This is a genomic window from Acidimicrobiia bacterium, from assembly GCA_029210695.1.
Lineage (GTDB): Bacteria > Actinomycetota > Acidimicrobiia > Spongiisociales > JAHEDJ01 > JAHEDJ01.
Genome location: JARGFH010000011.1, coordinates 1 through 56,287, shown reverse-complemented (window position 1 = coordinate 56,287; position 56,287 = coordinate 1). Strand labels below are relative to the sequence as shown.

Annotated in this window: 59 protein-coding genes, 1 tRNA gene and 1 other RNA gene (1 of these 61 cut by a window edge); 43 read left to right on the top strand and 18 right to left on the bottom strand. The window is 63.0% G+C overall.

The genetic code is table 11. The features are described 5' to 3' along the window. Position 1, bottom strand: a 1-nt sliver of a protein-coding gene (locus P1T08_05630) for an SDR family NAD(P)-dependent oxidoreductase (protein MDF1595562.1). The gene continues 794 nt to the left of window position 1, outside the view; just 1 of its 795 coding nucleotides falls inside the window; the start codon is cut by the window's left edge — 1 of its three bases falls inside, at position 1; the stop codon falls past the left edge of the window. A gap of 84 nt (positions 2-85) precedes the next feature. Between P1T08_05630 and P1T08_05625 the strand changes: the two genes are divergently transcribed. The 5 genes from P1T08_05625 to P1T08_05605 are packed head-to-tail and all read left to right on the top strand — an operon-like array spanning position 86 to position 5,213. Then, complete coding sequence (locus P1T08_05625; GenBank protein MDF1595561.1) at positions 86-1,285, top strand: acyl-CoA dehydrogenase family protein; 1,200 nt, start codon at positions 86-88, stop codon at positions 1,283-1,285. Further along, the gene (locus tag P1T08_05620; protein ID MDF1595560.1) at positions 1,278-2,414 is read left to right on the top strand and encodes an acyl-CoA/acyl-ACP dehydrogenase; all 1,137 of its coding nucleotides are present in this window, start codon (positions 1,278-1,280) and stop codon (positions 2,412-2,414) included. Before P1T08_05625 ends, P1T08_05620 begins: the two co-directional genes overlap by 8 nt. A 16-nt stretch (positions 2,415-2,430) precedes the next feature. Then, a complete protein-coding gene (locus tag P1T08_05615) occupies positions 2,431-3,084 on the top strand; it encodes a TetR/AcrR family transcriptional regulator (protein MDF1595559.1) in 654 nt (217 codons plus the stop codon). A gap of 9 nt (positions 3,085-3,093) precedes the next feature. Further along, positions 3,094-4,332 carry an FAD-dependent oxidoreductase gene (locus tag P1T08_05610; GenBank protein ID MDF1595558.1) on the top strand — a complete coding sequence of 413 codons (1,239 nt, stop codon included), beginning with the start codon at positions 3,094-3,096 and terminating at the stop codon, positions 4,330-4,332. A 41-nt stretch (positions 4,333-4,373) separates the two neighbouring features. Beyond that, a complete protein-coding gene (locus tag P1T08_05605) occupies positions 4,374-5,213 on the top strand; it encodes an ornithine cyclodeaminase (GenBank protein ID MDF1595557.1) in 840 nt (279 codons plus the stop codon). Here the strand turns inward: P1T08_05605 and P1T08_05600 are convergent. Beyond that, positions 5,193-7,304 (bottom strand): S9 family peptidase, encoded by a 2,112-nt coding sequence (locus tag P1T08_05600; protein ID MDF1595556.1) that lies wholly within the window; start codon positions 7,302-7,304, stop codon positions 5,193-5,195. The two genes, P1T08_05605 and P1T08_05600, sit on opposite strands and share 21 nt — an antisense overlap. Before the next feature lie 96 nt (positions 7,305-7,400). On the opposite strand from P1T08_05600, the gene P1T08_05595 reads away from it, so the two are divergent. The 11 genes from P1T08_05595 (at position 7,401) to P1T08_05545 (ending at position 16,529) form a co-directional block, all read left to right on the top strand. Next, entirely contained in the window at positions 7,401-7,880 is a 480-nt protein-coding gene (locus tag P1T08_05595; protein ID MDF1595555.1) for a DUF732 domain-containing protein, read from the top strand. 41 nt (positions 7,881-7,921) lie between these two features. Further along, positions 7,922-8,419, top strand: a complete 498-nt coding sequence (locus tag P1T08_05590; protein MDF1595554.1) for a hypothetical protein — start codon at positions 7,922-7,924, stop codon at positions 8,417-8,419. Between the two features lie 166 nt (positions 8,420-8,585). Further along, the gene (locus P1T08_05585; protein MDF1595553.1) at positions 8,586-9,668 is read left to right on the top strand and encodes a phosphotransferase family protein; all 1,083 of its coding nucleotides are present in this window, start codon (positions 8,586-8,588) and stop codon (positions 9,666-9,668) included. Then, entirely contained in the window at positions 9,649-10,107 is a 459-nt protein-coding gene (locus P1T08_05580; GenBank protein MDF1595552.1) for a MaoC family dehydratase, read from the top strand. Before P1T08_05585 ends, P1T08_05580 begins: the two co-directional genes overlap by 20 nt. A gap of 100 nt (positions 10,108-10,207) precedes the next feature. After that, on the top strand, positions 10,208-11,389 hold the full coding sequence (locus P1T08_05575) for an acetyl-CoA C-acyltransferase (protein MDF1595551.1): 1,182 nt from the start codon (positions 10,208-10,210) through the stop codon (positions 11,387-11,389). A 2-nt stretch (positions 11,390-11,391) separates the two neighbouring features. After that, positions 11,392-12,366: an NADPH:quinone oxidoreductase family protein gene (locus P1T08_05570; GenBank protein ID MDF1595550.1), complete on the top strand. Its 975-nt coding sequence runs from the start codon at positions 11,392-11,394 to the stop codon at positions 12,364-12,366. Positions 12,367-12,414: 48 nt separating this feature from the next. Further along, entirely contained in the window at positions 12,415-13,257 is an 843-nt protein-coding gene (locus tag P1T08_05565; protein ID MDF1595549.1) for a DUF4129 domain-containing protein, read from the top strand. A gap of 5 nt (positions 13,258-13,262) precedes the next feature. Beyond that, positions 13,263-13,778: a hypothetical protein gene (locus P1T08_05560; GenBank protein MDF1595548.1), complete on the top strand. Its 516-nt coding sequence runs from the start codon at positions 13,263-13,265 to the stop codon at positions 13,776-13,778. After that, positions 13,775-14,734 carry a MoxR family ATPase gene (locus tag P1T08_05555; protein MDF1595547.1) on the top strand — a complete coding sequence of 320 codons (960 nt, stop codon included), beginning with the start codon at positions 13,775-13,777 and terminating at the stop codon, positions 14,732-14,734. The genes P1T08_05560 and P1T08_05555 overlap by 4 nt, the downstream gene beginning before the upstream one ends. Further along, positions 14,731-16,032: a DUF58 domain-containing protein gene (locus tag P1T08_05550; GenBank protein ID MDF1595546.1), complete on the top strand. Its 1,302-nt coding sequence runs from the start codon at positions 14,731-14,733 to the stop codon at positions 16,030-16,032. The genes P1T08_05555 and P1T08_05550 overlap by 4 nt, the downstream gene beginning before the upstream one ends. 11 nt (positions 16,033-16,043) lie before the next feature. Next, positions 16,044-16,529, top strand: coding sequence for a hypothetical protein (locus P1T08_05545; GenBank protein ID MDF1595545.1), 486 nt, complete (start codon positions 16,044-16,046; stop codon positions 16,527-16,529). 45 nt (positions 16,530-16,574) lie between these two features. Here the strand turns inward: P1T08_05545 and P1T08_05540 are convergent, their stop codons facing one another. The 3 genes from P1T08_05540 to P1T08_05530 are packed head-to-tail and all read right to left on the bottom strand — an operon-like array spanning position 16,575 to position 19,074. Next, positions 16,575-17,765 carry a GNAT family N-acetyltransferase gene (locus P1T08_05540; GenBank protein MDF1595544.1) on the bottom strand — a complete coding sequence of 397 codons (1,191 nt, stop codon included), beginning with the start codon at positions 17,763-17,765 and terminating at the stop codon, positions 16,575-16,577. A gap of 9 nt (positions 17,766-17,774) precedes the next feature. Then, complete coding sequence (locus P1T08_05535) at positions 17,775-18,764, bottom strand: LLM class F420-dependent oxidoreductase (GenBank protein MDF1595543.1); 990 nt, start codon at positions 18,762-18,764, stop codon at positions 17,775-17,777. A gap of 10 nt (positions 18,765-18,774) precedes the next feature. Next, positions 18,775-19,074, bottom strand: a complete 300-nt coding sequence (locus P1T08_05530) for a hypothetical protein (GenBank protein ID MDF1595542.1) — start codon at positions 19,072-19,074, stop codon at positions 18,775-18,777. Positions 19,075-19,102: 28 nt separating this feature from the next. On the opposite strand from P1T08_05530, the gene P1T08_05525 reads away from it, so the two are divergent. After that, positions 19,103-19,357: a hypothetical protein gene (locus tag P1T08_05525; GenBank protein MDF1595541.1), complete on the top strand. Its 255-nt coding sequence runs from the start codon at positions 19,103-19,105 to the stop codon at positions 19,355-19,357. A gap of 79 nt (positions 19,358-19,436) precedes the next feature. On the opposite strand, the gene P1T08_05520 is transcribed toward P1T08_05525, so the two are convergent. Continuing rightward, positions 19,437-19,706 (bottom strand): hypothetical protein, encoded by a 270-nt coding sequence (locus P1T08_05520; protein MDF1595540.1) that lies wholly within the window; start codon positions 19,704-19,706, stop codon positions 19,437-19,439. Further along, on the bottom strand, positions 19,703-20,881 hold the full coding sequence (locus P1T08_05515) for a PspC domain-containing protein (protein MDF1595539.1): 1,179 nt from the start codon (positions 20,879-20,881) through the stop codon (positions 19,703-19,705). The genes P1T08_05520 and P1T08_05515 overlap by 4 nt, the downstream gene beginning before the upstream one ends. Before the next feature lie 112 nt (positions 20,882-20,993). On the opposite strand from P1T08_05515, the gene P1T08_05510 reads away from it, so the two are divergent. Beyond that, positions 20,994-22,250 (top strand): PspC domain-containing protein, encoded by a 1,257-nt coding sequence (locus tag P1T08_05510; GenBank protein ID MDF1595538.1) that lies wholly within the window; start codon positions 20,994-20,996, stop codon positions 22,248-22,250. Beyond that, complete coding sequence (locus P1T08_05505) at positions 22,247-22,879, top strand: response regulator transcription factor (GenBank protein MDF1595537.1); 633 nt, start codon at positions 22,247-22,249, stop codon at positions 22,877-22,879. The genes P1T08_05510 and P1T08_05505 overlap by 4 nt, the downstream gene beginning before the upstream one ends. Positions 22,880-22,978: 99 nt before the next feature. On the opposite strand, the gene P1T08_05500 is transcribed toward P1T08_05505, so the two are convergent. After that, the gene (locus P1T08_05500) at positions 22,979-23,773 is read right to left on the bottom strand and encodes a DUF5996 family protein (protein ID MDF1595536.1); all 795 of its coding nucleotides are present in this window, start codon (positions 23,771-23,773) and stop codon (positions 22,979-22,981) included. 96 nt (positions 23,774-23,869) lie between these two features. Here P1T08_05500 and P1T08_05495 point away from each other — a divergent pair, with 96 nt between their 5' ends. The 4 genes from P1T08_05495 (at position 23,870) to P1T08_05480 (ending at position 28,229) form a co-directional block, all read left to right on the top strand. Beyond that, positions 23,870-24,670, top strand: a complete 801-nt coding sequence (locus P1T08_05495) for an NUDIX hydrolase (GenBank protein MDF1595535.1) — start codon at positions 23,870-23,872, stop codon at positions 24,668-24,670. A 55-nt stretch (positions 24,671-24,725) separates the two neighbouring features. Then, a complete protein-coding gene (locus P1T08_05490) occupies positions 24,726-25,724 on the top strand; it encodes a zinc-dependent alcohol dehydrogenase family protein (GenBank protein ID MDF1595534.1) in 999 nt (332 codons plus the stop codon). 146 nt (positions 25,725-25,870) lie between these two features. Beyond that, on the top strand, positions 25,871-26,152 hold the full coding sequence (locus P1T08_05485) for a hypothetical protein (protein ID MDF1595533.1): 282 nt from the start codon (positions 25,871-25,873) through the stop codon (positions 26,150-26,152). Between the two features lie 160 nt (positions 26,153-26,312). Further along, entirely contained in the window at positions 26,313-28,229 is a 1,917-nt protein-coding gene (locus tag P1T08_05480) for an ATP-binding protein (GenBank protein ID MDF1595532.1), read from the top strand. Between the two features lie 87 nt (positions 28,230-28,316). On the opposite strand, the gene P1T08_05475 is transcribed toward P1T08_05480, so the two are convergent. Next, entirely contained in the window at positions 28,317-29,021 is a 705-nt protein-coding gene (locus tag P1T08_05475; protein MDF1595531.1) for a hypothetical protein, read from the bottom strand. A gap of 45 nt (positions 29,022-29,066) precedes the next feature. On the opposite strand from P1T08_05475, the gene P1T08_05470 reads away from it, so the two are divergent. Genes P1T08_05470 through P1T08_05460 form a run of 3 tightly spaced genes read left to right on the top strand, consistent with a single transcriptional unit; the run spans position 29,067 to position 32,541 of the window. Continuing rightward, positions 29,067-29,867, top strand: coding sequence for an FAD binding domain-containing protein (locus tag P1T08_05470; GenBank protein MDF1595530.1), 801 nt, complete (start codon positions 29,067-29,069; stop codon positions 29,865-29,867). Then, a complete protein-coding gene (locus P1T08_05465) occupies positions 29,864-30,322 on the top strand; it encodes a (2Fe-2S)-binding protein (GenBank protein MDF1595529.1) in 459 nt (152 codons plus the stop codon). Before P1T08_05470 ends, P1T08_05465 begins: the two co-directional genes overlap by 4 nt. Next, positions 30,319-32,541: a molybdopterin-dependent oxidoreductase gene (locus P1T08_05460; protein MDF1595528.1), complete on the top strand. Its 2,223-nt coding sequence runs from the start codon at positions 30,319-30,321 to the stop codon at positions 32,539-32,541. Before P1T08_05465 ends, P1T08_05460 begins: the two co-directional genes overlap by 4 nt. Before the next feature lie 25 nt (positions 32,542-32,566). On the opposite strand, the gene P1T08_05455 is transcribed toward P1T08_05460, so the two are convergent. Continuing rightward, positions 32,567-33,937, bottom strand: a complete 1,371-nt coding sequence (locus P1T08_05455) for an 8-oxoguanine deaminase (GenBank protein MDF1595527.1) — start codon at positions 33,935-33,937, stop codon at positions 32,567-32,569. 100 nt (positions 33,938-34,037) lie between these two features. On the opposite strand from P1T08_05455, the gene P1T08_05450 reads away from it, so the two are divergent. Both P1T08_05450 and P1T08_05445 read left to right on the top strand, forming a co-directional pair. Further along, positions 34,038-35,045, top strand: a complete 1,008-nt coding sequence (locus P1T08_05450; GenBank protein ID MDF1595526.1) for an adenosine deaminase — start codon at positions 34,038-34,040, stop codon at positions 35,043-35,045. Positions 35,046-35,148: 103 nt separating this feature from the next. Then, positions 35,149-36,822, top strand: coding sequence for a GMC family oxidoreductase (locus tag P1T08_05445; GenBank protein ID MDF1595525.1), 1,674 nt, complete (start codon positions 35,149-35,151; stop codon positions 36,820-36,822). Here P1T08_05445 and P1T08_05440 read toward each other — a convergent pair. Next, positions 36,815-37,390, bottom strand: coding sequence for a DUF4870 domain-containing protein (locus P1T08_05440; protein ID MDF1595524.1), 576 nt, complete (start codon positions 37,388-37,390; stop codon positions 36,815-36,817). The genes P1T08_05445 and P1T08_05440 overlap by 8 nt on opposite strands. 358 nt (positions 37,391-37,748) lie before the next feature. On the opposite strand from P1T08_05440, the gene P1T08_05435 reads away from it, so the two are divergent. After that, entirely contained in the window at positions 37,749-38,051 is a 303-nt protein-coding gene (locus tag P1T08_05435; protein ID MDF1595523.1) for a WhiB family transcriptional regulator, read from the top strand. A gap of 54 nt (positions 38,052-38,105) precedes the next feature. Here P1T08_05435 and P1T08_05430 read toward each other — a convergent pair whose 3' ends face one another. Further along, positions 38,106-39,053: a sigma-70 family RNA polymerase sigma factor gene (locus P1T08_05430; protein MDF1595522.1), complete on the bottom strand. Its 948-nt coding sequence runs from the start codon at positions 39,051-39,053 to the stop codon at positions 38,106-38,108. 471 nt (positions 39,054-39,524) lie between these two features. Between P1T08_05430 and P1T08_05425 the strand changes: the two genes are divergently transcribed. From P1T08_05425 to P1T08_05385, 9 genes are all read left to right on the top strand, one after another. Next, positions 39,525-39,701, top strand: a complete 177-nt coding sequence (locus P1T08_05425) for a Flp family type IVb pilin (protein ID MDF1595521.1) — start codon at positions 39,525-39,527, stop codon at positions 39,699-39,701. 419 nt (positions 39,702-40,120) lie between these two features. Continuing rightward, a complete protein-coding gene (locus P1T08_05420) occupies positions 40,121-40,900 on the top strand; it encodes a hypothetical protein (GenBank protein ID MDF1595520.1) in 780 nt (259 codons plus the stop codon). Between the two features lie 188 nt (positions 40,901-41,088). Beyond that, positions 41,089-41,161, top strand: a tRNA-Val gene (locus P1T08_05415). Between the two features lie 427 nt (positions 41,162-41,588). Then, complete coding sequence (locus P1T08_05410) at positions 41,589-41,951, top strand: hypothetical protein (GenBank protein ID MDF1595519.1); 363 nt, start codon at positions 41,589-41,591, stop codon at positions 41,949-41,951. 9 nt (positions 41,952-41,960) lie between these two features. Beyond that, the gene (locus tag P1T08_05405) at positions 41,961-43,211 is read left to right on the top strand and encodes an MgtC/SapB family protein (protein ID MDF1595518.1); all 1,251 of its coding nucleotides are present in this window, start codon (positions 41,961-41,963) and stop codon (positions 43,209-43,211) included. 36 nt (positions 43,212-43,247) lie between these two features. Continuing rightward, the gene (locus P1T08_05400) at positions 43,248-44,327 is read left to right on the top strand and encodes a Nif3-like dinuclear metal center hexameric protein (GenBank protein ID MDF1595517.1); all 1,080 of its coding nucleotides are present in this window, start codon (positions 43,248-43,250) and stop codon (positions 44,325-44,327) included. Beyond that, entirely contained in the window at positions 44,327-45,037 is a 711-nt protein-coding gene (locus P1T08_05395; GenBank protein MDF1595516.1) for a hypothetical protein, read from the top strand. Before P1T08_05400 ends, P1T08_05395 begins: the two co-directional genes overlap by 1 nt. After that, entirely contained in the window at positions 45,034-45,447 is a 414-nt protein-coding gene (locus P1T08_05390) for a ribonuclease HI family protein (GenBank protein ID MDF1595515.1), read from the top strand. The genes P1T08_05395 and P1T08_05390 overlap by 4 nt, the downstream gene beginning before the upstream one ends. Further along, positions 45,444-45,965, top strand: a complete 522-nt coding sequence (locus P1T08_05385) for a metal-dependent hydrolase (GenBank protein ID MDF1595514.1) — start codon at positions 45,444-45,446, stop codon at positions 45,963-45,965. The genes P1T08_05390 and P1T08_05385 overlap by 4 nt, the downstream gene beginning before the upstream one ends. Here P1T08_05385 and P1T08_05380 read toward each other — a convergent pair. Further along, positions 45,956-46,723 carry a sulfite exporter TauE/SafE family protein gene (locus P1T08_05380; protein MDF1595513.1) on the bottom strand — a complete coding sequence of 256 codons (768 nt, stop codon included), beginning with the start codon at positions 46,721-46,723 and terminating at the stop codon, positions 45,956-45,958. The genes P1T08_05385 and P1T08_05380 overlap by 10 nt on opposite strands. A 64-nt stretch (positions 46,724-46,787) precedes the next feature. On the opposite strand from P1T08_05380, the gene P1T08_05375 reads away from it, so the two are divergent. Beyond that, on the top strand, positions 46,788-47,459 hold the full coding sequence (locus P1T08_05375) for a hypothetical protein (protein MDF1595512.1): 672 nt from the start codon (positions 46,788-46,790) through the stop codon (positions 47,457-47,459). Here P1T08_05375 and P1T08_05370 read toward each other — a convergent pair. Then, positions 47,456-47,872: a hypothetical protein gene (locus P1T08_05370; GenBank protein MDF1595511.1), complete on the bottom strand. Its 417-nt coding sequence runs from the start codon at positions 47,870-47,872 to the stop codon at positions 47,456-47,458. The genes P1T08_05375 and P1T08_05370 overlap by 4 nt on opposite strands. 76 nt (positions 47,873-47,948) lie before the next feature. Then, positions 47,949-48,917 (bottom strand): TIGR03557 family F420-dependent LLM class oxidoreductase, encoded by a 969-nt coding sequence (locus P1T08_05365; protein ID MDF1595510.1) that lies wholly within the window; start codon positions 48,915-48,917, stop codon positions 47,949-47,951. Positions 48,918-49,129: 212 nt separating this feature from the next. Here P1T08_05365 and P1T08_05360 point away from each other — a divergent pair, with 212 nt between their 5' ends. Then, positions 49,130-50,239 (top strand): metalloregulator ArsR/SmtB family transcription factor, encoded by a 1,110-nt coding sequence (locus P1T08_05360; GenBank protein ID MDF1595509.1) that lies wholly within the window; start codon positions 49,130-49,132, stop codon positions 50,237-50,239. A 286-nt stretch (positions 50,240-50,525) separates the two neighbouring features. Here the strand turns inward: P1T08_05360 and P1T08_05355 are convergent, their stop codons facing one another. Beyond that, on the bottom strand, positions 50,526-51,185 hold the full coding sequence (locus tag P1T08_05355) for an SOS response-associated peptidase (GenBank protein MDF1595508.1): 660 nt from the start codon (positions 51,183-51,185) through the stop codon (positions 50,526-50,528). 120 nt (positions 51,186-51,305) lie between these two features. Here P1T08_05355 and P1T08_05350 point away from each other — a divergent pair, with 120 nt between their 5' ends. From P1T08_05350 to P1T08_05340, 3 genes are all read left to right on the top strand, one after another. Further along, complete coding sequence (locus P1T08_05350) at positions 51,306-51,848, top strand: helix-turn-helix domain containing protein (protein ID MDF1595507.1); 543 nt, start codon at positions 51,306-51,308, stop codon at positions 51,846-51,848. Positions 51,849-51,896: 48 nt separating this feature from the next. Continuing rightward, on the top strand, positions 51,897-53,594 hold the full coding sequence (locus P1T08_05345; GenBank protein ID MDF1595506.1) for a formate--tetrahydrofolate ligase: 1,698 nt from the start codon (positions 51,897-51,899) through the stop codon (positions 53,592-53,594). Positions 53,595-53,691: 97 nt separating this feature from the next. Beyond that, positions 53,692-54,936 carry a GAF domain-containing sensor histidine kinase gene (locus P1T08_05340; GenBank protein MDF1595505.1) on the top strand — a complete coding sequence of 415 codons (1,245 nt, stop codon included), beginning with the start codon at positions 53,692-53,694 and terminating at the stop codon, positions 54,934-54,936. Between the two features lie 153 nt (positions 54,937-55,089). Here P1T08_05340 and rnpB read toward each other — a convergent pair. Together rnpB and P1T08_05330 are read right to left on the bottom strand one after the other, a co-directional pair. Next, an RNA gene (gene rnpB, locus P1T08_05335) (RNase P RNA component class A) lies at positions 55,090-55,538 on the bottom strand. A gap of 42 nt (positions 55,539-55,580) precedes the next feature. Continuing rightward, positions 55,581-55,937, bottom strand: coding sequence for a hypothetical protein (locus P1T08_05330; GenBank protein ID MDF1595504.1), 357 nt, complete (start codon positions 55,935-55,937; stop codon positions 55,581-55,583). Positions 55,938-56,287: the final 350 nt, after the last annotated feature.

The window sequence follows — 56,287 nt, the reverse complement described above, 5'->3', positions numbered from 1 at the left end:
CGGCCTGCCTCCTGTCCTTTGCCGCTGCTATTGTGAACGTACACTAACTGACGGGCCCGGCGTCCGTCATGATGGAGGAGCGCCAATGACCGACACGATCGCTGCCGATAAGGCGGAGGCGCTGGTCACCGGGAAGCTCGACGAACTTCTCAGCGGATACGACCCGTCCATGGAACCTCAGGAGTTCTGGGGTAGGCAATACGACCTGGGCCTGGCGTGGGTGCAGTATCCCGAGGGATTCGGCGGTCTCGGGGTCAGCCCGAAATACCAATCAATCGTCCAACGTCGTATCGAGGCGGCCGGAGCGCCGACCTGGAACCGGCAAATCAACCTTCTCGGCATCGGTATGGGAGCCGGAGTCATCTCCGCGCACGGGACCGCCGAGCAGATGCACAAATGGCTGCGTCCGATGTTCACCACTGAAGACATGTGGTGTCAGCTCTTCAGCGAACCGGGGGCCGGATCGGACCTCGCCAACCTCTCCGCCAAAGCAGTGCGGGACGGTGATGAATGGATCGTCAACGGACAAAAGGTGTGGACGACACTCGCCCATATCGCCAAGTGGGGCATGCTGCCCGTTCGCACCGATCCCGACGTCCCGAAGCACAAGGGCATCACCTACTTCATAGTCGACATGGAAGCCGACGGGGTCGACGTGCGTCCTCTCTATCAGATCACCGGTGAGGCAGAGTTCAACGAGGTCTTTTTCGACGACGTGCGGATTCCCGACGAATACCGCCTCGACGACGTCGGTGCCGGATGGCGTGTTTCGATGACCACCCTCATGAACGAGCGCGTCGCCATCGGCAGCCGCTCGCTGCCGCGCGGCAGCGGTTCGATCAAGGATGCCATCAGAGCCTGGCGCGAATATGGTCACGACGATCCCGCCCTTCGGGACGAGCTAACCCGCCTGTGGGCCGAATGGGAAGCCCTGCGGCTCACCGTCGAGCGGGCCAACCAGATGCGCAAAGCGGGTATCCCCGGTCCCGAGGGATCAACGGGAAAACTCGCCTGGGCAGACCTCAACAAAGCAATCACGGCCTTCTCGGTCGAGTTGATGGGCTGGGACGGCACGCTGTATCCGGGAGGGTACGAACTGCATCGTCCGACGGAGTTCGAGGACGCTGGTTCACCTCAACGCAACTTCTTGCGGGCCAGGGCCAACTCGATCGAGGGCGGTACGTCCGAGATCATGCGCAACATCCTCGGAGAACGAGTGCTCGGGTTGCCGGGCGAGCCGCGCGTCGACAAGGACCTGCCGTGGAAGGAGGTGCCCCGTGGGTGATACTCCTCGTGTGACCTTCGCACTCACGGAAGAGCAAGAGATGCTCCGTCAGACGACTCGCCAGTTCCTCGCAGACCGGGTTTCCCCGACGGTGGTGCGTGATCTGATGGAAACCGAGACCGGGTTTGACGCCGCGTTGTGGCAATCCGGCGCCGAGTTGGGCTGGCACTCGCTGGCCATCCCGGAGGAGTACGGCGGAGCCGGGTACACCTTTGCCGAGTTGAGTGTCGTTCTCGAGGAAATGGGACGCGCACTGTTTCCCGGACCGTTCCTCTCGACGGTTGTCATGGCTGCCAACGCCATTCTGATCGGCGGTAGCGACTCGCAGAAGAAAGAGCTTCTCCCCGGCATCGCGATGGGTGAGTCCGTGATGACCATGGCGCTATTCGAGGGGTCGCACGGTGCCGTGACCGACGACATCCGGATGACCGCTGCACAGGATGGTGGGGACTGGGTTTTGGACGGTGTGAAGAAGAACGTCTTGTTCGGGCATGTTGCCGGGACAATCGTCACGGCGGCCAGAACTCCGAATGGCCTCAGCCTGTTCCTGGTTCCGGCGGACGCCGGCGGTTTGAGTGCCGAACATGTGCCGACCCTCGACGCAATCCGCAAGCAAGCCACCGTGACCTTCGCCGGGGTCCGTTTGGGTCCCGAGGCTCTGCTCGGAAGCGAAGGAACCGCAGGCGACGTGATCGATCAGGTTCTACGGCTGGCATCCGTGGCGCTGTCGCTCGAACAGGTCGGCGGCGCGCAATGGTGTCTCGAGACCTCGGTGGAGCACGGGCAGACCCGATTCCAGTTCGGCCGGGCGATCGGTTCCTTCCAGGCGATCAAACACCGGTTGGCAGATATGCTCGTTTCGGTGGAACACGCCAAGTCGACGGCCTACCACGCCGCCCGGATTGTCGATGATGCCACCGAGATGCTGGTCGCAGCCCCGCTCGCCAAGTCGGTTTGCTCTGAGGCATACCTAGGGGCGGCCTCGGACACGATTCAGATCCTGGGCGGCACCGGCTTCACCTGGGAGCACGACACGCACCTGTACTTCAAGCGGGCGAAGAGCACGTCCTTGATGTTCGGTGGTGTCCGACACCAGCGGCGGCTGCTGGCCGAAGCACTTGGTCTCTGATCAATGATTGCGAGGGGTGCCGGCGGCGGCCGGCACCCCGCCGGAAGGGGTAATGATGGAAGCCAGCGACGTCGTGGCACAGGAGGCGCCCACTGCTCGCGGTCGAAAACGACGAGAGCAGATCATCGACGCGGCCGAGGTTCTGTTCCACCGGCAGGGGTTCCACGCAACCTCGATTGATGAGATCGGAGCAGCCGCCGGAATCACCGGCCCGGGTCTCTACCGGCACTTCGCCGGGAAGGACGAGATCCTGCTTGGGGTCTTCGATCGTATCTGGGAGTTGCTGCGTTCCGCCATCGACCGGATTGAAGGTCTACAGCCGGGGGCGGCACTCGATGATCTCATCTCCACGCACACGACGCTGGCATTAGATCAGGGAGCCGCCTTGATGCTGCTCGTACGCGAACTTCGGTACGTTCCGGAGTATTACCAGCGGGCGGCTGAACGCAACGACGCGCGCTACACGGACGCATGGGCCGAGGTGATCATCAAATTGCACCCGGAGCTCACCCTCGACGAGGCTCGCGCAGCGGCCCACGCGGTGATGGGGCTCATCGGATCGGCTGCGCGCGAAACTGCCGACCTCCGCATCGAGGCTTCCCGGCATCGCCGGATCCTGCACCAGATGGCTTGCGCCTCGCTGGCGGGGTTCCAGAACCACCTGAAGTAGTCTGACCCAATGCACGATTCAGCTGATGTCGTAGTAGTTGGCGCGGGGATCGTTGGAAGCTCCATCGCCTATCAGATCGCCCGCCGCTCTCGGATGAAAGTCGTACTTCTCGATAAGGGAGCAGGGCCGGCGGAGGGCTCAACCGGAGCCTCTTCCTCGATTTGTCGCTGCCGGTATTCGAATGCTCAGGTCGTCCGTCTCGCCCGCGATGGACTAGCCGCCTATCGCAATTGGGCGGAGTTCACCGGGCTCGAGAGTCCCGGGAATGAGTTCACCCATACCGGCGTTTTGTGGTTGCTCAACGAGGATCGCGGGAAGCTCGAGACCGAGCGCACCCGCCTGGCGGACGAGGGGGTGGCGATTTCCCTGCTGACGGCCGACGAACTCGTTGAGCGGTTTCCGAGCCTGTCTCCATGCATTGAGCCGTTCGATCTCTCCGGCGAGATCGAACACACCTGCCGCCCGATCGAACTGGCCGTGTTCGAAGACGATGCAGGGTTCGCCGATCCGTCTGCGGCCAACACCGATCTCGTTGAGGCAACACGCAACAATGGCGGATCCGTACGCTTTCGTGCTCAGGTAACCGGTGTGCGCAAGAAAGGTGATCGGGTGGTCGGTGTCGATCTCGCCGACGGCAGCTCCATCGAGGCGGATGTGGTGGTCAATGCCGCCGGCCCGTGGTGCGGTCGGCTGAACCAGTTGGCCGGCCTCGATCTCCTTTGGCCGCTCGAACCAACCCGGGTTCAGGTTGGATATCGCGATTGGCCCTCGGACCTCGGTCGGGTTCCCGTCACCGTGGAAGCTTCCACCGGCCTCTACTTCCGACCGGACGCGGCCGGAAGCCGGATCCTGTTCGGCTCGGTTCTCGAAGAGGACGAGCAAGAGGTGGTCGAGGATCCCGACAACTTCAACACCGGGGCCGATGCCGCCTTCCGCGACATCCGGATTCATGGTTTGCACCATCGGATCCCGGACCTGCCGTACCGCGGGGGCGTTTCGGGCATCGCCGGCCTCTACACGATCAACCGCACCGATGTCCATCCCGTCGTTGGACCGAGCGGGATGGACGGCTACTGGCTCGCCAACGGCCTAAGTGGTCATGGATTCAAGCTGGCCCCCATGATCGGATCGATGGTCGCTCAGGCGATTACTGGTGAACGAGCGCCCTTCGACACCGACGTACCGATGTCCTTGCTGGCGGTGGATCGTGAGCCGATCAGCGTGGCAGCCAAGAGCGTGCTCGCCTGATGCGGTGGTTGGGTCCGATCGAGCTGCGCGAATCGCTCTCGATGCCTGACGCGATTGAAGCGATGGAGGCGGCCTTTGGGTCGGACCGCCAGGTGCCGCTGCGTCAGTTGTTGGGCGGCTCGCTGTTCATGCCCGGCCGGGTCGGCCACACAACAGGTGTCAAAGTGGTCTCGATCGAACCGGGCAACCCGGTGGGCGTGGTGGTTGTCTTTGACGATGATGGATCTCCGCTCGGAATGGTGGATGGGTCGACGTTGACGTCGATCAGGACGGGTGCCGCCTCGGGATTGGCGACGCGGTTCCTTGCCCCTGCCGAGGCGCGAACCATGGCGATGCTGGGCGCCGGAGCGATGGCCTTCGATCAGGTCGAGGCCGTGCGAGCGGTGAGACCGATCGAGCGCGTCATCGTATGGAGTCGGTCCCGGGCCAGGGCCGCGGCCCTGGCGGACCGGGTCGGTGGGGAGGTCGAACTGGACGCCGGCACCGCAGTGGCGGCGGCGGATATCGTCTCGTGCGCCACCCCCTCCCTCGAACCCCTTTTCTCCCCCTCGGCCGTCAGAGAGGGAACGCACTTCAACGCCGTCGGTGCCTACACCTCCGAAATGGTGGAACTGCCGGGAGCACTGCTGAGCGACGCCTTCGTTGTTGTCGACGATCTCGATGCAGCGGCCGCGGAGGCAGGCGATCTGATGCGGATCGGGCGCCGGCCCGACGCCACGCTCACGGACCTGCTGGAAGGAAGTGTCGCTCCTGCAGGTACCACAGTGTTCAAGTCGGTCGGACTCGCCAGTCAGGACGTGGCGGGAGCCGTCCGCGCCTTGCGGACTGCCGAACGGCTCGGCATCGGCGCCGAGTTCGGTTCAGGCCGACCCGGCCGATAGCCGTGTTCTCGCTGGGTCCTTGCCTGTGACCTCTAGGGCGAAGGCGTAATCCTCGGCCAGTTCTTTCAGTGCATCGAAGCGACCAGAGGCCCCGGCGTGACCTGCCCCCATGCGGGTTCGCATAACCAGCAGGCTGTCGGTGGTCTTCGTAGCTCGCAGCTTCGCGACCCATTTGGCCGGCTCCCAGTAGGTGACGCGCGGATCGGTGAGTCCGGCCGTCACCAGCAGGGGCGGATACTCCCTGGCTTCCACGTTGTCGTAAGGGGAGTATGAGGCGATGTACTCATAGGCGTCCGCATCGTCGATCGGGTTGCCCCACTCGGGCCACTCCATCGGTGTCAGTGGCAAATCGGTGTCGTGCATCGTGGTCAGAACGTCGACGAACGGGACCTCGGCGATGGCGCCTGCCAGCAGGCCGGGCGGCGCCATGTTGACGGCCACTCCCACCAGCAATCCGCCCGCACTGCCGCCGAAGATCACGATCCTCCCGGCCGAGGTGTAGTGCATCTCGACTAGCGCATTGGCTGCCGACATGAAGTCGAGGAATGTGTTGCGCTTGTGAAGTCGCTTCCCGGCCGTGTACCAGCGGTAGCCGCCCTCTTTGCCGCCCCGGACGTGGGCGATGGCGTAGACGAACCCGCGATCGACCAGGCTCAGTCTGTTGGTGCTGAACGAGGCCGGCATACTGAATCCGTACGAACCGTATCCGTAGAGGAGACATGGCGCGGTCCCGTCGAGTGGCGTGCCCTTGCGGTACAGGAGTGTGATGGGGATTCGCTCGCCATCGTGGCCGTCGGCGAAGACACGTCCGGTCACGTAGTCGTCCGGGCGGTGGCCGCTCGGGACCTCTTGTTCCTTTCGCATTGTCTGTCGGCCGGAGTCGAGTTCGTAGTCGTAAACCCGCAGCGGTGTCGTGGGTGAGCTGTACGTGAACCGGAGCGTGCTTGTGTATTCGCGCAGTGAGGCGAACCCGAGGTCGTAGACCTCTTCATCCATGGCAATGACATGGTCCTCTTCGGAGGCGAGATCCCTGATGACAATCCGCGGAAGGCCCTCCCGGGTCTCGAGCCTGACCAGGTGGCGTCGGAACACGATCGAGCCGAGGATCAACGTGCCTGGTCGATGGGGGACCACCACAGACCAGGAGTCCTTGCCCGGAGATGCCACCTCAGCCGTGACGATCGAGAAGTCCTCAGCGCCCCCGGCGTTGGTGTTGATGTACAGCCGTCCGTGTTGCTCACCAACCGTGTACAGGGTGCCGGGGTCCCGCTCGGCGATCATGATCGGTGGGCTATCCGGCCGGGCGGCGTCGACGAGCCTCACCTCAGATGTCTCGTGGTCGGCGGCGACGATCTCGATGTAGTTCCCGCTCTCAGTTCTGCCGAGATTGATGTAGAAGCCCGGATCCGACTCCTCATAGAGGAGCCTGTCGTCGGCCTGGTCGGTGCCGAGTACATGGAGGAAGGCCCAGACGGGACGATTGCTCTTGTCCAGTTTCAGGTAGACGAGCGAGGCAGAGTCTGCCGACCATTCGATGGCACCGCTGGCGTCGTGTATCGAATCACTGAGATCTTCGCCCGTGTCCAGCTCGCGGACCCGGATGGTGTAGAACTCGCTGCCCTGTTCGTCCACCGAATAGGCGAGGTAGCGATGATCGGGGCTGGGCTCGGCCGTGTGGATCCGATAGAAGTCCTTGCCGATCGACTCGACGTCCCCGTTGAGCAGGATCTGCTCATCGTTGGAGCCGAGTGGTTTGCGGCAGAAGATCGGGTATTGCCCGCCGGTGTCGAAGCGCCGGTAGTACTCCCACGGTCCGTCGGGGGTGGGAACGGAGCTGTCGTCCTCCTTGATGCGGCCCTTCATCTCATCGAAAAGCTCGTTCTGAAGCTCCGTCGTCCCGGCCAGCATCACCTCGGTATAGGCGTTCTCAGCCTCCAGGTAGGCACGGATGTCTGGCGCAAGTACCGAAGGGTCGCGCATCACTTGTTGCCAGTTGACGTCTTTCAACCACGAGTAGGGGTCTTCTCTGGTGTGACCGTGGCTGGTCATCGCCTCGGGTCGGCGGTCGGCAATTGGCGGATGGGCGGTCATGGTGCCTCGCAGGTAGGAGCTGGTGGTCCAGAATAATCGGTGGCACAATGCCGGCTGCGCCCGGTTACTCGGGTTCAACCCGTATTCTGTCCCCGGATGGATCTGTTAATGGCCAGGGCCCGACTCGTCATCGCAGTTGTTGCGGCGGGGTCGATGCTGCTCGCCGGATGTGCGGGACGGGCAGTCGACACGGAGGCAACCGTGACCGGGTCGACTCAAGCTTCGCAAGCTCCTACGACGTCGACGGTTTCTCGGCCGGTCCAATCGGCGACGACCACGACCGGTTTTGTTCCGGATTACGCAGCCCTTGTCGCGGCCATCGAAGCGGAGATGATCGGAACGACCTACGAGGGTGCCGCCCTCGAGGATCCAGAAGTCTTCATCGCCACCGCCGAACTGTTCTGTGACCTTCTTGCCGAGGGCATGACCACCGATGACCTGCTGGCCGAGTACATCGATCGGTTGTCGGATGGAGGTGCGGTGGAGGTCGACGAGGACGACGGGTTGATGGCCGGGGTGCTCCTGGGCGCCTCCATCGAGATCGTTTGTCCGGAGGCTTCTGCCGAGACCCCGTAACGTTTCGCGCCCTCCTGCGACTTCACTCACAGGAGCGCGAAATGAAGAATAGATCACACAGAGTGGCAGTAGCCGGACTCACCGTTGCGCTCGTCTTCGCACCGGCGGTTGTGGTTTCTGCGGAGGACGTCGCAAGTCCTCCGCAGCACGTCCTCGAGAAGGCCAGGCAAGCTGTCGGCCTCGGGCAAGAACGCGCACTCGAGATGCTGGCGGTCGCCGCCACCCGCAACCCGGACACCGGCCTGCCGGATCACGCGCAGGGAAAGCCGGGTCATGCCACCGGGCTCGAACGTGCCCAGGAAATGGTGGCTAAGGCGGCCGACAAGGTCAAGGATTACGAGAAGGACAAACCGGACAACGGCAACGCCTACGGTCACGGGCGGGCTGCCCAGGTCCACCTCGCCTTGGCAGGCGGCATATCGCCCTCCACCCTCGAATCACACGGGCAGAAGGTCAGTGCCATGGTCAAAGCCGTGGAGTCGTTCTCCAATGAGAAGCCCGGCCGCGGCCTCGGCCGTGACAAGCAGGACGACGACTGACGGGTGCCCGTCCCCCCACACCGCGTTTTCGCGCGGCAAAAGCGCGCTATAGGGTGCGATCCCCGCGCGAAAACGGTCGGTTAACGATCGCTAATATACGTCGCAGCCCGACCGGGTGCTTTTGAGTCGGTAGTGTCGAATACGGCGTTCGAGGGAGAGGTCCACGGTGACAGACGAGGCCGCAAGTCCTGCCGGCGTCGACGTGCCGAATGTGACCCGATGGCTGTCCGACCGGGTTCCTGAGTTAGACGAACCGCTGGCCTTCACGCGCAGCAGCGTCGGTCGGTCGAATCTCACCTACGTCGTGTCGGATGCCGTCGACCGCCACTGGGTTCTCCGTAGACCGCCGCTGTCCGGCCTCCTTCCATCCGCCCACGACATGGCTCGCGAACATCGCATCATCTCTGCTCTCCAGACAGCCGGATTCCGGGTACCGGGCACCGTCGGCTTTTCCGACGACGCCTCGATCCTCGGAGCAGACTTCTACGTCATGGGATACGTCGGCGGGTTCACGATCGAGACGGCCTCCGACGCCGACCATCTGTCGGTGGCGACACGGCGCACCGCGGGATTCGACCTCATGGATACGCTGGCCGAACTGCACGCCCTCGATGTCGATGAGGCCGGATTGGGTGATCTGGCCAGGCGCGATGGTTACTTCGAGCGGCAGTTGAAACGATGGAACGGTCAGTGGCAGGCGGCCAAAGCCAGAGACATACCTGCCGCACAGGAAGCCCACGACCTTCTGGCGCAGCACGTTCCGGCCCAGCAGCGGATTTCGGTGGTACACGGGGATTACCGCATCGACAACGTCCGGCTGGACGCCGACGGACGGGTACTGGCAGTACTCGATTGGGAGCTGTGTACGCTTGGTGATCCGCTGGCCGATCTGGGCACCTGCATGTCGGCGTGGCAAGAGCCCGACGAGCCTGCCGGGCCGCTGTACGACTCGCCGAGCCGCATGCCCGGCTTTCCCACCAGGGCGGAGATGATTGAGCGGTATGCCGGCAGCTCGGGCCTGGACGTGACCGCAGTCGGCTACTCGATTGCCTTCTCGTACTGGAAGCTGGCGTTGATCATGGAGGGCGTCTACATGCGATATGCCGGCGGAGCATACGGCGAGGTTGACCCGACCACCACCCAGGAGTACGCCGACCAGGCCGTGCATCTGGCCGAGACTTCTCTCGAACACATCCACACCTTCATCAACCAAAAAGGAGTACCCGATGCTGCAGATCGTGCCCGTTGACCAACTCGCCGACTACGTCGGCAAAGATCTCGGCGAGTCGGACTGGTTCACCGTTGATCAAGACCGGATCAACGCGTTCGCCAACGCCACCAACGACCACCAGTTCATTCACATCGATCCGGAGGCCGCCAAGGCCACTCCGTGGGGCACGACCATTGCGCACGGCTTCCTGACCCTTTCGCTGCTGCCGTTCTTGACCGCCTCGGCCGGGATCATCCCCGAAGGCATGGTCATGGCCATCAACTACGGTTTGGACAAGGTGCGCTTTCTGGAGCCGGTCAGAGTTGGCAGCGAGGTGCGGGCCAAAGTCCGGTTGGCCGATCTCGCCGAGAAAGCGCCGGGCAGGTACCTGTTCAAGAAAGAAGTCACGGTCGAGATCAAAGATTCTGAGAAGCCGGCACTCATCGCCGAGACCCTCTCGATGTTCATCGTTCCGTGAGACCGAGGAGAGGGCGAATCAGCCTCTTGCCCGATAAGTGACCACCACCGAGGTGGCCGGGAAACCCGGCCCCCGCTCGGATAGAAACAGGAGAAAACGAATGCGTGAAGCCGTCATCGTCTCGACAGCAAGAACACCAATCGGAAGAGCGTACCGAGGAGCGTTCAACAACACAGAGGCGCCCACACTGGCCGCCCACAGCCTCCGGCATGCCGTCGAACGCTCCGGAATCGAGCCGGGCGAAATCGACGATGTGATCATGGGTTGCGCACAGGCACAGGGCACCCAGGCCTACAACCTGGGTCGCATGTCGGTCCTGGCCGCCGGGTTCCCCGCCACCGTTCCGGGGATGACCATCGACCGGCAATGCTCGTCCGGAATGATGGCGATCGCCACCGGTGCCAAGCAGATCATCCAAGACAACATGAACATCGTGGTAGCCGGCGGCGTCGAGTCGATCAGCCTCGTGCAGACCAACGACATGCGAATGGACCGGTTCTTCGATCCAAATGTCCTCGCCAATTTCGAGCACGCTTACATGCCGATGCTGCAAACGGCGGAGGTGGTGGCCGAGCGATACGGAATCTCGCGTGAAGCACAGGACGAATACGGGCTCCAGAGTCAGCAGCGGATCGCGGCGGGCCAGGCGGCCGGCAAGTTCGATGACGAGATCGTGCCGATGACCGCACAGAAACTGGTGATGAACAAGGAAACAGGCGAAACCAGCATCGAGGAAGTGACCCTGACCAAAGACGAAGGCAACCGAGCCGACACAACCCTCGAAGGTCTGTCTTCGCTCAAGGTTGTTTTGCCGAACGGGACGATCACTGCAGGCAATGCGAGCCAGTTGTCCGACGGATCGTCGGCGGTAGTGATGATGGAGGCTGCTGAGGCGGAGCGCCGCGGGCTGGAACCGCTCGGCTACTACCGGGGCATCGCGGTGGCGGGTACGGATCCTGAGATCATGGGGATCGGCCCCGTATTCGCAGTTCCGAAGCTCCTCGAGCGTTTCAACCTGACCATGAACGACATCGACCTGTGGGAGTTGAACGAAGCTTTCGCAGTCCAGACGATCTACTGCCGTGATGAACTGGGAATCGACAACGAGATCTACAACGTCAACGGTGGAGCGATCGCCATCGGCCATCCGTACGGTATGAGCGGATCCCGGATGGTCGCCCACTCGCTCATCGAGGGAAAGCGGCGCGGGGCCAGGTACGTCGTGAGCACCATGTGTGTCGGCGGCGGCCAAGGCGCAGCCGGCCTGTTCGAGGTGGCCTAGACGTGCGGGCAGTCGTCTGCACCGAGCTTGGCCCGGCCGGGCGCTTGTCTATCGGCGAGATGCCCGATCCGGTGCCAGGGCCGGGTGAAGTCGTCATCGACGTGCGGGCGGCTGCCCTCAACTTCCCGGACACTCTTGTCATCGAGGGCAAGTACCAGTTCCAGCCGGATCTTCCCTTCGTCCCGGGCGGCGAGGCAGCCGGATTGGTCTCGGCGGTCGGCGATGCGGTTGATCGGTTCGCTATCGGTGACCCGGTGGTGGCTATGGGAGTGTCCGGCGCCTTCTCTGAGAAGTGGAAGGTGGAGGCATCCACGACGATGCCAAAGCCGGAGCACCTCAGTTTCGTTGAAGCAGCCGCATTCGGGCTCACCTACGGCACCTCCTACTACGCGCTGAAACAGCGGGCCAACCTCGAACCCGGTGAGACACTCCTGGTGCTCGGAGCCGCCGGTGGCGTTGGTAGCTCTGCGGTGGAGATCGGCAAGGCAATGGGAGCCCGGGTCATCGCCGCCGCCTCAACCGAAGAGAAACTCGCCTTCGCCACCGGGATGGGCGCAGACGAGATCATCAACTACTCGACGGAGAACCTCCGGGACCGGATCAAAGCACTCACCGACGGGCGCGGAGTCGACGTCGTCTACGACCCGGTCGGCGGTGAGCTCTCGGAACTCGCCCTTCGCTCGACGGCCTGGGAAGGACGCTTTCTAGTAATCGGATTTGCCTCGGGGGCGATCCCCGAAATCCCGCTCAACTTGATGCTGCTCAAGGGAGTCTCCCTCGTCGGGGTCTTCTGGGGGAGCTGGACGTCCAAGGACCCGGCGGCCTCGTTGCGGAACTTCGGCGAGCTCTTCGCGATGGTGGCGGAGGGAAAGCTCCATCCGCGGGTAACGGACATCTACCCGCTGGAAGAGTACGAAGCTGCCTTTGAGGCACTGACGGACCGCAGGGCGACCGGCAAAGTGGTGCTGACAGTCTGAGCTATTCAACTCAGGATCTAGAAGTTCCTGTTCGGTAGGCTCCTCGCCATGAGGGAGAACCGGAGCTTAGGACCAAAACTGCCGCCCTGGGCAGTGGTTCTGCTCGTCGCCGCCGGCGTCGGACTGGCGGGTCTCGCCGCCATTGGGGCCCGCCAAATGCCCGGCACCGGGACCTCCCGGCGAATGGCGTCGGAGCTCGGTTGGGATCCTTTGACGGTTCTGACCTGGCTGGTTCTGGCCCTACTGGGGTTTGTTGCGTTCATGGTGCTGAGCTCACCGCGCGGTCGGATGGAGCGCGCAGGTGGAGGGAGGCGACGTTCCAGACCCATCGCACTGTTTCTCGTCCTGGCGGTTGTGGCCGCGGTCATCCTCTCGGTCGGACCGGGGGGCGGCGACGGACGAGAGGGCCGCCAGGTCGGCCTCCCCGGTGAGGGTTCGCTGGCCGAGGCTCCTCCACAACAGGTGGCCGGCTCGGCCTGGGTCCTCGTTCTCTTTGCGGGGGCGATTCTCGTGGCTATCGCGGTTCTTTCTCACGTCAGGGGTAGAGGGCCGGCCGACGACGCGCCCGACGTGACCGGAATCATTGCCTCCGTTGACGCCGCCATCTTCGACCTCGAACTGGGAGGAGACCCCCGTACCGTGGTAATCGCTGCCTATACGAGAATGGAGATGTCGCTGGCCGGGGCAGGTGTCCCCAGGCGCCGCCATGAAGCCCCGCTCGAATACGTGGAGCGGTCACTTCGCCGCCTCGAGGTCGACGCAGAGGCGATCGTTGCTCTCACGGGTTTGTTCGAGGAAGCCCGTTTCAGCACGCATATGATCGGTGAGAATATGGCGGCGGAGGCGATTGCGGCTCTGCGCGAGATCCGCGCCGGTTTGGCCACTGTATGAGGCGGATGCTGGTTGCGGTCGTGTTCGTGACAATCGCCGCACTAGGGCTGCTCGTCTTCTCCGACGGTACCGTTGAACTCCTTGGATTCGAGGCCCTGGTTCTGCTCGTCGTGATCCTGGCATTGCGCCTGCCCGGCCCGGCCCGTCGGGAGTCGCCGCCGGAGTTCCGCTACCGGCGCGATCGAGTGGAGCGGCTTCCTCCCCGCCTGGTCAGATTCGAGCGCCTGGTTGGGTTCTCCCGAACGAGCATGGTCGATTTCGATCATCGGCTGCTTCCGAGACTGCGTGAGATTGCCGATGCGCGCCTCTTGTCCAGCTACGGCGTGACCCTGGCCGGTTCACCGGAGCGATCCGAAGGTATCCTCGGAGCACCGGCCTGGGCCCTGTTGCGGCCTGATCGGGTTCTCATCGAGGACGTCGGGATACCGGGTCCATCTGTGAGCGAACTCCATGCTTTGGTGACGGCCATCGAGCGGATCGAGAGCCGGGACGGTGCAGCGCCGATAGGCTCCCAGTCATGAGCAACACCGTGGCTGAGCGAGCGCGACTGGTCATCGATGAAGTCGAGAAGGCCGTGCTAGGTAAGCGTCTTGCCCTCGAGATGGTCTTGATGGCCATGTTGTCGGACGGCCACGTCCTCATCGAGGACTATCCGGGGCTGGCCAAGACCCTCATGGCCCGATCATTTGCGGTCGTTACCGGCCTCGAGTTCGCCCGCCTCCAATTCACGCCGGACCTCATGCCGATGGACATCACCGGCTCAACTGTGATGGACCCTCAGACCGCATCATTCGAGTTCCGGCGCGGTCCCGTGTTCTCCAACTTGTTGCTGGCGGATGAAGTCAATCGCGCCCCTGCCAAGACCCAGGCGGCACTGCTCGAGGCTATGCAAGAACGGCAGGTCACGATCGATGGTGTCTCGCATCCGATCGAACGGCCCTTCCTGGTCATCGCCACACAGAACCCGATTGAATATGAGGGTACGTATCCGCTTCCGGAGGCCCAGCTGGACCGGTTCATCATGCGCATCAGCGTTGGCTATCCGACTGCGCTGGATGAACGGGCAATGCTGGCCAACCGGTTGGAGCGCCGGGTAGATGAGGTTGACCTCGATCCTGTCATCACGCCTGCAGAGCTACGAACGATGCAGGCGGCGGTCGAGGAGGTCCATGTAGACCCGGGTATTCTGGACTATTTGGTGGCCGTCGTTGCCGCCACCAGGGAGCAGCACCGGGTCCAGGTTGGATCGAGCCCCCGGGGCTCACTGGCTCTGCTGAAGCTCTCACGAGCCCGGGCGGCGCTCGGCGGTCGCGACTTCGTCACACCTGATGATGTGAAGTCGGTCGCCGTTTCGGCCCTGGCGCACCGGCTGATTCTGAAGCCGGAAATGTGGGTGCAGGACATCACCGACGCCGACATCGTCAGGGATTGTCTCGAAGCGGTGCCCGTCCCGCCCACCGTCCCCGGTCATTCGTGACCACCACCTCGACCCGACGGCTACGTGTCTTCCTGGTCGTCGGCGCACTGGCGGTTGCGCTTGGACTTGGAACCGGGAGGCCGGAGCTGGTGGCGATCGGGACGCCGTTCCTTGTTCTAGTCGGTTTGGGGTCGCTGACGGAGGAGGCGCCGGGACTGGCGGTCTCCGCCGCGCTCAACCGGCGGCGAGCACTCGAAGGTGAACGGGTGACTGTCGTGATTTCTCTGGAAGCGGCGCGGCCGATACGACGCACCGATGTCCTGATTCCACTTCCGGACGGGGTCGAATTCGTCGACGCCGGCCTGAATGGCGTACCCGCCGTCATCGACGAGGGCGTCGTGTTGGCTTCCCTACCTGCCGGGCCATCGACGATCGAGATCGGGTTGCGTTGCGTCCATTGGGGGACGTACCGCTTCGACCGAGTGGATGTGCGCTCACGGTCGTTGATCGGTACGCACGCTCGCTCGATCAGAGTGGGTGCGGTGCTCCAACTGAAGGTCTTCCCTCCGGCTGCGGTACTGCGCCGGTTGCTCGAACCGATTGAGACCCGGCTCGGTTTTGGCGATCTGGTGAGCCGGGCCCGGAGTGCCGGCTTCGAATACGCTGATTTGCGCGCCTATGTGCCCGGCGACGATCCGCGTTCGATCAACTGGCGGGTCACGGCCAGGGCGGGTGAACCGTGGATCACCGAGCGACATCCCGAGCGCAGTGCCGACGTCGTGTTCATGCTCGATACTTTCGCCGAAGCGCGACGCGGTGTTGACCAGACGCTCGACCTGGCTGTGAGGGCCGTGACATCACTGACGGAGGCACACGGACGTCGCCTTGATCGGGTCGGATTGCTGGCGTTCGGGGAGCCGGTTCGGTGGCTTCAGCCCGGAATGGGCGACCGGCACCGCTACCGGGTGCTCGACACGCTGATGGAGAGCCGGTTGGTGTGGCAACAATACTGGCGCGGCCTCGGGGCCGTTCCCAGGCGGTCACTCCCTGCAAACGCCTTGATCATTGCGCTCAGCCCTTTGCTCGACGACCGGGCCGTGCGCGCGCTCGCCGACGTGCGCGGTCGGGGATTCGACCTTGCCATCATCGAACTCGAGCTGCACGACTACCTGCCGGCCCCGCGCGACGATATCGACGCCATCGCCAGGAGGATCTGGTCGCTCGAGCGCGACCACATCCGGCATCGGTTCGAGCGCCAGGGAGTCGTCGTAGCGCCGTGGAGCGTCGGAGATCCTTTCCCGAATGCGATCTTGCAGGCGGACTCGTTCCGGAGGAGGCTGCTACGCGCCCGCGTCTGAACTCCGCATGGATGGTTGGTCTCGTTGCCGTGGGCCTGGCAATCATGCCCGTCCTTGTCGGTCGATCCGGACCCGCCCCGGTTGCGTTGGGGGTCATCGGCATCACTCTCGGGGTTGGTGGTTCAGTGGCGGGACGGGTAGCCCTGCTGGCGATGAGCGCCACCGTTTTTCTCGTGGAGGTGGCCGTCGCGCTCGATCCTTCTGAGGGCGCTGCCTGGTGGACGGTTGGGTGGGCTGCGCTGCTCTTCGTGTTTCTCGACGCCGGTGCAGGCCTCGTAGAACGGCGTGATCGGCTGCCGGGCGCGTTGGGGCGCCAGGCGCCGAGGATGTTCGGACTCGCCGTCGGTGTGGCCGTCGTTGCCGCGCTGGTGCTGACAGCGGCACAGGCCCCTCTCGAGCGCGGCCTTCTGGTGCAGGCGGCCGGGCTGGGAGCAGCTGCCACGCTCCTCCTGACCGTTGGCGTCCTGGCACGAGAAGACCGGGGAGAGGGCCGGTAGGATTTGCCTGTTGCCAATTGCCAATTGCCAATTGCCAATTGCTGGCTAGGGCCACACCCAGGACTGCACATCAACGGTCTGGGGTGGGAAGAGGGCGTCCATCAGGCGGCGCTGTTGTCCCAGGAGCACATCGGCATGGCGGCGTTCGAGTTCCAGGGCACCGAGCGGCCCGAGGATGAGATGGGCGATGAGGTCGGGCGGAACACCGGATCCGCCCGCCGACACCGGTGCCTGAACCCTTCCGCCGGTTGCCACGGGACCGAGCCGACCCTTCTCGATCGCCAAGCGCATCGACTCGCGGTATAAAGACAGCAGTAGCTCACCATCGTCGACTTCGAGCCCGGACCCCGTCAGCCGGAGGTTCAGCTCCGGTCGGATGGCCTCGAGCAGGTCGGCGGGTTTTGGAACCCGCGCGTAGTAGGCGTATCCATCATTCGTTCGGGTCGGCAAGTCAGCTGCGAAGTCTTCGAAACCCGGGCGCATCGCAATGGTGACTCCGCCGCCGACTCGACCGGCCTCTCCGATGAGACTCCGAAAGGTGCCGGGGTCGGCCGCAGACAAGTCGAAAACGAGTGTCGTACCGTCGTCGTCATACGTCCGCATCATGCCGACGGGTCGGTCGCCCCGCTCGGCGACAATCACGCGATAGACGGGAGAGGCGATCAGCCATGACCACATCAGCCCGTCGTGCTCGGCGACCATCATTGCCGAGGAAGCCGCGTGATCCTGGAGCGCCAGGATGTGATCGAGGTCGTCGATCGACGCCATCCGAAACGTCACGTCGTCTGCTCCACCGGGAATCGGCGGAGTGATGTCGATCGTGTCCGGTGTCGGAACTGCATATTCATATCCGAACCGTCGGTAGAAGTAGGGGATACCGACCATCCACTGCACTAGATCGCCTCGTTCCGACGAAATCCGGTGGACGAGTTCGAGTTGTCGACGGACGAGACCTCTCCCTTCGAATTCCGTCGCTGTGGCAACGAACTCGATGGCGGACGATGGAACCACCACAGATCCGATGTGAGTCCTGCTGGAGAACAACCCGAGCGTCGAAACCACCCGATCTCCGGCCACGGCAACGGTCCATCCACCTGGGCCGAACCGGGGGTCGTCGAGGGTCAGGCGCGCTTCCGGTCCGTCCTCTTCGCCGATCCGGTGGTTGACCAGTGCCACAATTCCGTCTGCATCCTCCGGACGGGCGATACGGACTTCGATCTCAGGTGAGGCCGACATGTGGTGCCCTCAGCCGAACTGCGGAACAACCTGCCGGGCAAATAACTCCAGGCTGGAGGCGTCGTAGGCGAGGTCGGCGAAGTAGAGGATGGCGTAGTCCATACCTGCCGCTTCCCATCGGCGGAGCTCGTCCACGATCTGTTCGGGGGTCCCAACCAGGCCGCCCTGCCCGGTGAAGTTGCCGAGGGTGCGCTCTGCCTGTTTCTCCCCGATGAGCGGGGTGTAGTGGTCGCGATGCCAGTCGAGCTTGTCTCCTACGTCTGATTCCGTTTCGCCGACGATCACGTTGAAGTTGGTCGAGCGCGTGATCTCTGCGAAGTCGCGCTCGACCGCCCGGCAGTGACCGGCGAGCACGTTCGACTTGTGTGTGAAATTCTCGACCGTCCCTCCGAAATTGGTGTAGTCGGCGTACCGGGCCGCCACGTTGAGGGTCAGCTGCTCGCCTCCGCCGGCGATCCAGATCGGGATGTGTGGCTCCTGGATGGGTTTGGGTTGACTGATGGCCCCGGCGAGTTGGTAGTACTTGCCATCGAAATCCACTGCATCTTCGGTCCACATGCGCCGCATGATCTCGACGCCTTCGCGGAGCATGCCGATGCGCACGGAGGGTTTGGGGAACTCGTAGCCGTATCCCGCGTACTCGTGCTCGTACCATCCCGCCCCGATGCCCATCTCGAGGCGGCCGCCCGAGATGACGTCGATGGTGGCTGCCACTTTGGCCAGATACGACGGCGGCCGGTAGGAGTTGCAGGTGCACATCTGGCCTAGTCGGACGGTGTCGGTGACGGCGGCCAGCGCAGCCATGAGCGTCCATGCCTCATAAGTGGGTTCCTGGGTGGGCTTCGGGACCGTGTGGAAATGGTCGTAAACCCACGCCGACTCAAAGCCCGACTGTTCGATCTCTTTGGCAACCCGCACCATCGTCGGCCATTGCTCTTCATCCGGGATCCCGACGAGGTCGAGACGCCAGCCCTGGGGGATGAAAGTTCCAAAACGCATGGATCCGACGTTAGCGACTATCAATGTGCAAGGCTTGCTGTATGCGAGCATGGCCCTTGATCCTTCTGCTCATGATGGTGGCGGCGTGCGGACCGACGACGGTGACGACGGCAGGAGGCGAATCCTCGCCCAGCACCACCACCGTCGAACTCACGACGGTCACGAGTAGGTCGAGCACTTCGACGTCGACCACCTCAACGACCATCGCGTCAACGACGACTACCTCGACCTTCACCACCACCACCACCACCACGACCGCTACCACCTCGACGGTGCCGGACCCGCCGCCCGGCGCCGTGACCGGTGTCACGGTCGGAACTGGCGGCGGAAGTGGCGAGGTGAGCGTGACATGGGACCACAACCCCGAATCTGATCTGGACCACTACAACGTCTACTTCAGTGACCTTCCGGGTGGTCCATATGCATTCCTGCGTATCGTGTCGCCGGGAGATTCGGCTCACTCGCCGGGCCGGGCAGGGTTCATCGATTTCGAGCGCGACCTGACGGTCGGGAAGACGTGCTACCGCATCTCGGCGGTTGATGCAGGCGGGAGCGAGGGCGCTTGGTCAACGGAGGCTTGTTTCGACGCCTGACCGTCGTCCATCGGAGGGAAATCCGCAACGAAGACAACCCGGCGCCTAGGGGACGCCGGGTTGTCTCGACAACTCGGGCTCAGTTGAAATCCGGGGACTCCGGTAGTTCGCCCATGGCCGCCACTACGGCGGGAGCGGCCGTGGGATCAATCCCATCGGGGTTTGCCCGCTTGCGAAATGCGCTGGCACCGATGACCAGGCCGATCGCAACGATCACGCCCGGAACGACCCATCCGGCGTCGAAGTCCCACGGGGTGTCGCTCACGAGTACCGGAACCGCCAGGGCCGCGAACAGCAGGCCAAACACCAATGACAGTATGTCGAGTGGATGTCGTTCTTGCATCATCATCCCTCCTGAATCCCTTGCTGCGTGACAACTATCTCGCCGACTCCTGCGTCGAGGTCCAGGATCAATGTTCCGGACGTGCCGCGCAGATCGTCGCTGCGGCCGACACCGAGTCCCTCGCTCGACCTTCCGAGGATCTCGACGCGTCCGACGCCTGTGCGTGCATTGATATCTGCTCCCTGATCGGCACCGAGGATCACTTCGATCTGCCCGGCACCGATATCGGCCCGCACGTCGACCGATCGGCCTTCGAGGTTCACGTCACTGAAATCGAGGACCAGACTTCCGGCGTCGAGGTGGTAGGTGGGCTGGATCTCTGCGACCAGAACCGGAGCGTAGATCGCGGTGGTGGCTTCGATATCGGTCACGATGTCGGTCGCCAATGCTCCGCCCAGGGCGAACAGAAGCACCAGGCCGAGTGCGATCAGGGCCCGGGAGCGACCCCAGACCGCCCCGACGAGGAGGCCGGCTGCCGTGATGGCCAGGGCGAGGCCCAGGTAATGGCGGCTCGAAGGTTCGATGGTGCCGACCGTTTCGAAGATCGCCATGACGCCGGTACCCACCAGCACCGCTGCCAAGGTCAGCCTGCCCAGCATGGAGGGTGGCTGCTTCGGCTTGGGTGGAGGTGGCGGAGTGGAGACCTGCAGAGTGGGGGACGGTGGAAGTGGAGGCATGATTTCTCCCGTCTTGGTCGGGGTGACATATTGTGCGGGCGCGGCGGGCGAACCGTCCGCGCTCTTCTTGGATCCGAGGTCTCCCCGAAAGAGGAGCACACCGATGATCAACAAGGCGACTGCCAGGCCGAAACCTCCGGCCCCGTCGCTGAGCATCGTCAACAACCAGATCCCGGCCAGGACGATCAGGACGGTTCCGACCACATTTTCACCGCCGAACTTGGACAGCCACCGTTCACCGATCGACTCGTCTGTTCCGGCGGCAGGGATCAAGAGCCATCCGGCCGCATACAAGAGAACGCCGATACCGGGGAACAATAGGAGGAGGAATACCAACCGGATGATCCACGGCTCTACGTCGAAGTAGCGTGCGAGGCCGGCGGCAACTCCGCCCAGTATCCCGTGTTCTCGACGGAGGGGTGGGCGAGTACCCCTTTCACCACCACCTGCCGGCTGCTCATCGGCGCCGGCAGGAGGCTGCTGGAGGTTTGTTTCGTTTGTCATGGGTGCATCGTCCTGCACGAGAGCCGTCCCGTCTATGAGGTATGGCCCCAGGGAAGCCCTGATACATCAGGGTTTTCTCAGGGGGATCCCTTGTTGGGAGGTTGCTGCTGCTGTGCGATCATTCTCGCGTAACCCAGAGGAGGAATCGATCTCCGACCAGACTCCCGACCAGGCGCCCGGATGGCGCTTCGCGTTCGTCCGCAATCAGGATGAGCGCATGGTGGCCGGCCTCAGCGCGGGGATCGCCGACGTTCTCGAGATCGAGGCCGTGTACGTCAGGGCAGCCTTCGTGTCGCTCGCTTTTGCTGGAGGCATCGGGATACTGCTGTACGCCGTCTTGTGGGTGATGTCGCTCGATGAGATATCGCCCGAACGGCTGGCCGCGCTGAAGGACCGTTTCGCCGCTCAACTGCCCCGCCAGCGACTAGCCCTCTGGGTGCTGTTCGGTGGAGTGTTCTTGATGCTGCGGAGTTTGGGGATCTGGTTCGGCGACTCCTTGGCGTGGTCGGCGACCTTCATTTCTTTCGGGTTTGCTCTGAGTTGGTCGCGCGTCGATCCGTCACGTCGGAGTCGCTGGGCGACACAGACGTTCACGGGTGAGGGCGGGAACTGGAGATCTGTCGCGTTGAGGATCCTGGCCGGTGGCGTGTTCATGACCGGAGGTTTGGCCATCTACCTCAACTCCGTTGATGCCAACGCTCTCGTTGGCAACGTTGCGCTGGCGGTGGGAATGACGATTGCCGGAATCCTGCTCGTTTTCGGACCCTGGGTCTGGCGGCTGGTGGGACAAGTCGGCGCCGAGCGCAGCGAGCGAATTCGGTCCGATGAACGGGCCGAAATGGCGGCTCACCTCCACGATTCGGTGTTGCAGACTCTTGCTCTCATGCAGCGGACCGATGATCCGAAATCGATGTCGATGCTGGCCCGTCAGCAGGAACGTGAGTTGCGCGGCTGGCTCTACGGCCCCGAGCCTTCTCCGGATGGAGAAACGATGAGATCGGCACTAGAAAGTGCGGCAGCGCGACTCGAGTCTGCTCATCAAATCCCGATCGATGTCGTGATCGTTGGCGACGCTCCGATGGATGATGCCGTCCGGGCGTTGGTGGCTGCGGCCGGCGAAGCCATTACGAATGCAGCGCGTCACTCGGGTGCGAACCTGATTTCGGTGTTCGCCGAAGCTGACGACGCTATCGCAGATGTCTTCGTCTCTGATCAGGGTAAGGGATTCATCCTTGACGGCGCCGATCCGGACCGAAAAGGGATTTCGGAATCGATCATCGGCCGTATGGAGCGGGCCGGAGGTGAGGCAACCATTACCAGCGAGCCGGGGGAAGGAACCGAAGTGCACATGTCTGTGAGGCGAACATGATCGATGTATTCCTGGTGGACGACCATCAACTCTTCCTGTCGGGGGTGAGGGCCGAGTTGAGTGAGGTGTTCACACTGGCCGGCGTGTCATCGGACGTGGACGACGCAGTCGAGAAGATCCGGGCGACGGCTCCAGACGTCGTTTTGGTGGACGTTCATATGCCCGGCGGTGGGGGCCTGGCTGTGGTCGGTGCCGTCCTGGAGACACACCCTGAGACGAAGTTCCTGGCGTTGTCGGTCTCGGACGCGGCAGAGGACGTAATCGCCATGATTCGCGCCGGAGCGCGCGGATACGTCACGAAGTCGATCGCGCCTGCGGAGCTGGCCGATGCCATCCGCAGAGTGAATGACGGCGATGCCGTGTTCTCGCCACGCCTGGCCGGTTTCGTTCTCGATGCTTTCGCAGATACGGTTCCCACCATTGTCGATCCCGAACTGGACCAGTTGACGTCGCGTGAACGCGAGGTGCTGCGCTTGATCGCTCGCGGTTATGCGTACAAGCAGGTTGCCTCGAAGTTGTCGATCTCCGTCAAGACGGTGGAGTCGCACGTCTCGGCAGTCCTCCGCAAACTGCAGCTGTCAAGCCGCTACGAACTGGCTCGCTGGGCAAGCGACAGAAGGATTGTGTAGCCAGCGCTCGCAGTCGCGTTTCTCCCCCGACGTCCCAGTCGGGGGAGATGCAGAGTCTTCGAGGCAGAGGGGGCATACCTCGGCTCGCCGTCCGCAACCCTACGACAACGCCTCTTGCGTCCCCTCATAGACCGCCCGTAGGAAGGTGAAAAGCAGGTCGGATCCGCCTTCGATCAATGCGGCATACGGCAGGAACCCGCCGGACCAACTTTCCCCGTGCCACGACGCGCCCGGCGGCAGTTCGATCGTTCTAAACGACTCGTCGAACGGCCACGGGTTGGCATAGAAATAGGGCTGCGGTTCGCCTTCGTCTCCCGGACTGAATCCGAACCCGATCTGCTTGCTGTACTCCTTCGGGCCGTCTTCTTCCTCGTATACCTCGACCCCCTGGCTGAACCATTCAAAGGACACATCGAAGTGGTGTGGCCACAGCTGAACCGGGCCCAGGTCACCCGTGAGACCGTCCCGGAACTCGCCGATTGCGTCCCGAACCGCCTTGAGGGTGATGTGGTAGTTGGCCGCTTCCGAGGGTGTAAACCCCTTGACGGCTACGACATCCCACCTCTTCGGATCGATGTCGAAGTCGCCCCCGAGTCTGTCCATCGTCTGGCGACCCACGACCGCGGCCGGGCCACCCAGGGCCACCTCCAGAGGACCGTGGACGCCGGTACCTGTAATCAACCCGGCGGCCGGATCCAGGATAAGATGGCCGGTACTCCCGTCGCCGAGCGGGAAGGCTCCGGTTTCAAGGCCGGCCTCGCCGATCTCGAGTGAGGCATGCCACCAGCGGGGGTGAGGCTCGCTTCGGGCAGCCCGGATGGTTCCGAGGATGCGGCTGTAGGCATGCAGAGCGGACACCGAGTCGGAGGCGGCAGGCAGAGTTGAGAGATTCACGAATGGCTCCGTGGGTTGTGGGTTCGAAGCCTTCAACGTGCCACGGCGCAGCAGCATTCCTGTCTTTCGCCCGTTCGACTGTGGATACACTCGCCGATGATGAAACCAGCCGAACCCGTCGATCCTGTGGACGCCTCAACCGTCATGGTGCTGCGCGATGGTGCCGATGGCGTTGAAGTGCTGATGCTCGAACGACATCTCGACTCCGACTTTGTCGGGGGCGCATACGTCTTTCCCGGCGGGAAACTCGACGTCGGCGACCACCTCGACGGCTCCCTCTGGGAGGGGATTGATCCCGCCACAGAAGCCGCCCGGATGGGCGTTGATGCCCGCCTTTGCCTCGGCTTGTACGTTGCGGCCGTACGGGAGACTTTCGAAGAAGGAGGGCTCCTGTTTGCCAGGCGAGAAGGCAAGAGAGTGTCGGCGGAGGACCTGGCAACCGCCTCTTTCGCACAGGCGAGGGAGCGCCTCAACTCCCGGGAGACCCGCTGGGACTGGACGGAGTGGCTCATCGCCGAGCGGTTGGTCCTGGACCTGGGTGCGCTGGTCTGGTGGTCGTGGTGGGTGACACCCCAAGGCGTGCACCGGCGTTTCGACACCCGGTTCTTCGTCGCCGTTGCACCCGAGGGCCAGCAAGCCGGCCACGACGACGTTGAGACCGTGCACTCAGTGTGGACCACCCCGGCCCGAGCGTTGACCGCGGCTGCGGAGGGACGGGCCATGGTCATCCTTCCCACTCGAAAGAACCTCGAACAGCTCGGCTCCCATCGAACGGCAAGTCAAGCCGTCGAATGGGCTACCGGGCAGACTCCGCCGAGGATAGAACCGGAAATCGCAACAGAAGCCGGACGGGTCATCGTGAAGCACGAGTCGTTCGGAGCGACTGAAGACATGTAGCGCTGGTCGCGAGTTGCTAGTCGCGGGTCGCGAGTTCTTCTGCGAAACTCGGTGCATGCGTGCGATGCGCCTTGCCCGGCCGGCTCTCATCGAGAGTGATCCTCTCGAACTCATGGAAGTCGCCGACCTGCGACCCGCTCCGCTCGAGCTGACCATCCAGATCAAGGCTTGCGGGGTGTGCCGCACCGACCTGCAGATCGCTGAGGGTGACCTCCCGGCTAGGCGACTGCCAATCATTCCCGGTCATCAGGCAGTCGGGCGGGTCGTGGCGGTGGGTGCAGGCGTTGACGGCTGGGCGGTGGGTGATCGGGCCGGGGTGGGGTGGATGGCAGGTGTGTGTGGGGATTGTTCTTTCTGTGCAAGCGGCCGAGAGAACCTCTGCACGTTTGCCCGCTTCACGGGTTGGGATCGTGACGGTGGGTTTGCCGAACAGATCAACGTGCGGGCGGACTTCGCGTTCCGGCTTCCCGAAGGATTGTCCGACATGGATCTCGCCCCGCTGTTGTGCGGCGGCGTCATCGGCTACCGCTCGCTGCATATTTCAGGCATCCAGCCGGGCGGTCGCCTGGGGCTCTTCGGCTTTGGTGCCTCGGCGTCCCTGGCCATCCAGGTGGCCACGTATTGGAACTGCGACGTGTTTGTCTTCACACGTTCGGAATCCGAAAAGCGGCGTGCCATCGATCTAGGGGCTGTCTGGGCGGGCGGCTACGGCGACGACCCGGGCGAGGCGCTCGATGCGGCGGTGACATTCGCACCGGTCGGTTCTGTCGTTGTGTCTGCGCTGCAAACGCTGGATCGCGGAGCCACGGTGGCGATCAATGCCATTCACCTGGATGGAATGCCTGCCTTCGACTACGACGATCTGTGGCTGGAACGCCAGATTCGCAGCGTCGCCAACTTCACTCGCCGTGACGTTGTGGAGTTCCTCGAACTGGCTGCGAAGATCCCGATTCGAACATCCTGGGAAACCTTCCCGCTCCATCTGGCAAACGAAGCGCTGGCTGCACTCAACTCCGGAACAGTTTCGGGTGCGGCCGTGCTGGTCGTGGGGTAGGGAAGCGCCCACCCGTCGAGTCCCACGATGAGTGAGACTAGTCACTCTGCGTGCGCTGCATTTGATTCCGCGGATATTTGGCGAGATACCGATGAGTCCACAACGGAGCTACCGACGGGTAGGGACACGGACGGCCGGGAGTCTTCATGCAAATCGCCAATCCTGGAAACGTCGATCGGTATCGGATCGCAACGGCGATGTTGGCTTCGGCGATCGCGATTGCGGTGCTTTTCATGCCTCAGTCCGAGGCTCCGGCTCAGGAATCGCAGCGGTTCATCGTTCAAGAGACCGAACTGTCTTGGGATGGGCCCGAGCGGTTCGTCGAAGACCATTCCGGCACGGTGGTCGCAGATCTCGGCGTGATCGGTGGCTTCGTGGCGGACATGCCGGCGAACCGGGCTGCCTTGCTGGCACTGAGCTGGGACTAGGACAAAGGAACGTATGACTTCCACCACCGTCCCGGACCTGAAGAAGGCTGTTCCGCGGCCGACCGGAAGCAGAGTTTGCTCGCGAAAGCGTGATATGAAACCGGCACAATCGAGTGGACCCAGCAGGGCTCGAGGGGCCCGAAGATCAGGATCCGTCTGGATGCTGACGATTCCGCTGATGGCGATCAGCCTGGAGATTGTCTGGTTAGTTGCACCGTTCGATCGGCTGGGCGGGCCCGTCGAGGTGACGTTCTGGATGCTTGCTCCCGCCTTTGCGCTCGGCGAGATTGCGGTCGTGCACCTGCGGTTCCGCAAGAACGCCCATTCATTTTCGATGAGTGAGGTGCCGCTGATCGTTGGCCTCTTCTCGGCACTGCCGCTCACCCTCATCGCCGCCCAGGCGATCGGAAGCTTTCTGGCATTCACGTTGCATCGGAAGCAGTCGGCCGTCCGTGTGGCCTTCAACGTCGCGCAGGGAATCGTCGTCACCTCGACGACGATCGGTATCTTCCGCTTGGTGGGCGCCGGGGAGAGCGCCCTCGGATATCTCGAGTGGCTGGCGGCGCTCATTGCGGTTGTGATCGGCGTGTCGATCGCCAACGTTCTCGTGCACATCGCTATCCGCATGTCCGGAAGCCGCAATACGCTCAAGGAAATCGGTGAGGTTCTGGCCTTCACGTTGATGGGCTCGATCGTCAACACGTTCCTAGGCCTGATCTTCGTGATGATCCTCTGGTCGAATCCGACTGCCTTCTGGCTGGCGGCCGCCCCACCGGCCGTTCTCTACGTGGCATACCGAGCGTACATCTCGCAACGATTGGAACGGGCCCGCCTCCAGTCACTCTACGAAGCGAGCGCGCGTCTCCACGGCGCTCCTCAGATCGATAAGGCGGCTGAGATCGCATGTCATGAAGCCATTTCTATGCTCGACGCGGAACGGGCCGAGATCGTCCTCTTCTCTGAGGTGGGCAGCCGCCTCGCCTACCGAACCGTCGTGACGTCGGACGGCACGGAAGTGAGGATGTTCCCGGTGATCATGACGGAGATCGAGCGTGAGGTCGCCGGGGCGATGGCCGAGACGGCGGCCCAGGTGCTCGGCGCCTCCGCGATGAGGGGAATCGCCGACGATGTTGAGATCAAGGATGCCGTCTCGGCGCCGTTGATAGGCTCGTCCGGGCCACTCGGCTACTTGCTCGTCGCCAACCGCCTCGACGACGTTTCGACCTTTGTATCCGCAGACGCCAAGCTGCTGGCCACTCTCGCCGGCCACATCACCGTTTCCCTCGAGAACGGGCGACTCGAGGACTCGCTTGCAGAACTCACGCGGCTCAAGGAGCAACTCGAGCAAGAGGTCAAGTCCAAGGACGAGTTCGTGGCGTCGGTGAGCCACGAACTGCGGACGCCGCTGACCGGCATCGTTGGCCTCTCGCATGAACTCGTCGCCAATCGGGAGTTCTTTGGCGATGAGGAGGTCAACGAGATCCTCATGATGATCTCGGAGCAGAGCTCGGAACTGGCCAACATCGTCGAGGATCTACTCGTCGGCGCCCGGGCAGACTCCGGGACGTTGGTGATCAAGCCGGAAACGATCGACATTCGCAAAGAGATCCAGACCGTCGTGTCGGGGCATGCATTGCTGGGGGCAGAAGGACACGTCGATGTGCCTGTATCGATCGGCGTGAATGCCGCCAGGGCGGATGGATTGCGGTTCCGCCAGATCGTCCGCAATCTGCTCACCAACGCCGCTCGCTACGGCGGAGACAATGTACGGATCGAGGTGTACCGCGCCGCCGGCCGGGTCGTCGTGGCTGTGAAGGATGATGGCAAGGGTGTTCCCGTCGGGCAGGAAATGTCGATCTTCGAGGCCTACCAGCGTGCACACAATGCGGTAGGTCAGCCGGCCTCTGTTGGACTGGGCCTCTCGGTGGCTCGCAAACTCGCCCGGCTCATGGGCGGCGACCTTCGCTACCACCGGATCAACGAGACCACCGCGTTCGAGTTGTCGCTGCCGCTGGCGTCCCAGCATGCGGTAGTGCGGCTCGACCAGGAAGACGTTGTCAGCGTCGGGAGGTTCTAGGTTGTGAGTTCTAGGTTCTTACGCGTCAGGCACTTGTTGGAGGCCCGACGAGGTAGAACCCATAACCTATGACCTATAACCTCTTCTCTAGCGCACCTCTTTGTCGGCGAGTGCTCGCGCGATCGCCATCTCTCGGCTGAATTTCTTCCAGTCGGATTGCTTTGTCGACATCGTCACATCGGAGATGATGAGCAATATGCCGAGCCCGATCAGAACGATCCAGGACCAGACCGGGGCTTCCATACCCCAGGCGGCGCCGAGCAACAAGAACGGGAGAGCCTTCGTCACCAATGCTCCGGATGCGTGCATCCATGCTCTTCGGCGAGCCGGAACCCTGAGGTAGGTGGCGTAGTCGGTCTTCACTCCCGGCTGCGGGCGGCTGAGTCCTGCGATGAACCAGTGCGTGAACCTCATGCCCATGGCTCGACCCACCAAGAGGTGGCCGAGACCGTGTGTTGTGACCAGCAACGCGCCGGTTCCGGCCAGGAGCAGGACAGCGTTCAATGGCTCGTCGACGTAATAGCCGGCCGCGATGATGACCAGGCCTGCCACCGTGCCGAACCACAAGAGCGCCTCTCCCACCGCGATCGGAAAGCTGCGGAACACCCAGGCTTCGAAAGCGCGCCGGTCGATCCGCCCCACCTGGTCGGCATAGCGGTCAACGAGCGTGGGATCCCGTTTGATGCGTCCGACTGCCTTCCAGAAGCCCTCCGCGCCAAGATCGATCGAATCACCAGACTCGAGCTGCCGCTCACACCTCGCTAGAACCGCATCGATATCGAACTCGGTCACGTCCATCACCTCCGGATCTGTATTAGAGAAGCTAGCTTGGCTTTCATGGAAATCGTTCGACCGGACAACCTGGTGGGCGCCCTCGACGCACTCGCATCACACCCGGACGCGTTGGTTCTCGCCGGTGGCACCGACGCCATGGTGCTGGTCAACGCAGGAATCCTGCGACCTGAGTACGTCATCTCGCTCAGACACGTCGAAGAGCTCAAGGCATGGAACGCCGGATTCATCGGCGCAGGTGTCACCTACTCGCGCCTCGAGGAGAGCGATATTGTGGCCCTTGCCGAACTGTCGCGTACCGTAGGTTCACCCCAGATCCGGGCTGCCGGCACGTTGGGCGGCAACCTCGGCACTGCCAGTCCGGCCGGTGACGCTCTGCCGTTCCTGGCGGCGGTCGACGCGACCGTCGAACTCGTATCGAAGCAGGGCGCCCGAACTTTGGCCTGGGACGAGTTCCTCATCGGTCCGAAGCAAAGCGCCCTCGGGCCCGACGAGATCATCCTGGGTGCCCGGCTTCCCGACGAGATGCCGGGGAAAACGGCCTTTGCCAAGATCGGCGTCCGGCAGGCGATGGTCATCTCGATCGCATCGGTATGTGTGACCCGCAACGAGGCGGGAGCAACAACTGTGGCACTCGGTGCAGTCGGTCCCACGGTTCTTCGTGCCCGGCGGGCCGAGATGATGATGTCCGCCGAGAGAGCTCCCGATGAGGCCGCGATGGATGAATTCCAGCGACTTGTCTCCGAGGAATCTCGACCCATCACCGACCATCGATCGACTGCGGAGTATCGCAAGATGGCCGTCGGTGTACTGGCTCGCCGTGCGCTCGAGAGGTGCCTTGTATGAACATCCGGTTGATCGTCAATGGTGGAACAACCAACGTCGAGGTGACCACGCCGGCCAGTTTGCTGCATGTGTTGCGAGAGGAACTCGGGCTGATGGGCACCAAAGACGCCTGCGAACAGGGGGAGTGCGGCTCGTGTTCCGTGCTGCTGGATGGTGATCTCGTGTGCTCGTGTCTGGTCATGGCCGCCGACGCCGACGGCCTCGAAGTGACCACAGTCGAAGGCATCGGTTCCGACGGCGACCTCCACCCGCTCCAACGGGCGTTCGTCGAGCATGGCGCAGTCCAATGCGGTTTCTGTACCCCCGGTTTCATCGTCGCCGGAGTGCATCTGCTCGACCGGAATCCGGTGCCGACCTCCGGCGAGCTCCGGGAAGCCCTGTCGGGCAACCTGTGCCGGTGCACGGGATATGGAGGCATCGAACGTGCCGTCCAGAGCCTTGTGGAGGGAACATGACGACTCGCGCCGGTACCGACCTGGAGGTGAAGTTTGGGGTCGGTGAGTCTGTACCGCGCCCCGACGGGATTCCGAAAGTCACCGGGCATTTCGCCTACGCCTCTGACCTGCATGCTGAGGACATGCTGTGGGGGGCGACGCTTCGTGCTCCTCATGCGCACGCCAGGATCACCAGCCTCGATGTGTCGTCTGCCGTGGCCATGCCGGGCGTCCACGCAGTCCTGACGTACGATGACCTTCCCGCCGAGCGATTTCAGGGTCAGATCGTCACCGATCAACCGGTGCTGGCCGACGGCGCCATTCGGTACTGGGGTGAAGTCGTGGCGATTGTTGCTGCCGACGACCCGACAATCGCCAGGACCGCCGCCGACGCCATCGAAGTCGAGTACGAAAACCTGGACCCCTTGACCGACGTTGACGAAGCTCTGGTCGCCGGTGAGGTGCTGCGAAAGGCGGTGGCATATCGGGGGGTCCGGGATGTGCAGGGTGCTGTGGTCGTGGAGGCCACCTACGAGACGGCCACCCAGGACCAGGCACCGCTCGGGAACGAAGCCGGCATCGCCATACCCGATGGGGCGGGAGGCATCGACGTATATGGACCGACGCAATGGACGCACGTCGACCACGAACAGATCGTTGCGTGTCTCGGCCTGCGCCCGGAAGAAGTCCGCGTTCACCCGACCGGCCTCGGTGGTGCGTTCGGCGCCCGGGAAGATCTCAGCCTTCAAACGCATCTCTGTTTGCTGGCACTCCAGACCGGGCGACCCGTCCGCATGGTGTTCGGCCGGGCGGAGAGTTTCGCCGCCCATGTGAAGCGGCACGCGGCGAGGATGTACTACCGCCACGAAGCAGACCGCGACGGCAACCTGGTTCGAGTGGAAGCGAAACTGCTCCTCGATGGAGGCGCCTACTCGATGACCAGCCCGGCGGTGATAGCAAACGCGGTCGGATTCGCCGTCGGCCCGTACCGCTGTCCGAACGTGTTCATTGATGGATACGCCCTTCGTACCAACAACCCTCCGGCCGGTGCGATGCGCGGATTCGGGGCCGTACAGACGGGCTTCGCCGTCGAATCTCAGATGGACCGCCTCGCCGGGGAACTCGGGATGGACCCGCTCGAACTGCGGCTACTCAACTCCATCGGTCCGGGAGATGTGCTGGCCACCACCGGTCAGGTGATAACCGAGCCACTTCCGACCCGTGAGGTGATCGAATCGGTTCGAGCCATGCCGCTCCCCGATGACTCGATCCCCTCCGATGTGCGTGAACTCCCTGGAGGTACCGGTCTGACGACGCCATCTTCGGTGGTGGTACGAGGCGTCGGCTATGCGGTGGGCTTCAAGAATCTGGCGTTTTCTGAGGGCTTCGACGATTTTGCCGAGGCCCGACTCACGTTGACTCCGGTCGGCATCGACATCCACACCGCAGCCATCGAGGTCGGCCAGGGCATGGTGACGGTGCTCGAGCAGATAACCCGAACGGTGACGGGAGTGGAGTCGGTGCGGGTCGTCTTCGATCACACATCACAGATCGGCTCCGCCGGGTCCACGTCGGCCTCCCGGCAGACTCAGATGGCTGGAGGAGCCGTCATGCGGGCGGCCGAACAACTCCGAACCGAGATCCTCGAGCACTACGGCGCCGAGGCACTCTCCAACGATGGCGTTTGGCGCAACGGTGAACTCGTAGTCTCGCTGGTGGAGGCATGCCGCGCGCGAGAGTTCTCTGCTCACGTCCGCCACAGGCATCAGCAGACCGATGAACCCGATGAGAACGGACAGGGCAACCTCCATGTTGACTTCGCCGTGTCCGCCCACCGGGCGGTCGTCGACGTGGATCCGGTGCTGGGTCTGGTCAAGGTCGTGAAGATCGATACGGCTCAGGACGTGGGTTTCGCCCTCAACCCGATGTCGGTGATCGGACAAATCGAAGGCGGCACGATGCAAGGCATCGGGCTGGCCATCATGGAGGAACTCGTCGTCGATCATGGCGTCGTCCTCAACGCCAGCTTCACCGACTACCTGTTGCCGACGTTCCTGGACGCGCCACCGGTTGAGGCCGTCCTCATCGAACAGCCGTCTAGCTGGGGGCCTTTCGGTGCCAAGGGCTTCGCCGAGCTACCGACCATCAGTTCCACCCCGGCCGTGGTTGCCGCGATACGGGCGGCCACCGGCAAAGCGCTGACGAGGGTGCCGGTCCGGCCGGAAGACATTGCATTCTGAGTCGCGGGTCGCGGGTCGCGGAACCCTACCCGTCGTTCACGATTCGTCTGGATGCAGTGTTGTGGCGCCCGATAGCCGGCTCTAATTCCAGGGTCGTCAGACGCCCGCCATCGACGATTCTCCGGCCGTGCACGAAGGAGAAGTCAACCGTCTGAGGCTGGCAAAGCACGAGGGCGGCGACGGGATCGTGGAGGGACCCTGCGTAGCCCAATCGACTCAGATCAAAGGCGATCACGTCTGCCGCCTTGCCGGTCTCCAGCTCGCCGATGTCGTCACGGCCCAGTACCGCCGCTCCACCCTTCGTCGCCATCTCGAGGGCACTCCGCGCAGGCAGAAGCGGCCCTCCTCCGAGGGTCGGAGAAGCTGCCAGGCGACTCAGAAGCAATGCCTGGCGCGCCTCGGCCAGTAGGTGTGATCCGTCATTCGATGCCGAACCATCGACACCGAGCCCGATGCGCACGCCTGCCTCTAGATAGGACCGGGCAGGGGCGATACCGGATGCGAGCCGCATATTGGAGCTCGGGCAGTGGGCAACTCCGGTTCCAGTTGAAGCCATCCACTCGACACCGGGTCGGTCGATATGCACCCCATGGGCGAACCACACATCTGTGCCTACCCACCCAACGCTCTCCGCGTATGCCAGCGGCGGCAAACCGAACGCGGTCAGGCAGAACTGCTCCTCGTCGACCGTCTCTGCCAGGTGTGTGTGCAGGTGCACCCCGTATTGACGGGCCAGGTCGGCCGACTCCCGCATCCCGGCGGTTGTGACCGAGAACGGCGAGCAGGGAGCCACCACGATGCGCACCATCGAGCCGGGAGCCGGATCGTGGTAGGTCTCGATCAACCGCCGGGTGTCTGTGAGGATGGCGTCCTCGGTTTCAACAACAGAATCGGGTGGAAGCCCGCCCTTGCTCTCTCCCAGACTCATCGAGCCGCGTGAGGCATGGAGGCGGATACCGACAGTTTCCGCAGCTTCGATCTCATCGTCGAGGCGGGCGTCGTTCGGGAACAAGTAGAGATGGTCGAAGGCGGTTGTGCACCCGGAGAGCGCCAACTCCGCAAGCCCTATCTGTGCAGACACGAAGATATCCGCGGCCGTCATGCGAGCCCAAATCGGATACAGAGTCTTCAGCCAGTCGAACAGGCCGGCATCCTGAGCAGCCGGTACTGCCCTGGTGAGTGTTTGATACAAGTGGTGATGGGTGTTGACCAGACCCGGGAGGACAACATGATGGCGGGCATCGAGAACCTCATCCGCTGTGGATGGGAGTTCGTCCGTCGGTCCGACAAGTTCAATCCACCCATCTCTGGCAAAGAGGCCGCCATCGGGGATCTCCCTGCGTTGTTCATCCATGGTCACCAGAACGGAAGCATTGCGAACGAGGAGCGTGCTCATGCTCTCGACGCTAGTGGCCGGTGGCGTCGCCCGCAGCGGCGACCGTAATCTGTGGACTACGACGCGGATAGTCTGTTGCCCATGAGGAGAAAGGGGCGTCGTGAGTGAGTTCGTGAGAGAACTGCCCAAGGCCGAGTTGCATCTTCACATCGAAGGGACTCTCGAGCCGTCGATGCTGCTTTCGTTGTCGGCGAGGAACCATGTGCCGCTCCGCTACTCGAGCGTTGACGAGATCGAGGAAGCGTTTCAATTCACGAACCTCCAGTCGTTTCTGGACGTCTACTACGAAGCGGCCAGGACCTTGCTCACCCGCCGGGACTTCTTCGATCTCACCTCCGCCTATCTCGAGCGGGCCGCGGCCGACGGCGTCGTGCACGCGGAGATCTTCTTCGATCCGCAAACCCACACCGAGCGGGGCGTGCCTCTGGATGCCGTCATCGGCGGGATTGCCGACGCGCTGGCGGCCGGCCGTGCCGAGCTCGGATTGTCTTCCGGCCTCATCCTGTGTTTCCTTCGTCACCTGCCTGCCGGACGGGCGATGGACACACTCGAAGCCGCACTGCCGTTCAGGGAGCAGCTGCTGGGTGTTGGGCTCGACTCTTCAGAAGTCGGCAATCCGCCCGGTGCTTTCGCCGGCGTTTTCGCGGCTGCCCGGGATGAGGGCCTCCGGCTCGTTGCCCACGCAGGCGAAGAGGGTCCCCCCGAGTACGTGTGGGAGGCGCTCGACGTGCTGGGAGCGGAGCGTATCGACCACGGCAATCGGGCACTCGAAGACCCTGAGCTGGTCGCACGTCTGGTTACAGAGCAGGTTCCACTCACCGTCTGTCCCTACTCGAACGTGAAGCTGGCGGTGGTGGATCGCCTCGAGGATCATCCCCTCAGGAGGATGATCGATCTCGGGCTCAATGTGTCGATCAATAGTGACGATCCGTCGTACTTCGGTGGCTACATCGGAGACAACTATGAAGGAACGAAGGCTGCGCTGCGATTCAGCGACGACGAGATGGCCGAAATTGCCCGCAACTCGCTCCTTGCGTCGTTTGTGCCGGACGACGAGAAGCAGGCACTGATCGCCGACCTCGATGAGTTCCTGAGCCATCGCCCCTGAGCATCAACAGTTGCTGCAAACACCTAAAGAACCTAGAGCTCAGAACCTAGAACTCCTTTTTGCCGACCAGCGCTTCAGCTCCGTTGGACCCTATGATCACCCTATGGCTCACGATTACGACGTCTTGATCATCGGGAGTGGGTTCGGCGGCAGTGTCTCCGCCATGCGCCTCACCGAGAAGGGCTACCGGGTCGGCGTGCTCGAGGCAGGGAAGCGATGGACCGCCGCCACGCTCCCGAAGACCAACTGGGACGCCCGGCGCTTCTACTGGTTCCCGAGACTCGGCTTGCGGGGTATTCAACGGATTTCTCTGCTCAAGGATGTGATGATTCTCTCCGGCGCAGGGGTCGGCGGGGGATCGCTGGTGTGGGCCAATGTCTGCTACCGCCCGCATGAAGCGTTCTATTCGGATCCCCAATGGGGCGCGGTTACGGATTGGAAAGACGAGCTGGCGCCGTTCTACGACCAGGCGGAGCGGATGCTTGGTGTCGAGGAAAACCCGACGGAAACCAACGCCGATCGAGTTATGAAAGAAGTGGCCGCCCACTTCGGAGTCGAGGATACGTTTCAGCCGACGCCGGTCGCCGTCTACTTCGGCGAGAAGAACGTCGAGGTGCCCGACCCGTATTTCGGTGGTGAGGGTCCCAGTCGCACCGGGTGCAAGCAGTGCGGTGGATGCATGGTCGGGTGTCGTTTTCACGCAAAGAACACACTCCCGAGCAACTACCTGTATATGGCCGAAGCACACGGGGCGGACATTCATCCGCAGCATCAAGTGACAAACGTTGTTCCGATAGAGGGCGGCGGATACCTGGTTTCGACTGAAAAGCCCGGTGCCTGGTTCAACAAGAGACCGAAGAAGTACACCGCCACCCATGTCGTGTTTTCTGCGGGAGCCCTTGGGACCTCGAAGTTGCTGCTCAGGTTGAAGGAGGGCTCGCTCCCTGGACTCTCCGACCGGCTTGGCTACCAGTTCCGGACCAACAGCGAGGCGATTCTGGGAGCATCTGCGTCCGACTCGATGGTCGACTATAGCGAGGGCGTGGCGATCACGTCCTCGATTCACCCGGAACCACACACACATGTCGAACCGGTGCGATATCCGGTTGGGAGCAACTCGATGGGTCTTCTGACCACGATTCTGGTTGATGGCGGAGGAAGGGTGCCGCGCTGGTTACGATTCCTGGGAGCCGCGGCCACCAGCCCTCTCAAGCTGATTCGGGCGATGAACCTGCGTCATTGGTCGGAGCGGACGGTGATCCTCCTGGTCATGCAAAGCCTGGACAACAGCCTGCGCCTCTTCCGAAAGAACGGCCGTTTCACGACAGCTCCGGACCAGGGTCGGCCGACTCCGACCTACATCCCCATCGCCAACGAAGCGGCGAGGGTGGCAGCCGAGGCGATGGGCGGAGAACCGGGCAGCAGCCTCAATGAAGCCCTATTAGACATACCTTTGACGGCTCACATCCTGGGCGGAGCGCCCGTTGGAGCGACGGCGGCGGAGGGTGTGATAGATCCCTACCACCGGGTGTTCGGTTATGAGGGCCTGCACGTCGTCGATGGAGCAGCTATCGGCGCCAACCTCGGCGTGAATCCATCCCTCTCGATTACCGCCATGGCGGAACGCGCAGTGGCGCTTTGGCCCAACAAGGGCGATGTCGACTCCCGGCCCGAACTCGGCCAACCTTACGAAAGGATCGAACCGGTTACGCCCGCCGCGCCGATCGTTCCCGGGTCGGCCGCAGGCGCCATTCGGTGGGCGGAGTCGGCTACTTGATGAAGCGGATCGTCACCGGGTACCGGTAGAACTCGCCGTTCGAAGCTTTCATGGTGCCCACGATCACCAGGACGAACCAGGCGATGGCAACGACCGGTAGCAGGATGAATCCGATCCGTACAAAGAGCAGCAAGAACGCCACGATCCCATACAGCAGGAACGAGAGGTTGAAGTTCACCGCCTCTTTCCCATGGGCATCGATCGTCGGTGACGAGTCCTTCTTCATCAACCAGACCACGAGTGGTCCGATAACCGGCGGGATACCGACCAATGAAACGAACGCCGAGATGTGGGCGGCGATCGTCCAGGTGCGCTCTTCGCTCGTCGGCATGGCGCCGGCTGCGAAGACGGCAGGGGCGTCCTGACCTGCCGGTGGCGGGGGAGGGATGAACGGGGGAGGTTCGGGGGTGGCGGTTGCGCCTTGCGGCGGGAGCGGGGGAAGTACCTCGGGTTGGGCGCCGTCATCTAGATCCGGGACCGCGACATCGGTCGGAACCGGCATGCCGCAGGCCAGGCAGAAGTCGTATCCCTCGGTGAGTTCGGCTTTGCAGTTCGTGCAGGTTGCCATGGCCTCTCTCGCTCCTCGTCGAATTCCTTGCACAATACACCGGCCGGGGATCAGGCATGGGGTATCGGGCGTCACGGAGCGGGCGGTCCTTGCCGGTTGCCTATTGCGTGTCCGTCCGTTGGCGTTATTCCCTTGACGGCGGCGCCCGTCTTCGATATGTTGACGGGACGTACAGGAAGCAGAGTTTGATGAACACCTGGTCGTTCCACAACGCAATGAAGCTGCTCGGAGGCATTCCGACGGTTTCGGACGCGCGCGGGCGGCCACTCGTTCTCTGATGTAGGACCATTCCAACTTCAACGAGCAAGACCGTCGGGCACCAAGCAGGCGGTTTTTTCTTTTGGAAGGAAGCATCAAGATGAACGAGATTTACGAACGAGGGTTATGCGTCGATGGGGGACAACAGGATCTGTTCTTCAGCGAGCGGCCGGACGAATTGAATGCGGCACAAGCCATATGCTTCCGATGTACGGTGCGCATCGAGTGCTTAGAAGCCGCCCTGGAAAACAACGAGGACTGGGGCGTCTGGGGCGGCGTCATCTTCTGGGACGGTGAGCCGTTCTATCGGAAGCGGACCAGAGGACGGCCCCGCAAAGCCGATGTCGAGCTGCCACTCGAAGCGACTCGAAACGATTTGTGGGAGCTGGTCCGGCCCGCATGATCCTCTCGACCAATCGGTCCGGACGCCCGGCGCCCGGACCGACCCGCGTTCGGGTCAGCGAGCGAGCAGGTGGCGGAGGCTGCCGGGAGCGGAGGGATGGCGCAGCTTGGCGAGCGCCTTCGCCTCGATCTGGCGGATTCGCTCACGGGTGAGTCCGAAGTGCTTGCCGACTTCGTCGAGAGTCTGGGGGATCCCGGAGTCCAGTCCGTAGCGCATCGAAAGAACGGTGCGCTCGCGGTCGTTCAGCTTCCCCAACACTCGCTCGAGATCGGCGCGACCAAACCCGGCCGCTACCAGGTCGAAGGGAGTGGTTGCGTCGAGATCTTCAATGAAGTCACCCAGCACTGCGTCGTCCTCGCCGACCGGCTCAAAAAGGGAGACAGGTTCGGGAGCGACTTTCTGTGCCTCGCGCACCCGGTCGGGGGTCAGGCCCGACTCCTCGGCGATCTCCTCGGCGGTGGGAATTCGGCCCAGCATCTTGAACAGGTGATTCTCCGTGGTACGCACCTGGCCGATCGTGTCCATCATGTGCACCGGCACCCTGATGGTTCTGCCCTTGTCGGCGATCGCCCGTGTGATGGCCTGGCGGATCCACCAGGTTGCGTAGGTCGAGAACTTGAAGCCCTTGCGGTACTCGAATTTCTCCACTGCGCGGATCAAGCCCAGGTTTCCTTCCTGGATGAGGTCGAGAAACGGCAGATCGGTCTTGGCGTATCGCTTGGCAATCGAAACGACGAGGCGCAGGTTGGAGTTGATGAACTGACGTCTGGCCTCCACTCCCCGTTTGGCGAGGATCTGGAGTTTTGCTCGCTCCGTCGCGTTCAGTTCGGGTTGCAGAAGGGCATCGGTGGCTCGGTTCCCACGCTCGATCCGCTTGGCCAGATCGACTTCATCATCGGCGCTGAGCAGCTGGTATTTGCCGATCTCGTCGAGGTATTGCCGGACGGCATCCTCGCGGGCGTCGGTTTCGGATGTCTTCCGTCGTGAGGTGGGTTGAGCCATTGGCGCGGATGGTAGAGGCATGGGACGACGGAATAGGGGATCTCCGGGTGGAGGGTTGGCAGTCGATCAGTTCGGCATGGATGGAAGCCGGTAGGCGAAGCGGCGGCGGCTGAGAAGCAGTGCCCGCCGGAGCGAGTCTCCTGGGGTTAACAAGCCATACCGGTGCCGTCGGATCTGAAGGTGGTTCATGTTGCGCCTCCACCTATGTGACGTCATGGAGACGTCGCGAGTTCCCCGCCGTGCCGGATTCAATGGGCGAGCTGTCGGTACCAACTCCACGATTCTCCTGAGTCGGGCCGTCAGATAATCCTTCTGAAGTCTGGGGTGGCTGCTAGGTTGCGTAGGTCTGAGAGGGGACAACAACATATGGTGTTCCGACGCCGCGGCCGAGGTCTTGCCCGTGCTCAAGCGATCAGCCGGGAGGTTGCCCCCCTACCGTCAGGGGAATCGCCTTGCGAGCAAGCCGGCGTATTGTCTCGACTCACCCGCTCCGAAGAGGCGACCGCGCTGGTGGAGTACGGACTGATGATCGGCTTGATCGCACTCGTCGGCGTGGTATCACTGGCGATGTTTGGGGATGCCCTCATAGTGCTCTTCTCGGAAATCGGAGTCGGGAACGGCAGCGTATGGCGAGGTTCTATCCACTAGCGTCGCCTGCGTACATCGCCTCGCACGCCGCACCCGCCAATGCGACCCCACGCCGGGAATCGTTCTCGACGCCAGTTCCCGGGGGCGAACAAGCCATACCGGTGCCGTCGGATCTGAAGGTGGTTGATGTTGTGCCTCCACCCATGTGACGTCACGGGGACCATTGAGTCCTCCTCGCAGGCAGCCCCGACTTCGCCAACGAGCAGATAGAACCCGTGGCATTTCCCGGGGGGCACCACGCATCTCCGACGATTCATGGCTCGTATCAGCGCTGCGATTCAGGGGTGTTGGAGTGGTTGCGGGCGCAACTGGCTGATGCACCGTCCGTACTCGTCCCCCGCTACAAGGGGCTTTCGGCTCTTGTGCCTGAAGGGCGCATTGTCGACTCTGTGTTCAGAGTTGGGACGAAGGCGGTTTAGATGCAATCCACGCTGATCATTGCCGGAGTCGCATTTGGGGGAGCGGCAATAGTCGGTGGCGGTCTCGTTGCTTTCAAAGTCGAGATCCCACTGGTTGATTCGCTTCCTCGCCAGATCCTGCTCGGAGTGTTTGGAGCTGTCCTTCTCATCGCCGGATTCGTGACTGACCGCGGTGGTGAAGAGAACAATGAGCCGATTGCGAGTGACACAACCGTCGATTCGCCGGCGGTGACTTCGACAGCCCTCGGTGCCCCGACGACAAAGGTAGAACCATCAACCACCGTCACCAGGGCACCGACCACCGTTCCCGGGGAACCAGAGTTGGAGTGGATGCTGATAATCGATGGAGGGGGCAGGCTCGGGGTGACCGTGCCTGGTGACTGGTCGGTCGAAGTAACTGAAGACACCATATGGGCTTCGCCAGAGATCGAGGAGTGGATGTCGGCAACGATTGGAGAAGGGCCGGCGAACCATGACGGCTACTACCTTCATCGAGTGATGCAGCCGGTGACGGGTAGCTTCGAAGAGATCGCCGAGATGTACCTGGATGAGATGCCGGTTCCCACTCAGTGCGCCTTTGCCTACGGGGATGTCGAGAGGCCGGGGTCCGGGTATTTCACATACCGCGTGTATGAATGCACTCCCGGCGGATCTTTCGTGAACGAGGTGGAAATCGGCATTACCCCGCCGTGGGTGACATTCGAGTCTTCTCGCTATCTCGATGATGCCACTCGAGAAGACATCTTCACTCTGATTTGGCAGTCGTTCCGTTCCTACTGACCGCCCGGTTAGGTCGAAGGCAGCTCGACCGGGATGAGGGTTGGTCGGCGAGACACATCCCGCATTCAGCATGATCCGAGTTGAGTCCTTCAACCACCAAGGCCGGGACGCTGTCGAGAGGGTTGGCGGGATTCGGGCTTCCGCTGCTTTCAGGAGAGGGAGCGGACCCCTATCATCCTTCCTCAACCGGACGCTTAGCTCAGTTGGGAGAGCGCCTGCCTTACAAGCAGGAGGTCGGCGGTTCGAGCCCGTCAGCGTCCACGCGGACCGGCCCTTCGGGCCGGTCCGTTCGAGTTTCACCCTTCGGGCGAAACTCGGCTCGCCTTGTGGGGCCGGTCCGTTCGAGATTTCACCCTTCGGGCGAAACTCGGCTCGCCTTGTGGGGCCGGTCCGTTCGAGATTTCACCCTTCGGGCGAAACTCGGCTCGCCTTGTGGGGCCGGTCCGTTCGGGACTTCACCCTTCGGGCGAAACTCGGCTCGCCTTGTGGGGCCGGTCCGTTCGGGATTTCACCCTTCGGGCGAAACTCGGCTCGCCTTGTGGGGCCGGTCCGTTCGGGATTTCACCCTTCGGCCACCTTTCGCGCGGAGCCAATTGCCAATTGCCAATTGCCCGGCTCCCACGGCCCACGGCCCACGGCCCACGGCCTACCGCCTATCGCCACGGCTCAACCCATTAGCCTTCACACCATGCCTTCCGTGCTGTTGCTTCATTGGGACTGGTCCGAGGTCATCGACCTGGCCACCGAACTTCAACACGAGGGCTGGGACGTGATCACAGAATCCGACGACGGTGTCCGGGCTGTACAGACGGCGCTCGACCACCCTCCGATCGCAGTCGCTATTTCATTGCGGGTGGCGCCCAAACACGGAAGAGATGTCGCCCTTGCGCTCGGCGAGCAAACGGGCGGACGTGGAATTCCGGTTGTGTTCTTCGACGGTGACGAGCGAGCTCGAAAGACGGTCAACAAGGCGGTTGATGGCGCCACGATCGTGGCCTGGGCCGAGCTCCCGGCCGCCCTGGCACGGTTGGCCGCCGGACGGCCGGAGTAGGTTCAAAGAGTGGACAGCACGGGCGCAATGATCATGGCCTTCGTCGTGGCGGCAGGCCTCGGCGCCGTGGTCGGACTCGAACGGCAGACGTCGCACCGGAGTGATCCCGACGACTATGCCGGTGCTCGTACGTTCGCCCTCTACGCCGCGCTAGGGGCGCTTGGTGGATTCGCGGCCGACGAGTACGGCCCCCTTGCCTGGCTGTTCTGGGCCTCGGCGGCGCTAGCCCTGGTGATCGCCTCGTATGTGTTCGCGTTTCGCGAGACGGGCGACTGGGGGACGACCACCGAAGCTGCGGCGATCGTCACGTTTGGCGTCGGTGCGCTGGTCTGGGCCGATCGAGTGGTGGTTGCCGTGGCCCTGGTGGTTGGAACAATCGCTTTGCTTCGAGCCAAGGACCCCATCCACGCGCTCGGTCGGAGGTTCTCGGACGAAGATGTGAGAGCGGCGGTTCAGTTCGGAGTGATCTCGGCAATCATCCTTCCGCTTTTGCCGGATGAGTCATACGGTCCGTTGGCCGCCTTCAACCCGCGTGAGATATGGCTGATGGTCGTGCTCGTCTCGGCGGTTGGGCTCGCCGGGTACATAGGACTTCGGGTCAAGGGGAGTGGAGGTCTCGTGTTCACCGGCCTGGTCGGGGGACTCATCTCATCAACCGCAGTCACTCTCGGGTTTTCCCGGATGTCTCGCCGGCATCCCGAACTCCGCCACTCGCTGGAAGCGGGCATCCTCGGCGCGTCGGGTCTCATGTACTTCCGTGTCCTGGCACTCGCTCTCGTGGTTGCTCCGGCGCTGGCGGAAGTGTTGGCTGTGCCGCTGGTCGGTCTGGGCGTCGTTGTCCTGGCCGCCGGGGCAGTGGCATGGATCAGGGCCAACCGGGGGACGCCGCCGGGAGATGCCTTCGAGTTGCGGAACCCGCTCTCGCTCCCCGTTGCCCTTCAGTTCGGCGCGCTCTACGCGGCGGTGGTGTTCGTCGCCAAATTGCTTCTCGACCAGTTTTCGGCCGCCGCGCTCAACGTGGTGGGAGCCCTGTCTGGGATAAACGACGTCGACGCCATCAACCTATCCATGGCCAATCTCGTGAATGACGGATTGAGCGCCACCGACGGCGCCCGCGCGGTTCTGATCGCAGTCGCCGTGAATACAGCCGTCAAGGCAATGATGGTGGCCGGAATCGGGGATCGTAAGCAGCTCAGAGCAGTCGTCGCCGTGCTCAGCCTGGCTGCCGCGGCGGCTGTTCTTGCCTGGTCGGTGGTGTAGGCGGGCTCGTTGGCGCCGGGGGGTACTATTCCGCCGATGCGCGTGCAAGACCTCCTTTCGTCCCTGGTACCGGCCGGCAAGGCCGCCGCCTGGGATCCGGTCGGGGTCCAGATCGGAGACCCGGCTGCGGACGTCCAAAGTGTGGCCGTTTGCCACGAGGTCACGGAAGCTGTCGTTGCGGCGGTTATTGAGCGCCCTCCCGATCTGCTCGTCACCTATCACCCGTTGCTATTTCATCCGACGACGGCGCTGGTCGCCGGTCGATCAGCCGCCGGCCGGGCACTCCGACTGGCGCGAGCCGGGGTCAACCTGGCCGTCGTGCACACAGCATTCGACGTTGCGGCCGGAGGTGCTGCCGATGCCCTTGCCGCCACGGCCGGAATCGAGTCACCGGACGGGTTCGGCCGAATCGACGGACCGGACGCCGTCAAGGTCGTAACGTTCGTTCCGCCCGATTACGTCGAGCAGGTGTATGCGGCAATGTCGACCGCCGGAGGTGGCTCCATCGGACGCTACTCAGGATGCTCGTTCCGGAGCGAAGGCGTTGGCACCTTCTTGCCAGACGAAGCGGCCCGTCCCGCGGTCGGTTCGCACGGAGAACTCAGTCGTGAGTCCGAGATCCGGCTCGAGATGGTCGCCCCTGAATCCCGCATTGAGGCAGTGGTAGCAGCGCTGGCTGCCGTTCATCCCTACGAGGAACCAGCGTATGACATCTTCAAGACTCGCTCCAATGGGGGCTTCGTTGGCCGCTTCGGGCGGCGGGCCGGGCCCATTCGGCTGGGAGCGTTGGCACGGGAGCTAGAACAGAGCCTGCCGGCGACGGCCGTCCGCGTGGCCGGCGACATGGACTCCGAGGTTACGGTGGTAGCCGTCGTCCCGGGATCGGGAGGCGACCTCACCGCCGCCGCAGCATCAGTCTGCGCGGCGGTCATCGTGACCGGCGATGTGAGTCACCACCAGACCGTCCAGGCGCTCGATCGGGGTCTCTTCGTCATCGATGCCGGACATGCCCCGACCGAGCGTCCAGGCATGCGACAGCTGTACGCTGCAGTAGCCGGACTCGGAGTAACGGCGCGCGATCTCACGAATCTGAACACCGACCCATGGGGACGTTGATGAAAGAAATGCAGAGTTTCGGTGATTTGCTCGATCTGCAGGACGTCGACCTCGATATCGATCGGCTGCTGCACAACCGGGGAGCCCTACCGGTCCTCGAAGAATACCGGGCTGCTCACAAGGCGAGCGGGGTCGCGCGCAGCCATCTCACCGCGCTCGAAGCGGAACTCAAGGACGCGTCTCGCGATCTGGACAAGGCCGAAGGCGAGCTGGAGATTCTCGAGGAGAAGCTGCAGCGCGAGGAGCAGCGCCTGTTCGCCGGAGGTATGAGCGCCAGGGAGACGGAGAACATGCGAAACGAGGTCATCTCTCTTCGCTCGAAACAGAGTCAGATGGAAGATCTCGTGCTCGCACTCATCGACACTCGAGAGGGTCTGGACGAGCGAGCCGCGGCGGCTCGCTCCGACCTGGAGGAGCGGACGACCGCGGAGGCGCATCTCGAGGCCCAGGTTGCCGCCGAGTGGAAGAAGATCGATGCCGAGCTGGCCAGACGCGAAGGGCGCAAGGCGGAGATCGTGCCGCTGATCCCGCCCGACCTTCTGACGACGTACGAGCGCCTCCGCAACACCAAGGAGGGCGTCGCCATCGGCCGCTTGATCGACGGAGTGTGTGGGGGATGCCATCTAACCCTCTCGACGGCAGAACAGATCGAAGTCGCGGCAGATGATCCACCTCTTTGTCTGCATTGCCGTCGGCTCCTCGTCCTATGAGCAGGCGATTCGTTCTCTATACCGACGGTGCCTCACGAGGCAACCCAGGACCTTCCTCGATCGGAGCGGCGATCTACTTCGACGGTCCCGATGGTCTCGAAGAAGTGGCCAGTATCAGCGAACCGATCGGTCACACGACCAACAACGTCGCCGAATACAAGGCAGTTGTGGCCGGGCTCGAGCTCGTCGGTAGTTTCGAGCCAACCGAGGTTCTGGTTCGTGCCGACTCCCAACTCCTGGTCCGGCAACTCGGCGGCCAGTACCGGGTCAAGGCGCCGAATTTGAAACCGCTCTACGGCGAAGTCTGCAGGCTGGTCGACGAGCTACCGGTGGTCCAATTCGAGCATGTGCGAAGAGAGGCGAACACTCGCGCAGATGCGCTGGCCAATGAGGCGCTCGATCGGTTGTGATCTTCTGGCACGTCGGCGGGACGGTTCTCGCCTTTCGCTACGTCTTTCGTGATCCAAACGTCGATCTGCGTTTCCTGGCGCTCGGCGCGATCCTGCCCGACCTCATCGACAAACCAATTGGCACGATCCTGTTTGCAGACACGTTCGAATCGGGCCAGATCTTCGGGCATTCGCTGCTGTTCTCATCGATGCTGATGGTCATGGTGCTCCTGTTCACCGGTCGGGGAGTTCGGCGTCGGAGGCTGATGGCGCTGGCCATCGGCTCGTTGTTTCATCTGGTGCTCGACGGAATGTGGACGGTGAAAGAGACCTTTTTGTGGCCCGCCTTCGGGTGGGGATTTCCGCCGGGACCCGAAGCATATTGGGGGTCTTTGCTCGAGCGTCTCGCCGCAAATCCATGGATCCTCATGCAGGAGGCGCTCGGGATCATCTACCTGGTGTACCTGTGGCGAAAGGCGGATCTCGGAAAGGCCGAACGCCGGTCAGAACTCTTGACGGTCGGGACCATTCACGCCTGAGTGCTGCGGGTCTTGCGAACCATGCGGATCGAGACGACAACCAGCAATGCGACGAAGAGCCGCCGCAGGAGCTCCGGGGCCATCTCCAGAGCCAGGCCGGCTCCCAGCAGACCCCCGCCGATGCCGCCGACTGCGACCGGAATCGCCAGGCGCCAATCCACTCTGCCGTGCCGGGCGTGCCTGATAGAGGCGATAAGCGTGGTCGGAACGATGGCGGCGAGCGAGGTCCCCTGGGCGAGATGTTGCTCGAATCCGAACAGCACGACCAGGGCAGGCACAAACACGACACCACCACCGACGCCGAGCAACGCCGCCACTGTTCCGGCCAAGAGTCCCGTGAGGATGAGGAGAAGTGCGCTCATCAAACCGCCTCGTTCGAATACCGCTTGTGCGGCGACGTCGGACAGCATCAGGAGCCTCACGCCCGTGAACACCGTGATGGCAACGAAGGCCCTGGCCAGCGTGACTTCGTTGACGCGTCCCATCAGGCCTGCACCAAACACGGCACCCACGCTGGCCCCGATCAGAAGGAGTCCTGCCGTCGTCAAGTCGAGTTCGTCCTGAAGCGTAAACGGAAGCAATGAGGCGGACGCGGTGGCCACGATGGCGGCCAGCGAGGTTGCGTGAGCGCGATGCTGGGCGAGTTTGAAAGCGAACACGAGGCCGGGGACTGCCACGAGGCCGCCGCCCACGCCAAATAGGCCGCCGGTGAGCCCGGCCACGATACCGATTAGTGCTGCGATGAGCGTTGTACGCAACGTGAACCCTTGTGGCGAGAGGTGCAGTGTAGAGCCACCCGGGGTGCCGCTAGGGTGTCGCTCCGTGAAGCATTCCGTCGCCATTGTCCTCGCTCTGATCGTGGGTATTGCTGCCTGTGGGTCGGGTGGTGACGTCTCGACGACGTCCGTCGTCGACCGGGTTCTTCCCGGGCGACCGGACCTGGCGGTGGACCAGATGGTGGCGGCTCTGATGCTGGGGGATGTCGAGGTGATCCGGCAGCTGACTTCCGACCGGCAGCTCGCCATCATCGTTGCTCTCGAGGGTGGCGGTACGGAGGAACTGGCGGCCATGCTCGAGAGTGGGGTGCCGGACGATGTCGCCGTCAACTTCTGGACATCGTTCGTGGGAGGCTTTCCGGATCTGGTTGGTGAGTCCATCGAGGATATGGATTTCGGAACCTCGGTTCCGCAACGGGTGCAAGGCGTTGAGTTTGTGTCGTTTCCCGTGGCATTCGGCACGGAGACGGCAGGCACGGAGTGGTTTACCCGCTCGACTGCGATCGGCTGGGAGATCGATCTTCTCGCCACATTCGGCGGGCCGTTCGCATCGGCTCTCGAGTCGCTCGTGCGCCGAACGACGGACCCGGTCGTGCTCGGGGCCATCCGCGGTGAGCGCGCCAGCTTCGAGGCGGCCTACCAGCGCCACGCAGATCTCGGATCGAACGTCCGGGTGCAGGCGGCTCTGATGAGCTTGCTCGACCTGCTCTCGAGCTAGCGCTCTTCTGCCTCTGCTGCGAAGTCGGCGGCTTCGACCTCTGCCGCAAACCCGTCGAGGTCGGCGACCGTCGGTTCACGTCCCCAGACCTGGAACCCGTCGAGGAGATCTGCGTACTTCTCCCGTTGTTCGTCGGTCACGACAACGCGAATCGGGATTTCGAGCGGTACCAGTTCCTTGTACTTCTGTAGGACCTCCCGGATGACCGGGTCATCGAGATTGAACTGGAAGACGACGCCGTGGGCGTCCTCGAGATGCTCGCAATGTGCGCCCTCCAGGACCGGACAGGGGTGCTGTTCGCCGGGGCCGTGGCAAACGGAGGTCGAGTGGCCGGTCGTGCCGATGAAACCCTCCGCGAATGCTCCGTAGCCCGGATCGCGAACGTCGATCAGGATCTCGCCCTTGTCCTTCATCGTGTGTCTCCTCGGTCGTGCCAACAGATTACCAAGTACCGGCTACTGGGCACGCCCCGGCGGAGGAGCGGAGCCATCAGGCCCTTCGCAACTCTGGCAGGACCTCTTTGCCGAGCAGTGCGATCAGCCCTTCCTGGTCGCCCGAGGCCATCTGCAAGGTCACGACGTCTGCGCCGATGTCATCGACCAGCGGCCGGTAGACGTCGATGATCGCGGCCGGCTCATACGCCAGTGCATAACGCCCCACCACCTCGGTGCGGGGGAGTAGATCGGCCCGCCGGCGGAGGTCGGCCGGATCGACGGCTTCCAATCGTCCCGGTGCCCGCAAGCCGCGCCAGGGACGGAGAACGTCCCACGCTTCATCGGCATCGCGAGCGTGGAGCGCCCAGCGGGTGGCGATTACCGTCTTTCCTTCGCCGGCGGCGTTGAGAGGGTCGATCACCTTCCGGCGAGTCTCGTCAGGGTCCTTGACCGATGTGATGACCCCGTCGGAGAGCTCGGCGGCAAGGGCGGCAGACTTGGGACCTCCCGCCGCCAGGTAGATGGGAACCCGATGCAGCGGAGGGCTGTACAGCTTTGCCCGGTCGGTCCTGTAGAAGTCGCCGTCGAATGTGAGTTTCTCGCCATCGAGCAACCGGCGCATGATCTGCAGCGCTTCTCGCATTCGGGCGGCGCGCTCGGCGTATGCCGGAAACTTGTAGCCCAGCGGTCCTTCGTTGAGGTTCTCGCCGGTGCCGACGCCGAGATTGAAGCGACCACCGGATAGCCGGTCGAGCGTCGCGGCTGCTTGTGCGACTATCGCCGGGTGGAAACGAAAGAGGGGAGTGGTGACCGCCGTGGTGAACGCGATCCGCTCGGTTGCTGCGGCCATGGCCCCGATTGTCGAGAACGCAAAACCGGCCGCCGCGTCGTCATCGACCCAGGGGTGAAAGTGCTCAGACACCATGACCATGTCGAAGCCCGCCTCTTCGGCAAGGCGGGCGTGCTTGACGAGGACCTCGGGTTGCCACTGCTCATGGCCACAGAAGTAGGCGAAGCGGGTCATTTGTGTCTCCTTCGGCGCCGGGATGGCCGATGCGCTCCAATACACGGTAGCCGAGCACGTAGGTTGCCGGCCGCCCCGTTCAACATCCGTCGCACAAAGCCCCACCTGTCAATTAGAGTCGCTTGAAAACCAACAATATAGACAGAGCTCAAGAATGAGTTGACTTGACGACCATGTTCGAATATGATCGAACAAGATAGCAAATGACGAACATGACAACGACACCGCAGCCGAAGATCAGAGATCTCACCCGCCCCACCCAGGGTCTGGTAGTGGAGGTCGCATCACATCCGGCCACCGATCTGCTCCTCACCCTGATGGCGTTCGGTTGGGAAGACTTGACGGACTACGACCTCGGTCAGGAGTGGTTCAATGACATCCGATCGATGATCGGCGACGAGACGCGAAAGGCGATTGAAGCGACGACGCTCAATCATTCCAAGATCTGGGCTGGTTTCTTCCAACTCGTCAACGCCGGGCCATACGGCGAATCGGTCGATGAGTTCCTCGATCGGCTCGACGCAACCGAGGCTTCGGAGATTCGCAGGTCGCTCGTTGAGCATCTAGTCGATCGCGATCTCGTGGATTCTGCGACGATCGAGTCGGCAGCACTCGGCGATGAAGAAGCGATTGCTGCCATTGTGGAGTGCTGCAAGGAACTCGAGGAACTGGGCGATGACCTGAAGGTCCTGTTCCGCAAGGATATCGAACACGCCAAGCGGGATTTGGTTGGAGCGCTCAGAGGCTTCCACGCTGAGGCATTTGCGCCGGTTGAAGCGCGATTCGCCGGGTCGCTCGAACGTGATGCCAGGGCAAAGCAAGCAATGGTGGCCACGATGTCACCGGAGCGGGTCATTGAGGAAGCAACCAACGGCATCACAGTCGATCCCGGATCCGGCGTGCGTTCCGTGCTGCTCATCCCCACCGTCGTACTGCGGCCGTGGGTCCTGATTCTCGAGCACCGTGAGACCAGGATCTTCGTGTATCCGGTCGCCGACGAACACATGACGACCGATCCCGACGCTCCGTCGCCGTGGATCATCAAGACCTACAAGGCCCTGTCCGACGAGAAGCGGATCCGCGTACTGCGCCGATTGGCGACCGGTCCGGCCAGTTTTCAGGAGTTGGTAGAGCATCTCGATGTGGCCAAGTCGACCGCGCACCACCACCTGCGAGTGCTGCGGTCGGCTCGCCTCGTGCGAGTGACGATTGGAGCCGACCAGGAGTACAGCTTGCGTCGCGGCGTCATCGGCGAAGCAGCGAAGGCATTAGAGGAATTCGTTGAGGCGGGAGCCTCACGGCGAGGAGGAGAGGACGACTGATGTATCCCATGAACGATGACTTTGGACGGGCCCGGATTGAGCAATACGAGCGCATGATCGCCAACTCCCCGCCACGGGGCCGCGGACGACCGCACAACCTCCGTGCCGCGGTGGGCAGAGCCCTGGTCGCAACGGGTTCGAGAATGATCTATGGAGAAGGCCGCGTGCGGGTGAGCTGAGTGACCACCGCGGGGTCACGATCCTCCATGACAATCCACCCGCCTGAGAGGGGCAAGCACCGAGAGGTTGCTTGCCCCTCTTCTCTGCCGTATCAGCTAAGAGGCACTCAAATTGGCTTGACGCAGTCCGGGCTGTTGTTCTGCACCCGGTTCACGAGCTTCGAGACGGGATGCAGCTCCAGTTCAGATTCCGGTTGAAGGAGGTGTGAGATCTCCTCGGGGTCGCGGAGATCCCGATCGAGCCAGGCATCCCACAACGAGGAGGCGAGTATCACCGGCATGCGGTCGTGTAGGGCAGCGACCGCTCCTACGGATTTCGTCGTGACGATGGCGGCCGTCGAGATCTCTCGTCCGGTCTCCGGATCGGTCCAGCGCGACCAGATCCCTGCCAGCGCCAGCATTTCCCCATCGACCGCATGGATGAAGAACGGCTGTTTGCCGTCGGGGCCACTCTGCCACTCATAGAAGCCGTCTGCAGGAATCAGGCACCGGCGGCGGGTGAAGGCGTCCCGAAAGGCTGGTTTGGCGGCTACCGATTCCGCCCGGGCGTTGATGTGGAGTGGCCCCTTCTCCTTCGACCACCATGGGATCAATCCCCAGCGGAATTCGCCGAGAAGACGTCTGCCCCGGTGCTCGGCCACCCCGTAGATCAGGTCGGTCGGGGCGACGTTATAGCTGGCCCCGAGATCTCCGGCGATCACTTCGTCGACGGCGAAGAATCGTGCAATCGCGTCGGGGTCGGGAGTGACGACGTAGCGTCCACACATGACCGAACGATAGCCCTGCGGGCGGCGATACGTTACAGTAGCTATATCGCAGGGGGACCATCCGGCAGCTACGTGGCTCGCCCGGTTTCCCTGTTGCGCACACCCGATGAGGAGGGCGACGTGGCAGTGACCGCAACGATCTCAACGAGAGAACGAATACTGGCGACCGCAGCAGAACTGTTCGCGAGACGCGGCTATTCGACTGCATCGCTGCAGGACGTCGCCGATCGCCTTGGTATCACCAAGGCCGCCCTCTACTACCACTTCGACTCGAAGGATGACATTCTGCTCACCGTGTTGCACCCGTATTTCGAGGCCGCCGATGCATTCCTCTCCGCGGAAGCCGTTCGGGGTCCACACGAGCTGTTGACGTCGTACATGGACCTGCTGTTGGAGCATCGCACCGCCCTGGACGTGATCGCCTTCGACCGCAGCGTGCTGAATCATCCAGAGATCGGTGAAATCGCTCATCGTCAGACTATGCGGTTGCAGGAACTCCTCGTCGGCTCCCCGCACACAATGGAGCGTGAGGTGGCCGCGGCTGCCGCGCTCGGGGCCGTACGTTCGGCCACCGCGCTGGTGAAGAACTCGAGCGAACCGATCGTGCGGTCTGCAGTTCTGCAAGCGGCGCTCGCCGCCCTCGACACGGGCGTTCGACCGTGACGTGATCGGCTCTGGCAACGATATCGGCTGACGGCTAGTTTCGGCTCTATGAGCAACATACCTTCAGACATCGAAATAGCTCGTTCCGCCCGATACCGGCCCATCGACGAGGTAGCAGCCGACATGGGCATACCTCCCGAATCGGTCGAACACTGGGGCCGCAACGTTGCCAAGATCTCCCTGGATGCTGCTGCCAAGATGGGACCACCCTCCGGCAAGTATGTTCTGGTCACTGCCACGACGCCGACGCCGCTCGGTGAAGGGAAGACCACCGTTTCCGTTGGCCTTGCCGAAGGCTTCAAACACATCAATCGGACGAGTGTTGTGACACTCCGGCAGCCGTCACAGGGACCGACGTTCGGTATCAAGGGTGGTGCGGCCGGTGGGGGGTATTCACAAATCATCCCGATGGAGTCGCTCAACCTCCATCTAACGGGCGACTTCCACGCTGTTACCGCTGCCAACAATCTGCTGGCTGCCATGGCCGACAACCATCTCTTCCAGGGAAACGAACTCGGCATCGAGGTTCGCAACCTGACCTGGCGCCGGGTACTCGACGTCAACGACCGGGCCCTTCGGAATGTCATCATCGGTCTCGGGACCAGCGCGGACGGAATACCCCGGCAAGCGGGTTTCGATATCACATCGGCCAGTGAGGTGATGGCGGTCCTCGGTCTCGCTTCTGATCTCAAGGACCTCCGCGCTCGGCTAGGAAGACTCGTTGTGGGGTTTGATCGCCATCGCCGGGCCGTTACAGCCGAGGACATCCAGGCGGCCGGTGCAATGGCCGTGCTTCTCAAGGATGCATTAAACCCGAACCTGCTCCAGACGCTGGAGGGAACTCCGGCACTTATCCATACCGGGCCGTTCGCGAATATCGCCCACGGCAACTCGTCGATCGTGGCCGACCGCATCGCCATGCGTGGCGGTGATTACGTCATTACTGAAGCGGGTTTCGGCGCTGATATCGGAGCCGAGAAGTTTTTCAACATCAAGTGCCGGATCTCGGGCATGGAACCCGATGCGGCCGTCCTGGTCACCACCGTGAAGGCATTGAAAGTGCAGTCCGGTAATCACAGCATCCGGCTCAGCCACACGCTTCCACCCGAGTTGTTCGAGGAGAACCCCGCTGAGGTGACCGCCGGAGCGATCAACCTTCGTCATCACATCAAGATCATTCGCAGGCATGGGGTGGTCCCGGTCGTCGCGATCAACGTGTTCCCAACCGACCACCCATCGGAACACGATGCGGTGGCCCGGGTGTGCGACGAAGAAGGGGTGCGCTGGGCTCTCGCTCGGCCGTACTCAGACGGTGGCGAGGGCATGGTCGAGCTCGCCCGGCAGGTAGAGGATGCCTGCCTGGAAGTCTCACAGTTCCAGTTGCTCTACCCCGATGAGGCGTCTCTGGAAGAGAAGATCGAGGCGATCGCAACGGAGGTGTACGGCGCCGACGGGGTCATCCTCGACCTTTCTGCTCGGCGGCAAATCAATCGAGCGGAGGACCAGGGGTGGGGTTCGATGCCCATCTGTATGGCCAAGACCCACCTTTCGCTGAGCCACAACTCCAAGCTCACGGGGGCACCGACGGGATGGAGTCTCCCGATTCGTGAAGTGCGTGCCTCTGTCGGTGCTGGCTTCATCCTTCCACTGGCCGGCGATATCCGAACGATGCCGGGTCTCGGAGTCCGACCGGCCGCGCACGGGATCGATATCGATGATGAGGGGAACATCATCGGGCTCAGCTGACAGGTATTGTCGCTAAGGAGCCGGCGGTTTAGTGCCGATAGAGTCTCGAGCCCTTCACCCTCGGCGATGAAGGTGCGCGCCTAGCCGTGGAGCAGAGGTGGACAACTCCGTAGACAGCATCGAGCGCGAGTTCACTTTGCGCCAGGAAGAAGCCGAGCGTCTATTCCGAATTTCGGCGCGAGTCAACGCGGGCGTGAGCGTCGAGGACATCCTCAATACCGTCTTCGAGGAGTTCCGTCCGATCCTTCCATACGATCGGATGGAGTACACCCACGTCGAGGCTGAAGGGCGACGGTTGAGAACGGCCTGGGTGCGCACCACCTACGAACCGGTGCTGCTCAGAGTCGGACATATAGTTGAGCCTGCGACGCCGATCGGAGAGATTCTGGACCCGGGGCTGGCTCCATTCCTCGAGAACGACGTCGAGACCTATGCCCTTCGGAGGCCGGGCGGCCATCCGGCCAGCTACCTCGCAGCAGAAGGTATCCGGGCGGTGATGAGTGTCCCGATGGTGGTCGACGACGAGGTAATCGGCATGCTGTTCATCGCCAGTCGCTCCCAGACGTTCGGAGATCGTCAAGTGCAGCTGATTCGCTACGTGGGTTCACAGATCGCCGGAGCGATCGCGCAGAGCCGGTTGAGGGAGGTGCTCGAGGAGCGTAATGACGAACTCGAACTGGTTCATCGGCAACGGAGTGCGTTCATCGCCGCCATCAGTCACGAACTCCGCAACCCGCTCACCTCTGTGGTCGGTCTCTCCGCCACCCTGCGCGATTCGATCGGGAAACTCGCAACGGACGAGGCCCAGGAACTGGCGGGGATACTGGCTAGGGAGAGCATCGAAGTTGCCGGCATCGTGGATGACCTTCTGACGGTTGCGCGCCAGGATGCCGGGCACCTGGAAGTAGAACCGGTTGCCATCGACCTGCGAACCGAGGTCGATCAGATCGTCGAGGTCTGGCAGGGGCCCGGTCACTCGCTCGACGTCGCCGGCGTATCCGCACCCGCTTACGCGGATCCACTACGTGTTCGGCAAATCCTTCGCAATCTGGTTTCCAATGCATTCAAATATGGCGGCGAGCACATCGCGATCGAGGTGGGTTCCGGCGTCGATTTCGCCACCGTCGAGGTTTCCGACGATGGCCCGGGCGTTCCAGAAGCAGATCGCGAGAGGATATTCGAGGTCTACGGTACCGCCGCCTCGTCCAGTCGACGGGGGGAGGCGGTCGGCCTGGGTCTTGCCGTTGCCCGTCAGCTGGCCGAGGCGATGGCGGGGGATCTGTCTTATCGGTTCGAGGGCGGGTTGAGCAGGTTCCTGCTGCGGCTCCCTACCAGCGGCTAGGGGAGTGAGTCTGCCTGTAAGCCGGATTCTGTTCTCCAGCTTCGTCGCGGGAGGCGGAGTTCACCGGGGGTGAACTCCGACCTCTTCGACGAAGTCGAAGAGGCGGGCAGCGGCTGGGGGATCACCTCGAGACCCCGTGCGGGGCCTCGAGGTGTTGTGAGTCTGCCTGTAAGCCGGATTCTGTTCTCCAGCCTCGTCGCGGGAGGCGGAGTTCACCGGGGGTGAACTCCAACCTCTTCGACGAAGTCGAAGAGGCGACCATCCATCTGGGGCCGGCGTTGCCGCGCGACCTCGGTGCGGCCTACCTGGGATGAGGCACTCGCCGAAACGAGCGCCGGGCGGGCAGCCCAGCATCCCTGCTTGGCCTTGCTCCGGGTGGGGTTTGCCGAGCCATCCCGGTCTCCCGGGATGCTGGTGGTCTCTTACACCACCGTTTCACCCTTGCCGGTTGGTGATGGCACCAACTTAGGCGGTCTGTTCTCTGTGGCACTTTCCGTCGGCTCACGCCGCCTGGGGGTTACCCAGCACCCTGCCCTGTGGAGTCCGGACTTTCCTCCAACGTATCCCCGAGGGTCTACGCAGGCGGTCACCCGGCAGGCTCACCAGCGAAGCGTACAACGAAACTAGATGCTCCGTTGTTCCCCTCACCGGCGGCCCGCAAATGCGCCCGCCGAGCGGCCGAGCGCGGCGGCGAGGATCACCAGGATGATGATCGTTGGAACGGGCGCCGGGCTGCCCGAGGAGATACTCACGGTTCCTACGATCACAGCCATCAATAGTCCGGCCAGCATGCCGTGCGAGGCTGCCGGCTTCGCCAGTCGACCGGCTGCGTATCCGGAGGCGATGAACCCGACGATCACCCCCACCATGAGCGCCGGATCCTCTGGTGTGTCGATATTGGTGAGCAGCAGAAGGCCCCATGCCGGCAAGCTCACGAGCGCGGCCACGAGAACGCCGCCCGCGGCCCCCATGATGATGGCTCCGATGCTGAGTGATCTCACCCGCTGCAATCCGTGGTTTCTGGCGCCGGAGAGATGCGACGGGTCGTTCTAGGTGGCTGCCGAAAAAGTGGCTTTCGGTGAGGTTGGTTGGCGGCGGGCCAGTCGTGGGTGATGCCGGAGACCATCTTGCGGGGGGGTTGGTGATGGTGGCGGGCGGTGCGTGGGACAGGGGGAGTTCAGGCTGGTTGCGGTTTTCCCGGTTCGTCGAGCAGCGCGAAGAGCCGCTTCGTGTTCAACAGGCCGGCGGTGACGCGTTGTTGGAGGAGCACTTTGCGGGCGCTTCGGAATTGAGCGGGGTGTAGGGGTTCCCGGTTGATTAGGAGGGCTCTGCCAATCTGATGGTTACTACG

Coding starts and splice junctions, on each gene's coding strand:
- P1T08_05480 (MDF1595532.1), top strand. CDS start 26,313: ATGCTGACGATTCCGCTGATGGCGATCAGCCTGGAGATTGTCTGGTTA.
- P1T08_05465 (MDF1595529.1), top strand. CDS start 29,864: ATGAACATCCGGTTGATCGTCAATGGTGGAACAACCAACGTCGAGGTG.
- P1T08_05445 (MDF1595525.1), top strand. CDS start 35,149: ATGGCTCACGATTACGACGTCTTGATCATCGGGAGTGGGTTCGGCGGC.
- P1T08_05560 (MDF1595548.1), top strand. CDS start 13,263: ATGCTGGTTGCGGTCGTGTTCGTGACAATCGCCGCACTAGGGCTGCTC.
- P1T08_05590 (MDF1595554.1), top strand. CDS start 7,922: ATGAAGAATAGATCACACAGAGTGGCAGTAGCCGGACTCACCGTTGCG.
- P1T08_05555 (MDF1595547.1), top strand. CDS start 13,775: ATGAGCAACACCGTGGCTGAGCGAGCGCGACTGGTCATCGATGAAGTC.
- P1T08_05605 (MDF1595557.1), top strand. CDS start 4,374: ATGCCTGACGCGATTGAAGCGATGGAGGCGGCCTTTGGGTCGGACCGC.
- P1T08_05470 (MDF1595530.1), top strand. CDS start 29,067: ATGGAAATCGTTCGACCGGACAACCTGGTGGGCGCCCTCGACGCACTC.
- P1T08_05520 (MDF1595540.1), bottom strand. CDS start 19,706: ATGATGATGCAAGAACGACATCCACTCGACATACTGTCATTGGTGTTT.
- P1T08_05575 (MDF1595551.1), top strand. CDS start 10,208: ATGCGTGAAGCCGTCATCGTCTCGACAGCAAGAACACCAATCGGAAGA.
- P1T08_05360 (MDF1595509.1), top strand. CDS start 49,130: ATGACAACGACACCGCAGCCGAAGATCAGAGATCTCACCCGCCCCACC.
- P1T08_05370 (MDF1595511.1), bottom strand. CDS start 47,872: ATGAAGGACAAGGGCGAGATCCTGATCGACGTTCGCGATCCGGGCTAC.
- P1T08_05365 (MDF1595510.1), bottom strand. CDS start 48,917: ATGACCCGCTTCGCCTACTTCTGTGGCCATGAGCAGTGGCAACCCGAG.
- P1T08_05625 (MDF1595561.1), top strand. CDS start 86: ATGACCGACACGATCGCTGCCGATAAGGCGGAGGCGCTGGTCACCGGG.
- P1T08_05435 (MDF1595523.1), top strand. CDS start 37,749: ATGAACGAGATTTACGAACGAGGGTTATGCGTCGATGGGGGACAACAG.
- P1T08_05600 (MDF1595556.1), bottom strand. CDS start 7,304: ATGACCGCCCATCCGCCAATTGCCGACCGCCGACCCGAGGCGATGACC.
- P1T08_05535 (MDF1595543.1), bottom strand. CDS start 18,764: ATGCGTTTTGGAACTTTCATCCCCCAGGGCTGGCGTCTCGACCTCGTC.
- P1T08_05400 (MDF1595517.1), top strand. CDS start 43,248: ATGCGCGTGCAAGACCTCCTTTCGTCCCTGGTACCGGCCGGCAAGGCC.
- P1T08_05490 (MDF1595534.1), top strand. CDS start 24,726: ATGCGTGCGATGCGCCTTGCCCGGCCGGCTCTCATCGAGAGTGATCCT.
- P1T08_05515 (MDF1595539.1), bottom strand. CDS start 20,881: ATGACAAACGAAACAAACCTCCAGCAGCCTCCTGCCGGCGCCGATGAG.
- P1T08_05495 (MDF1595535.1), top strand. CDS start 23,870: ATGATGAAACCAGCCGAACCCGTCGATCCTGTGGACGCCTCAACCGTC.
- P1T08_05440 (MDF1595524.1), bottom strand. CDS start 37,390: ATGGCAACCTGCACGAACTGCAAAGCCGAACTCACCGAGGGATACGAC.
- P1T08_05430 (MDF1595522.1), bottom strand. CDS start 39,053: ATGGCTCAACCCACCTCACGACGGAAGACATCCGAAACCGACGCCCGC.
- P1T08_05455 (MDF1595527.1), bottom strand. CDS start 33,937: ATGAGCACGCTCCTCGTTCGCAATGCTTCCGTTCTGGTGACCATGGAT.
- P1T08_05355 (MDF1595508.1), bottom strand. CDS start 51,185: ATGTGTGGACGCTACGTCGTCACTCCCGACCCCGACGCGATTGCACGA.
- P1T08_05345 (MDF1595506.1), top strand. CDS start 51,897: ATGAGCAACATACCTTCAGACATCGAAATAGCTCGTTCCGCCCGATAC.
- P1T08_05390 (MDF1595515.1), top strand. CDS start 45,034: ATGAGCAGGCGATTCGTTCTCTATACCGACGGTGCCTCACGAGGCAAC.
- P1T08_05610 (MDF1595558.1), top strand. CDS start 3,094: ATGCACGATTCAGCTGATGTCGTAGTAGTTGGCGCGGGGATCGTTGGA.
- P1T08_05485 (MDF1595533.1), top strand. CDS start 25,871: ATGCAAATCGCCAATCCTGGAAACGTCGATCGGTATCGGATCGCAACG.
- P1T08_05505 (MDF1595537.1), top strand. CDS start 22,247: ATGATCGATGTATTCCTGGTGGACGACCATCAACTCTTCCTGTCGGGG.
- P1T08_05410 (MDF1595519.1), top strand. CDS start 41,589: ATGCCTTCCGTGCTGTTGCTTCATTGGGACTGGTCCGAGGTCATCGAC.
- P1T08_05595 (MDF1595555.1), top strand. CDS start 7,401: ATGGATCTGTTAATGGCCAGGGCCCGACTCGTCATCGCAGTTGTTGCG.
- P1T08_05420 (MDF1595520.1), top strand. CDS start 40,121: ATGCAATCCACGCTGATCATTGCCGGAGTCGCATTTGGGGGAGCGGCA.
- P1T08_05545 (MDF1595545.1), top strand. CDS start 16,044: ATGGTTGGTCTCGTTGCCGTGGGCCTGGCAATCATGCCCGTCCTTGTC.
- P1T08_05540 (MDF1595544.1), bottom strand. CDS start 17,765: ATGTCGGCCTCACCTGAGATCGAAGTCCGTATCGCCCGTCCGGAGGAT.
- P1T08_05395 (MDF1595516.1), top strand. CDS start 44,327: ATGAAAGAAATGCAGAGTTTCGGTGATTTGCTCGATCTGCAGGACGTC.
- P1T08_05460 (MDF1595528.1), top strand. CDS start 30,319: ATGACGACTCGCGCCGGTACCGACCTGGAGGTGAAGTTTGGGGTCGGT.
- P1T08_05565 (MDF1595549.1), top strand. CDS start 12,415: ATGAGGGAGAACCGGAGCTTAGGACCAAAACTGCCGCCCTGGGCAGTG.